This is a genomic window from Hyphomonas sp., assembly GCF_017792385.1.
GTDB lineage: Bacteria > Pseudomonadota > Alphaproteobacteria > Caulobacterales > Hyphomonadaceae > Hyphomonas.
The window spans coordinates 3,185,941-3,243,412 of the sequence record NZ_CP051230.1 but is presented as its reverse complement, the minus strand read 5'-3'; the positions used below and the strand labels follow the sequence as shown (position 1 = coordinate 3,243,412).

The window sequence follows — 57,472 nt, the reverse complement described above, 5'->3', positions numbered from 1 at the left end:
GGCGCCATGCTGCAGCTATCGGAGCGCGCCGCAACCGAGTTGGGCATGGCCGGGGCAGGGCGCGCCAATGTGCGCATCCGTTATCTGGGCCCTGCTCCGGCCGTTGCGCCTGCCACCGCGTCAATGACGCTGGTTTCAACCAGTTCGGCGGACGCAGATCCAGCCGAGGACCTGTCCGCCGCACCGTCGGTTCAGCCTGCAGCGATGTTCACGCACGATCGCGGCGCGCCAGCCTTGTATCAGCCCGTTTCAACCGGGACCTATTTTGTCCAGGTTGGCGCATTCTCCGACATCGCCAATGCCGAAACCCTCGTGCGCACCATGCCGGCTCACATTACGACCCAGATTGATCCGGCTCATGTGAACGGAACAGATTTCTTCAGAGTGCGCGTTGGCCCGTTCATCAGCCGGGAAGCTGCAGATCGCACGCAGGCCGATCTTGGCCGGTATGGACTGCCTCAGGGACGTATTGTCTCCAAGGATTGAGGTGCGCCATCGCACCGCCACCATTGACGCTGACCACAAACCGGCCCTTTTTCCTGTATAGACGGAAAAGGGGCCGGTTTTGCGTTCGGCCCCTTGGATATGAACACTCCGGAGATTTGACATGATGCAGAGAACCCACGTCCTGGCGGCACTCCTGTCTGCCGTTCTTGTTGCGGGAGGGGCTCAAGCTCAGATCATGGACACGCCGGCGAGCCATGCGGTCATCATGGATCATGAAACCGGCACGATCCTGTTTTCGAAACATGGCGACGAGCCGATGATCCCCGCCTCCATGACAAAGATGATGACCGCCTTTCTTGTCTTCGAATTGATCGATCGCGGCGAGATTTCCCTGACGGATCAGTTCACGGTCAGCGAGGATGCCTGGCGTCGCGGAGGGTTTCCATCCGGCACATCCACGATGGGCCTGGCACCGGGCGATACGCCCACCGTGGAGGAACTCCTGCACGGCGTGATCATCATGTCCGGCAATGATGCTTGTATCGTACTCGCCGAAGGCATTTCAGGATCCGAGGAAGCCTTCGCGCGGCGAATGACCACCCTCGCCCATGAACTCGGCATGACATCGGCGGACTTCAAGAACGCGACCGGCCTGGAAGATGTCGGTCATGTCGTCTCTGCCGAAGACCTCGCCAAGATGGCCAAGCTGACCATCGACAAGTATCCGCAATATTATGACTGGTACGACATGCCGTCCTATACATGGCGCGAATACACGCAAGCCAACCGGAATCCGATCCTGTCCATCGAGGGAGTCGACGGGCTGAAGACCGGCCATCTTGAAGTGTCAGGCTATGGCCTGACCGCCTCGGCCGTGCGCGATGGCGTGCGCCGCACCATCGTGATCAATGGCCTCGACAGCATGGCGGCGCGCGCGCGCGAAGGCGAACGAATGATGCGCATGGCTTTCCAGAGCTATGATCTCAAAGTCGTCACGCCGGAAAGCGTCGAACTGCCGGAAGTCCAGGTCTGGCTCGGAGAACAGCGCGCCGTACCGGTCTCCCTTGCTGACAAGATGACGATTGCCGGACACAAGGCTGCACTGGAAAAGGCCCGTACGGAGATTGTCCTCGACAACGCCCTGCAAGCGCCCATCCGCGCCGGAGATACACTTGGCAAGCTTGTCGTCACGATTGATGGCCAGCCTCCTGTCGAGGCACCCATCGTTGCTGAAGCCAGTGTCAAGAAACTCGGCTTTTTCGGCCGCGCCGTAGAGGGGCTGAGCCAGTTGATTGGCGGCAGCGATGGGTGACGCTCGGCGGCTTCGCTTCATCACGCTCGAGGGCGGCGAAGGTACGGGCAAGTCGACCCTTCAGGCGGCGCTCGCCGACCGGCTGACCCGGCACGGCTTTGATGTCGTAGTCACGCGGGAACCCGGTGGCACACCGCTGGCAGAGGCGGTGCGCAAACTGGCATTGCATCCTCCGGCCGGAGAGACCTGGTCTCCGATGAGCGAAGCCCTGCTGATGAATGCCGCGCGAAGCGACCATCTTGAAAAGCTGATCCGACCGGCACTCGCTGCTGACAAATGGGTGATCTGTGACCGGTTTGCCGACTCCACGCGCGTTTATCAAAGCGTGAAAGGCGGTGTCTCGCCATCTGTTTTGAAATCGATGGAAGGCTCGGTCCTTGGCGATACGGTTCCGGGCCTGACGCTTGTGCTCGAAGCACCGCTGGATGTAACGGCTGGCCGACGCGCCTCCAGGCGTGGTCCGGAAGACGCGTTCGAGGCCCGGCAGGCCGACTTTCATCATGCCGTCCGTCAGGGATTCATTTCGCTTGCGCGGTCTGAGCCGCAACGGTGTCATCTGGTCGACGCCTCACGCCCACAGGGCGATGTGCTTGCAACCGCATGGGCCATCGTTGCGCAAGCCTATGCGCTCAATGAGCTGGCGCAGTGAACCCGGCCTGGCCCCTGTTCGGACACGACGCCGCGGAGACCGCGTTTCTCGAGTCTGCGCGCACTGGAAAACTCCATCATGGCTGGTTGATCGAGGGCCCGTCCGGCGTTGGCAAGGCCACGCTGGCCCACCGTCTTGCTGCCTACATGCTCGGTGCGCGTGGTCCGGATACAGCGCCACTCGATGCAACGGAGGAAGATCCGGTCGCGCGCATTTGTCTGGCGGGCGGACACCCGGACCTGCGCATCGTGAAGCGCGAACTCAATGACAAGGGAAAGCTGCGGCAGGATATCAGTGTGGACCAGATCCGCGACCTTACGCATTTCTTTTCACTGAAACCTGCACAGGGCGGCTGGCGCATCGGGATCATCGACTCACTCGACGAACTCAACCGGAATGGGGCAAATGCGCTGCTCAAGACTCTCGAGGAACCGCCAGGCCACAGTCTGCTGTTTCTGGTGAACCACGGCTCAACCTCCATCCTGCCGACGATCCGGTCACGGTGCCGAACCCTGCGGGTGACGCCGCTTGGAGAGGATGACACACGCAAGGCGCTCGATTCCGCCGGCGCGCCGGATGAAGCTTTTGCGCTGGCCAGGGGCCGGCCCGGTCTCGGTATGCGCCTCGCCACACCGTCCGGACTGGCGGCGGCTCATGCGGCAAAAACCCTTTTGAAAAGCTTGCCCCGTCCGAATGACGGGCTGGTCACGGACGCGCTACAGACGGCAAGCGCGGACGAAACCGCTATGGAAGCGTTCCAGGAAGAGATCCTGTCCTGGCTTGCCGGGCGCGCGGAGGAGGATTCGAGTGCGGCCAAAGCCTGGCTGGATGTGTCTCGTCGTGCCAGCGAGGCGCGCGCCCTGAACATGGACCCGGCGCAAACCGCGGCGAAGCTGATCGCGGGCCTTTATGCGCCGGCGCGGACGCACTAAGTCGTCGGAATGTTTGATACTCACGTAAACCTGCACGGCGACACGTATGCCGAGGATCTGGGTGAGGTCCTTGCACGCGCACGTGAAGCGGGTGTCTCTCGCATGTTGGCCATTTGTGATCGGCTCGACAATTTTCCGGCAGTGCTGGGCATTGCGCGCGCCCATGCCGACATCTGGTGTTCGATCGGCGTCCACCCGCATCACAGCAAGGATTTCACCGACCTGACAGTTGCCCAATTGGTGGAAGGCGCTGAAGACGAAAACGTTGTGGCGATCGGGGAGACCGGGCTGGATTTCCATTATGGCTACAGCGAAGAGCAGGATCAGGTCCGCAGTTTGAAGACGCACATAGAAGCGGCACGTCAGACAGGTTTGCCGCTCATTCTTCACACGCGCGAAGCAGACGACATGATGGGGGACCTGCTTGAGGAAGCTTACGCGGCGGGTGCGTTCACACCGCTGCTTCACTGTTATACGGGTGGCGAGCGGCTTGCGCGCCGCGGTCTCGATCTTGGAGCATATGTGTCTGTTTCCGGCATCCTGTCCTTCAAGAGCGCGCGGGAAGTTCGCGAGGTTATCGCAGATATACCGATGGACCGGTTGATCCTTGAGACGGACTGTCCGTATCTGGCACCGGTTCCGATGCGTGGCCGACGCAATGAACCTTCCTATCTCGTTCATGTCGCCGAGGCATTGGCGGCCCTGAAGGGGCTTCCGATTGAGGAAGTGCTCGAGACAACCACGCAGAACGCCCTGAAGCTCTTTACAAGGGTCCGTGGTTGATGAAACGGGGGCTCTTCACCTTGCTTGGTACCGGATCATCCGGTGGGGTTCCGCGCGTTGGGGGAGACTGGGGCGCGTGCGATCCGGAAGAGCCGCGCAACAGGCGCCTTCGATGTTCGGCGCTGGCACAGGTATTCGATGAAAGCGGAAGCGCGACGAATGTGCTGATCGATACGTCTCCAGACCTGCGGGAACAATTGCTGAGACAAGGGACCAAACATCTGGATGCAATCCTGTTTACGCATGATCATGCGGACCAGAGCCACGGCATCGATGATGTGCGCCCCCTGTTCATTCGGCAAAGACGGCCGATCCCGACATTCATGAACGCCGAGACCCGCAGCACGCTGACCGACCGGTTTGCTTACTGTTTCCAGGGGCAGGGTGGATATCCGGCCATTCTGGATCTTCAGGATGACCTGGAGCCGTTGAACTCAGTGACGATCTCCGGCGCTGGTGGCGCGCTGGACGTGCTGCCTGTAGATATGGAGCATGGACGCATCCGGTGTCTCGGCTTCCGGATCGGAAACCTCGCCTATTGCAATGATGTGAATGCATTGCCGGAGGAGACCTTCGACGCACTCGCCGGCATAGACACGTTCGTGGTGGACGCCTTGCGCTATACCCACCATCCGTCACACGCACATCTGGACCAGGCCCTGGAATGGATTGCGCGGATTTCGCCGCGGCGCGCGGTTCTGACGAACATGCATGTGGACCTGGACTACATGACGCTCTGCAGGGAATTGCCGGAGAATGTCGAGCCCGGCCATGATGGCTTGAGCCTTGACTTCACTGCATAATATACAACTCGCATTTCCCATAATGTAGATTATGCGATTCATGGATTCAAACCTGCGGTGTCTCTTTCGAATCTTCTGACGGCTTGATTGCCGGCGTGAGCGAAACCAGTTTTCTCGACGTCCAGCCGCATCCAGTTGGTTCGCATTCCTCTCGGCCTGCCTACCCCTTCTCTTCTCATGACCGCAATCCTCACCAACTGGTTAATCGGGCCGTGAACAGGTGAACACGGAAGGCCTAGAGGACAATGTCGGGCACCCATGATGACAACAAGGCATGCTTGTCTCGCAAGTCTTCCGCGGCCTGGTCTGCAGACCGGTGCAGGAAGATCACGCTGTCTCCGGGACGCACCTGGCCCAATTGGTGCCGGTCTGAGCGGTTTACCTGAAGAAGATGTGGGTATCCGCCGGTTGTCTGGCAATCAGACAGCAGAAGGAACCCCCTTCCCTGTGGCGGCACCTGCAATGCGCCCGGAAAGAGTCCGGCGCTGGGAAGGTTCCCCGAATGCCCATCACGATCCGGAGGCAAGTTTCCCTCAATCTCGAACCCGATTCGGCTCGCCCGGCGCGTGGCGCGGAACTGCTCCGTCCACAAAGTAGCGCAACGATCGGAATAATCCGGCCCTTCCGTTGCTCGCAGCGCAAAGCTGGAACTGATCGGATAGCGCAGCGCATCCGGCGTTCTGGTGCGTTGAGGCAACGTCCTTTCGCTTCGCGCGGTTTCTAGCACGTCGTCGGATTTGAGTGCGCGTCCCTCATGTCCGCCAAATCCTGCCGGCAGGTAGGTGGATGGACTGTCGAGGAAGATGTCGGCGCGAATCCCGCCTGAAACGGCAATATAGGTTCTCAGGCCTGTGTCGGGGCTGCCCAGCTCAAGGATGTCGCCCTTTTGCACAAACAATGTCTCGTGAAACGGTGCCGTCTGTCCATTCAGCGTGAAGCTTGCCTCGGCACCAGTGACCGCGACAGCGAGGTCGGCGCAGAATTCCACGCTGAAATTTCCATAGGTGATCTCGATTCCGGTTTCGGCGGCACGGTTTCCCGCCAGCCTGTTGGCAAGCGCGAGGGAGACACTGTCGGCTGCACCGGACCATGGCACGCCCAGATGTCGATGGCCGGAACGCGGTGCGCCCTGCAATGTCGCCTGCACGCCGGATTTGATGATTTGGAGCGCCGCCATCAAACCCACTCGATCCTGATCGGGGTGCCTGCGGTGAGGAGAAAGGGCGGATCGCGCGCAGCGTCGAACAGGGACGCGTCTGTGCGCCCGATAATGGGCCAGCCCCCGGGACCGTCCAGCGCATAGATGCCGAGATAGCCCTCAATGAATCCAACCGATCCCGCTGGCACCGATTGGCGCGGATGCTCCAGTCGCGCGCCGCGCAATCCCGCGTCTGCACCGGCTACATACGCAAACCCCGGGGCAAAGCCGAGCATGTCCACAACCAGCGGTGACTCTTTCAGGCGGGACAGGAATATTTCCTTCGGAAGTCTGTTCTGCTGCGCCAGACGATCCAGGTCAGGGCCATCGCCGGCCTGTGTGTTTATTCGCAGGTTCACGGGTTCCGGCGTCTGCACAGATCGCATGGTGGCAGACGAGATCTGCGCCAGCAGCACAGAATGGGCCTTGGAAGGCGTAATGCCCACCGGGTCGAACTGGACAGTGACAGAGGACCGGCCAATGACCACTTCCTGCCACGGGCCGGTTTGAAGGAGATACGCAGCCAGGGCATGCCGTGTTTCCGGCTCTGGTGTGACGAGCCGCAGGGCATCATCCCCGCAAGGAAGGATCTCCACAGCTTTCATGCGGCCAGCTGGGCACGAATTTCGATGCCCTTCGCCTGCAGGGCATCCCGCAGGGCCAGTGCTGATTGCACGGCGCCGCCGGTATCACCATGCAGGCAGATCGTATCGACCTGAAGCGAAATCGTGGTGCCGTCTCGCGCTTCTACCGTGCCAAGTTCGATCATGCGGATGACCTGAGCGATCTGGTCATCTATCGCGCAGAGCATGGCATCCGGCGCGGTGCGGGATACCAGCGTGCCATCCGGATTGTACCGCCGGTCTGCGAAGCCTTCGGACAGAAAGTCCAGCCCCGCGAGTTCAGCCTGTTGCTGAAGGGCCGAGCCCGGCGGACCGATAATCGCACGAATGCGGTGTTCGCGCGCCGTGCGCACAATTGTCCGCGCCAGATCGGGACTGCCAGCGGCATCATTGTAGAGCGCGCCGTGTGGCTTCAAATGATCGATGGTCACGCCCGCTTGCCGGGCCAGGCTGGTCAGATTGCGTACCTGCTGGCGAAGAGTGGCGTCCAGTTCGTCAGGCTGCAGCGCCATGGATGTTCGGCCGAAATTCGCCTTGTCCGGATAGGATGGATGAGCACCAGCCACGACGTTCCGGGCTTTTGCCGCTTTCAAGGTGGCGCGCATGCTTTCATCGTCTCCGGCATGACCGCCGCAGGCTATGCTGCACCGGCTGACCACATCCAGAATGGCCCGATCCAGCGCCCGGCCGGATTCGCCGGGCAGTTCACCAATATCGGAATTGAGACAGACTGAACGACTCATACCCAGACATTTAGGGCGCGCAGGATCAGGCGCAAGCCGAGGCCGAACGTGATCAGGACGACCAGACCTCCCAGCAAATTGGCAAGACTGGAATTGACGTGCTTGCCCAAGAGATCCCGGCGGTTCATGGCAATCAGCAGGAAGACCGCCAGAATGGGCAGGATCAGGCCATTGGCCACTTGGGCAAACAGGATCAGGCTGACGGGCCGAACGTGTAGAAGGGCGGCCAGCGCGCCAATGATCAGCACGGTCAGCGTAATGGCGCGAAAGACCCTGCCATTGCGGGGAAAACCACCAAACTCCGACAAGGCATAAGCTGTGGCGAGCGGAGCGGTAATGGCGGACGAAAGACCGGCCGCGAACAATCCCAGCCCGACGAGATATTTCGCCACCGGGCCATAGGCGGGTTCAATGGCATCGGCCATGTCCGCAGCGGACGCGACCTCGATCCCCGTGCCGAACAGGCTTGCCCCGGCTGTCGACAGGATCAGGATGGACACGAGACCACCCAATCCGATCGAGACCACCGTATCGGTGCGCGCGTGCCGAATGCTGGTGTCGGAATGCGGCTCCCATTTGTCACGTACGGTCGCGGCGTGAAGGAAGAGATTGTACGGAACGATCGTCGTGCCGATGAGCGCCATTGCCGTCAGCAGGCTCTGATCCGGAAGGCGCGGCACAAGCCCGGCGATCCAGGCCGACAGGTCAGGCCGTGTGATGAGCAGACTGCCCACAAAGGCCAGGCTCATGATGAGGACCAGTCCAATGAGCAGTTTTTCGATGTGCCGATAGTGTCCGAACAGGAGAAATCCTGCCGCTATGACGGACAGCACGACCACGATGTGACCATGCGTAATCGCCGCGGTACCGATGATGGCTTCAACGCCCAGCGCGCCACCGGCGAGGTTTCCCGCTTCATACGCTGAATTCCCGACGCCAATGGCAGAGATGCCGAGCGCCATGATCGTCCATTTCACCACCGGCCCATTCTCCGGAGCGATCATGGAGGCCGCGAGCCCGTGCCCGGAGGCGAGGCCGAGCCGTGCCGCCATTTCCTGCAGAACGATCGTCGCGACCGTTGCGAAGACGAGCGCCCAGATCAGAGCAAACCCATAATTGGCGCCGGCGAGCGTGCAGGCGGTCACCGTTCCGGGTCCGACAAAGCCGGCCGCAACCAGCATGCCCGGCCCGAATCTGCGGCTCATGTCAGCAATCCTGTTGTCATGCCAACAGGTTTAACCCGATTTGCCGCCGGTCGCCTAGACGTGGATGACCCGCCCTTCGGCGTCCAGTACGGATTCGTGCATGGTTTCGGAAATGGTCGGATGCGGGAAGATCGTGTGCGCCAGATCCTGCTCGGTCAGTTCACCCTGCCGGGCAATGACATAGCCCTGGATCAGCTCGGTCACTTCCGCGCCAATCATGTGTGCACCCAGCAATTCACCGGTCTTCTTGTCGAAGATCGTTTTCACCAGGCCGTCGGACTCACCAAGCGCGATGGCCTTGCCATTGCCGATGAAGGGGAAGCGGCCGACCTTGATGTCGTAGCCTTTCTCCTTGGCGGCCTTTTCGGTCAGACCGACACTGGCCACCTGGGGATGGGCATAGGTGCAACCGGGCACATTCCACGGATCGAAGGGTTCAGCATGATTGGCACCGGCAATGCCTTCGACGCACACAACGCCTTCATGGGAGGCCTTGTGCGCCAGCCAGGGCGGTCCGGTCAGGTCACCGATGGCATACAGGCCGGGCACGCCGGTGCGTCCGAAACTGTCGACCGTCACATGGGTCTTCTCGATTTTCACGCCGAGCGCTTCCAGGCCGAGATTTTCGACATTGCCGACAATTCCAACCGCCAGGATCACGCGGTCGAATTCCTTCGACTCCTTCTTTCCTGTCTTGTCGGTGATGTCTGCAGTCACGCTGGACTTACCAGCCTTCAGGTTCTCGACCCTGGCTCCGGTGACGATGTTCAGGCCCTGCTTCTTGAAGTCCTTCTCGGCGAGTTTCGAAATTTCCTCGTCCTCTACCGGCAGGATCCGATCCATCACTTCGGCAACGGTCACGTCTGCGCCAAGTTCGTGATAGAAACTGGCAAACTCGATCCCGATTGCGCCGGATCCGATGACGAGCAGACGCTTCGGCATCACGTCAGGAGTCATGGCTTCACGATAGGTCCAGATCAGCTTCTTGTCGGCAACCAGTCCGGCTTGCGGAATATCCCGCGCGCGGGCGCCGGTGGCCAGCATGACATGCTTGGCCTGATAGGTTGTGTCCTTGCCAGACGCATCCTTGACGATGACTTTCGGCGCCGGGGCGCCTTTTTCCAGTCGGGCCGTCCCTTCAATGACGTCGATCTTGTTCTTCTTCATCAGGAATTTGACGCCGGTCGACAGCTGATTGGCGACGCCCCGCGAGCGTTTGACAACCGCATCGAGATCGAAATCGGCCTTGTCGATCTTCAGGCCATAATCCTTGCCGTGCTTTGCCAACCGGAGCACTTCGGCAGAGCGCAGCAGGGCCTTGGTCGGAATGCAGCCCCAATTAAGACAAATACCGCCAAGGCTCTCGCGTTCGACGATGGCGGTCTTCATGCCAAGCTGCGAGGCGCGGATGGCCGCCACATAGCCGCCCGGACCCGACCCGATCACGATGAGATCATATTGCGTGCTCATTGGGTTATTCCTCTCATTTCATCCCAGGCGATAAGTGCCTCGGTTGCGCGCAAGTCCGCGCTCTCGAACATTTCCGGCGTGCAGATGTATTCCGGTTCCTCGGTCGAAATCTTGTTCATCATCTCGACGCTTTCTTCCGCAATTCGTTCACGAACGGCCGGGTCAACGCTCTCCTGGCGCAAATCGGCCATGAAGTACGACAGATGGTCAGGCTGCTCCCGTTCACACAGAAGGCTCATGCCTTTCTGAATCGCGAGGTCGGACGCAATTGCACTGAGCTGTGCCGTATCGTGTCCGGACGCGTCGCTGCCCACCTCGCGCTCGCCGGAACAGCCGGTAAGGAAGGCCAGGCTGACCAGCATAAGCGCAAACCGGGACATCAGAGCAGCATTGCCTCCGGTGTTTCGACATAGCGCTTGAAGGCCTGCAGCCATTTCGCGCCTTCAGCGCCGCCGATCACGCGGTGGTCGCATGTCAGCGTCACCGTCAACACGGTTCGGGCAACCAGATTGCCTGTCTCGTCCACCACGGCGCGTTTCTCCCCGGCGCCGACCGACAGGATCATGCCTTCGGGCGGATTGATGATGGACGCAAAGCTCTTGATGCCGAACATGCCGAGGTTCGAAATGCTGAACGTGCCACCGGTATACTCCTGCGGCTTCAGCTTCCGCTCGCGGGCTCGGCTCGCAAGGTCCTTCATCTCTTCGGATATCTCGGCGAGCCCCTTGGTCTCGGCATTGAAGATCACCGGTGTGATCAGACCGCCATCGATCGCAACCGCAACCGAGACATGTGCGTGCTTGTGATACGCAATGCCCTTGTCGGTATAGGAAGCATTGCAATCCGGCTCGTCGATCAGCGCCATTGCGGCAGCCTTGATCAACATGTCGTTGACCGACACCTTTACGCCTTCCGGCGCGGCAGCATTGATCGCCGCGCGGCTGGCAAGCAAATGGTCCAGCGAGAGATCGATATTCAGCGGGAAATGCGGCACCTGCATGAAGCTGGTGGTCAGACGCTTGGCCACGGTCTTGCGCATGCCATCCAGCGGGACAAGCTCGTAGCTGTCCGGGGCATAGATGCGGTCATCCAGCACTTGTGGCAGGATCAGACCATCCGGTTGGGCGACAGCACCGGCCGAAGCTCCGGCCGGGGACGCCTTGGCGCCTTCCACATCCCGCTTGATGATGCGGCCGCGCGGGCCTGTGCCCTTCAGGGCGGACAGGTCCAACCCCTTCATGTCGGCGATGCGGCGCGCCAGCGGGCTGGCCTTGATACGGCCGTCGGCTGCGTTTGCAGATGGCAATGGGGACTTTGACATTTCCTGAACCGGCGTCGAAGCCTTTTCCGGAGCAGGTGCCGGTGCCTTCTCATCTGACTTGGCCGGCTCGGATGTTTGGGCCGGAGCGGCGTCCTTGGGGGCATCCGACTTGGCGGGCGCCTGGACGGATGCAGCGTCTTCGCCCTCTTCCGCCAGCACCGCAATCACTTCATTGACCTTCACGCCTTCGGTGCCGGCATCAATCAGTATCTTTGCGACAGTTCCTTCATCGACGGCCTCGACTTCCATCGTCGCCTTGTCCGTCTCGATTTCGGCTATGATGTCGCCCGAAGAGACCGTGTCGCCTTCCTTCACGAGCCATTTGGCCAGCGTGCCTTCTTCCATCGTGGGAGAGAGCGCGGGCATGGTGATGTTGATAGCCATCTCAGTCACCCATCTTCTTGACGTCGCCCGGCGAACGCGGGCCGAACTGAATGCGATTGAGGAAGCCGGTCACGATTTCCTTGATGATGTCTTCCTTCTCGGGACCCTCCGGGTGGTGGTCCTTGAACGCATCGGTCACATGCTTGGCGATATCACCCAGGATGAATCCCCACATCGTCGGCTCGGTCGCAGGATCGGCTGCTTCGCCCACCCGCAGGCTGACATGGTCGGTATTGTCGGCAATCCAGAAGCGGATCATTTCCTGCGCCGTTTGGGTGGAGTCGATCGACGGCGGTGCCTTGAGCTCACGTTTCTCAGTCGACATAGCAGACCCTCCGTGCGGCTTCGACAATATCATTCGCGCCCGGCAGGCTGAGCGCCTCCAGATTGGCCGCATAAGGCAGGGGCACATCTTTCTGGTGAACGCGTGCAGGTGGCGCATCGAGATAGTCGAACGCTTCCGCTGTCACTGTGGCCGCAATTTCTGCGCCGACACCGAAGAACCGCCAGCCTTCTTCACAACAGACGATGCGATTGGTCTTTTTCACGCTTTCGATCACCGTGTCGGTGTCCAGCGGGCGAATGGTGCGCAAATCGATGACTTCCGCATCGATCCCCTGCTCCGCCAGCGTCTCGGCTGCCTGGAGTGCAAATCCGACCATGCGGGAATGCGCGACCAGCGTAACGTCGGACCCCGTGCGCTTGATGGCCGCCTTGCCGAGCGGCAGAACGTGATCGTCGAGATCCGGCACGGGGAAGCTGTTTCCATAAAGCAGTTCATGCTCGAGGAAGACGACCGGGTTCGGGTCCCGGATGGCTGCCTTCAACAGGCCTTTCGCGTCAGCCGCGTCATATGGCGCAACCACTTTCAGACCGGGAATTTGACCGTACCAGGCTGAATAGTCCTGGCTGTGTTGCGCGCCGACCCGCGTGGCCGCACCATTCGGACCGCGGAACACGATCGGACATCCCATCTGGCCGCCCGACATATAGAGGGTCTTGGCGGCGGAATTCACGATCTGGTCGATGGCCTGCATGGCGAAATTGAACGTCATGAATTCGACGATCGGTTTCAGTCCGGCGAAGGCGGCCCCAACTCCCAGGCCGGCAAACCCGTGTTCCGTGATCGGTGTATCCACGACACGCCGGGCACCGAATTCCTGCAGCAATTCGCGGGTGACCTTGTAGGCCCCTTGATACTCGGCCACTTCCTCGCCCATGACGAAGACGGTTTCGTCGCGGCGCATTTCTTCGGCCATGGCATCGCGCAGAGCATCGCGGACGGTGGTTTCAGTAAAACTTGTTCCTTCGGGAATGGCCGGGTCGGACAATACGGCGGCCTTTGGCGCATCAACCTGTTCAGGCGCGCTGTCGCCAGCATCGCTTGCTGGCGCGTCGGGCTCAGGCGCCTTTTGGGTGGCACTGCCATCGCCCTTTGCTTCTACCGAAGAGGCATCTTCACCCTCTTCGGCAAGCACGGCGATCACTGCGTTGACCTTCACGCCTTCGGTACCTTCCGGCACCAGTATCTTGGCCAGCACGCCTTCGTCGACGGCTTCAACTTCCATTGTCGCCTTGTCGGTTTCGATTTCAGCGATGACGTCGCCGGAAGAGATCGAGTCGCCTTCCTGCTTCAGCCATTTCGACAAGGTGCCCTCTTCCATGGTCGGCGACAGGGCGGGCATGAGAATATCTACGGACATTATTTGGCTCCGGAATGCAGGATGGCAGACGGTCGGGGGGCGCGCATGATGTTCATCAGGCGACCTCGACGTCTTTCAGGACATCGGTCCAGAGTTCGGAAGGATCAGGTTCAGGGCTCTCGAGGGAGAAATCGGCGGCTTCCTTGACGATGCCCTTGATCTCCTTGTCGATATTCTTCAACTCGTCCTCGCTGGCATGTCCGAGTTCGAGAAGTTGTGCTTTGAGCCCTTCAATCGGATCGTGGTGAGACCGGATATCGTCGACCTCTTCCCGTTTCCGGTATTTGGCGGGGTCTGACATGGAGTGCCCACGATACCGGTAGGTCTTCATTTCGAGGATGTAGGGCCCCTTGCCGGAACGCGCATATTTCACCGCCTTTTCACCGGCGGCGCGAACGGCCAGAACATCCATGCCGTCCACTTCCTCGCCTTCAATCTCGAAAGAGATGCCCCGTTTGTACAATTCGGTTTCCGAGGCGTGGCGGGCAACACTGGTGCCCATGGCGTACATGTTGTTCTCGATGACATAGACGACGGGAAGGTCCCAGAGAGACGCCATGTTGAAGGCTTCATAGACCTGGCCCTGATTGGCGGCGCCATCGCCGAAATACGCGACGGCAACGTTGTCCAGGCCGCGATACTTGTTGGCGAAGGCCAGGCCGGTGCCGATGGGCACCTGGGCGCCGACAATGCCGTGCCCGCCATAGAAATTCTTTTCCTTGGAGAACATGTGCATCGAGCCGCCCTTCCCTTTCGAGAGGCCGCCAATGCGTCCGGTCAGTTCGGCCATGACACCGCGTGGATCCATGTCGCAGGCCAGCATGTGACCATGATCGCGATACCCGGTGATGATCTGGTCGCCTTCTTTGAGGCAGGCCTGCATACCGGTTACGACGGCTTCCTGGCCGATATAGAGGTGGCAGAAGCCGGCAATCTTGCCCATGCCGTAGAGTTGGCCCGCCTTTTCCTCGAACCGTCGGATCAGGAGCATGTCCCGATAGTATTTCAGCATCTCCGCCTTGCCGGCCTTGGAAGGTGCCTTTTTGGTACTTTTTGCTTTAGTCGCCATGCAATGTGCTCCAACCCTTTTCCAGACTTATGTATGCGCAGTAACGCAGGGACAAGTCAGAACAACTATGTCAATTTGCAGAGCTCGGTTCCGAAGTCAGGAGAACAATTTCGTTCGGGTAAACGAAGGCCAGCTTGTCGCGTGCCATGGCTTCCACGAAATCGGGGTCGACTGACCCGGGTGTCAGGCGGCGAATATCGGTTCTCAGTCGGGTGATTTCCGCTTCCAGGCGAACCAGCTCCGCCTTGCGGTCCTCCAGCTCCAGCTGGGCATCTGACCAGCGGCCAAGACCCTTCTCCCCCGCAAAGGCGTGGTAAGCAAAATAGAGCACAAGGAGGGACAGGCCGACGGCCTCGAATCGCGATCTCATGACCCCACCTAATCGTGGTATGGTTAAGAGAGCGTGATCACCGCCGGCCCACTCATGACACGGCCGTTCAGGCTGCGTTGATGCGCGAACGTCCGGCGAAGATTCCCACCGGCCCCAGCTCTTCCTCGATCCGAATCAGCTGGTTGTACTTCGCGATCCGGTCGGAACGCGACAGCGAACCGGTCTTGATCTGTCCGCAATTCGTGGCGACGGCCAGGTCGGCAATGGTGGCATCTTCGGTCTCGCCGGACCGGTGGGACATCACAGCCGTGTATCCATGCAAATGGGCCAGCTCCACAGCGTCCAGCGTCTCGGACAGCGTGCCGATCTGGTTGACCTTCACGAGAATGGAGTTTGCCGCGCCCTTCTGCAGTCCGATGGACAGGCGGTCAGGATTGGTCACGAACAAATCGTCACCAACCAGCTGCACGCGATCCCCGATCGACTCGGTCAGGGCAACCCAGCCATCCCAATCGTCCTCGGCCATGCCGTCCTCGATTGAAATGATCGGGTACCGGGCACACAGATCGGCCAGGTACGCCGCAAACTCGTCCGAGCCGAGGGACTTGCCTTCGCCAGCAAGCTCATACTTGCCGTTCTTGAAGAATTCGGTCGAGGCGGCGTCAAGTGCCAGGGCAATATCCTCGCCCGGCGTGTAACCCGCCTTCTCGATGGCCTTCATGATGAAGCCGATGGCCTCATCCGTCGACGCCAGGTTCGGAGCGAAGCCGCCCTCGTCCCCGACATTGGTGTTGTGGCCTGCCGCGCTGAGCGTTTTCTTCAGGGCGTGGAAAACTTCCGCCCCCATCCGTACCGAATCCGCCAGGCTGTCGGCGCTGACCGGCATGACCATGAATTCCTGGATGTCGATCGGATTGTCCGCGTGCGCGCCGCCATTGATGATGTTCATCATCGGGGTCGGCAAAACCCGCGCATTGGGACCGCCGACATAGCGGTAAAGCGGCATGGCGGAGCTTTCCGCCGCAGCCTTGGCGAGCGCCATGGACACGCCCAGAATGGCGTTCGCGCCAAGACGGGATTTGTTCTCGGTGCCGTCGAGATCGATCATCAGCATGTCGATCATGCGCTGCTCGGTGGCGTCGAGGCCGGCCAGTTCGTTGAAGATTTCCCCATTCACGGCGTCAACCGCCTTGGTCACACCCTTGCCCAGATAGCGCGCCGTGTCGCCGTCGCGCTGTTCATGGGCCTCATAGGCGCCCGTCGAGGCACCGGACGGCACGGCTGCGCGGCCCACCGAGCCGTCTTCCAGCGTGACATCAACCTCGACCGTCGGGTTGCCCCGGCTGTCCAGAATTTCCCGGGCGTGGATGTCGATGATCTCGCTCATGTTTGGCAGTACCTTTGCGGCCTAGAAATGAAAAAGCGCCCCCTGCTCTGGCAGGAGGCGCTGGAACCCTTAAGCCGGTGCGCCGAAAAGCGCAACAGCAGGACCTTTAGATGTCGTCGCGCGGCTCGAGCACCTGACGACCACGATACATGCCGGTCTTCAGGTCGATATGGTGCGGGCGGCGCAGCTCACCGGACTCCGCGTCTTCGATATAGGTGTTCATGTCGAGGCGGTCGTGCGAACGACGCATGCCGCGGCGGGACTTGGAGACTTTGCTCTTGGGGACTGCCATAACAGGTATCCGGTGGTTTGGCGCAAATTGCGCGTGAATTGGAAAGGGGCCTCATACATAGAGGATGGGTCCAATGCAAGCCGTCAACGTCACCGGGCACCGAATTTCTTCAGCCCTGGAGTACATGGTCTAATCTGCCCGTGCGGCCTCTGCCTCGCGCAGGACCCGCAACAGGTTTCCGCCCCAGATTTTCCGGAGATCTTCCTCCGAATAGCCTTCTGCCATCAGGCGTTCTGACACTTTCGGCAGGTAGGAGACATCCTCCATCCCGGCAACGCCGCCGCCGCCATCCCAGTCGGCGCCCATTCCGACATGGTCGGGCCCGACGATTTCGAGCGCGTGCTGCATCTGCTCCATGAACACATCAAAACTCGACAGCGGCATCGGGTAGTCCGAATCAATGACCTCACGGCGTGCCGCATAGGCTGCGCGCTCCGAATCCGAGAGTTCAAACATCGAGCGCCCCTCGAATTCTGCCGCCAGCGCCTCCAGAGCGGCGGTGCGCTCTGCAGGGGGCTCCAGATCTTCGATATAGGAGCCCAGGGCATTGATCTGGATCACGCCGCCATCCGCTGCCACCCTGCGCAACAAGTCATCCGAGATGTTGCGCGGATGGTCGTAAAGCGCCGACACGCCCGTGTGAGACAGCACGATCGGGGTGGTCGAGAGGTCCATGATGTCTTCAACGGCGGAACCAGCAGCGTGCGAACCGTCAATCAGCATGCCCAGCCGGTTGGCTTCGCGGACAAGGTCTTCGCCAAGCGGTGTCAGCCCGCCAAGGTCGGATGCAGACAGATCGGTCGCGCTGTCCGCAAACTGGTTGTCGCGAAAATGGACGGGACCGATGAGGCGGACGCCGCGATTGTAGAATTCCTCGACCAGACCGAGATCGGTACCGATCGGATAGGCGTTCTCGATGGATTTCAGCACCACGCGCCTGTCCGCCGCCACAATGCGCTCGACATCGTCCGCGGTTTCAGCGAGCTCAAAATGGTCCGGATGCGCAGCCACCATTTCCAGAATTTCATCAGACCGCGTCAGCGCCGCCTGCTTCGCGGCCTCGAAGGAAGCAGCATCGAGCGGGCCCTGCGGCGTATAGATGACCCAGAAGCCGCCATCGAGGCCGCCCCGCTGCATTTTGGGCAGGTCGACCTGTACCTGTCCGAGCCGTGTCGGATTGTCCGCCATGATGTCAAAGCCCGGCCGGGAGAGGTTTGCAGGCGTGTCGAGATGCGAATCCATGACCAGCAGGCGTTCATGAATTTCGGCGATTGAGCCCTCCGGCCCGGCTTTTGCGTCGGCCGGGGCATCAGGGTTTGCCCCACAGGCTGCCAGAGCCAGGGCCGGCAGGATATTGAAGAAGTGTTTCATTGCGTCTCGATTCTGCTGAAGTCCGGCCTGAAGCCTAACGTGCAAGTCGGCGAGGACAAGAAAAAGGGTCGCCCCGGGGGACGACCAAGTTTAGCAAGAAGGACGCTGGGCAATAATCCAGGCAATCTGCTCAGGACCTCTGCCCAACGAGAAGGTTAATAGCAGGGTCAACCTGAACGAAGGGACCGGCCCGTGGTTGCCTTCCATTCATCTTTCAGGCGAATGCGCGCTACTGGATTCCCCAATCCTTGAGAATGTCCTCGGTATGCTCGCCCAGCCCCGCAGGCCGTCCCTGAATGGCGCCCGGAGTGGCCGAGAAACGTGGCGCCGGCGCCGGTTGCACAACACCTTCGACTTCCACAAAGGTCTGCCGGTCAACATTGTGCTTGTAGGACGGCGCTTCGGACATGGAGAGGACGGGCGCGAAACAGATATCCGTGCCTTCCATGATCTCGCACCATTCATCGCGGGTCTTCGTCTTGAACACGTCCATCAGCTTTTTCTTGAGCGAAGGCCATTTCGACCGGTCCATCTGCGCCTGGAAATCAGGATCTGTCAGGCCCGCCTTCTCGACCAGCAGGGCATAGAATTGCGGTTCGATAGACCCGATGGACACCCATTTGCCGTCCTTGCACTCATAGGTGTCGTAGAAATGCGCGCCGCCATCCAGAAGGTTCGCCTCGCGCTCATCGGTCCACAGGCCCATGGCCTTCATGCCGTAGAACATGGTGGCGAGAGATGCCGCCCCGTCTGACATGGCCACGTCCACGACCTGGCCGTCGCCCCCATTCTTCACATTCAGGATGCCCGCCAGCAGGCCCATCGCCAGATACAGCGCGCCGCCACCATAATCGCCCACCAGATTGAGCGGCGGCCGGGGGCGGCCGTCGCCATCACCCATCGCATGCAGGGCTCCGGTGATGGCGATATAATTCAGGTCATGGCCCGCGGAATGAGACAGGGCACCAGTCTGCCCCCACCCGGTCATGCGACCATAGACCAGTTTCGGATTGCGGCCGAGCACCACATCCGGCCCCAGACCATTGCGCTCCATCACGCCGGGCCGGAACCCCTCGATCAGGCCGTCAGCCTTTTCGAGCAGCTTGAGTGCAGTTTCGACATCAGCCGGCTCCTTGAGGTTCAGGCCAATGGACCGGCGGCCCCGGCTCATCACGTCAGAGGCCCGGCCAGGCTTTCCATTGCCCGGTCGGTCGATGCGGATGACATCCGCACCCAGATCCGACAGCAACATGCCGCAGAACGGTCCGGGGCCGATGCCCGCAAACTCCACTATCCGAACGCCGTTCAACGGTCCCTGTGCCATGATGTGTCCTACCTTTTTTTGATCTCGCGGGGTCAATTTAGCGGATCATTAAGGCGCTGCGACACAAAGGAAAGGGGTACCGCAACGTCGCCCGAAAGCACCCAACCAGACCTTATGAACGACCTCGTCTATCTTGACCCGCCTGTAGAAGTTGTTGCGACCAGCCCCCGGCTGGAAATGATCCTGTCGCGCCTTCGCTCCGGCAGGATGCGTCCGTTCCGGGCCAGCGCCGAAACCTCCTGTGCAGGGGCGGACGCGGTGCTTCTGGATGTGCGGAGCACGGATGCGGAACTGATCCAACGTCTGGCAGAGCAGTCGGGCCGCAATTTCCGGCCGGTTCTCCTGTTGGGGGAAGGCGTGGATCCGAACCGGTTTTCCAATGCACTCGTCATCCCACGGGATCGGGATCTTTCCGTACTGCGTGGGCGCCTGGAAGCCCTTTCACGGCGCAGCGCGCGCATGTCCGAACTGGACCTGCGCGCGCGGTCGGCGGCCGCTTTTGGCATCTCCTTGCTGGAACACCGCGCCGAAACGGTACCGGACCTGCTCTATCTGGGGGATGGATCCGCGCGCTTTCTGGCCCTTCAGGCGGCCCTTGGTGAACGTGGCATCGCCGTTACCGCCGCGTTCAGTCTCCACACGGCACAGGATTATCTGCGCCAGAAACGTTTCGCGGCATTCCTGATCGATCTGACGCCCGACATGCGGCATTCGGAGCGCCTGGCTGAGTGGCTGGCCCAGGCTCGCCCGCGCGCCGAGGCAACGCCGCTGTTCGGTCTGATCGAGCCGGGCCAGCCACTTTCTGGCGTTCAGATGGAAATCGCAAACCGACTCGTCGAGGTCTTTCAGCATGGATCCCGCCTCAGGGACCTTGCGACACATATTGAAATGCTGGGCCGCCAGCATGTCGATCGCACCGCGCTGTCTGTGGGCAATCAGGAGCTCGCCCCCATCACCGATCCGCAAACGGGCCTGTTCTCGTCCGCCTTCTTCCAGCATCATCTTGATGCCCAGATTGCCCTCGCCTCGGATCGTGGCGAAGCCCTGTCGATCATCGTGCTGCGCGATCCTGCAAATGACCCTCTCAGCTGCGATGAGCGTGCCCGGATTTCCGGCCTGATCCTCTCCACCCTGAGGGAAACCGATACGCCGGCGGCCCTTCCGGACGGAAGTTTCGCGATCAGTCTGCCGGCAACGGCCTACAAGGGCGCGGCGCACATCTGCGATCGCCTGTTCCGTCAGATGAAGCGTGTCGCCCCTGCCCTGTGCGAACGCTTCGGATGGCGCATCACGGAGAAACGCGCCTATCATGATGCAGACAGCCTGCTGACGGAAACCGTGTCCGGCGTGTATCAGAAATCCCGGGCCAGCTAGGCAGGCACCAGTCCGGCGGCGGCTTCCAGTTCCTTCAGGAATTTACGGATGTTCAACAGGCGCTGCTCCGGCGTGCCACCCAGGCCTGAATGAACGAGTTTCGAATCCGGTCGGATGCGCAACTGGGATGGTCGGCTGCGCACCACATCGAGAAGGCGCGCAGGATCGAGGATCGTGTCTTCGCGGAATGCGAACACGGCTCCCTTGTCTCCGGCATCCAGCTTCGAAATGCCCAGCGTCTTGCACTGCACCTTGATGGCCGTGACTTCCAGCAACTGCCGTGTCTCATCCGGCAGCGGACCAAATCGGTCGATCAACTCGGCGGCAAAGGATTCCCGTTCTGCTGCTGTCGATATCTCCGACAGTCGCCGGTACAGCGACAGGCGTATGTTCAGGTCTTCCACATAGCTTTCCGGAATCAGGACAGCGGCGCCTGTATTGATCTGCGGTGACCAGTCATCAGCAAATTCATCCCCGTCGCTCGCCCCGGTCTTCAGCGCGTTCACGGCATCTTCGAGCATGGATTGGTAAAGCTCTACCCCGACTTCCTTGACGTGTCCGGATTGCTGGTCGCCAAGCAGATTGCCGGAACCGCGCATGTCCAGATCGTGGCTCGCCAGCTGGAATCCTGCGCCAAGGGAATCTAGTGACTGGAGGATTTTCAGTCTCCGGTCGGCCGTCTCTGTGATGACCTTGTCCTTCGGGGTCGTGAAATAGGCATAGGCCCGCAGCTTCGAGCGTCCGACGCGCCCCCGCAACTGGTAGAGTTGTGCCAGGCCGAACATGTCAGCGCGGTGAATGATCAGCGTGTTGGCACGGGGAATGTCCAGTCCGCTCTCCACAATCGTTGTCGAAAGCAGCACATCATATTTGCCTTCATAAAAGGCGGTCATGATGTCTTCCAGCTCTCCCGCTGCCATTTGTCCGTGTGCAACGATAAAGGAAACTTCCGGCACATTGTCACGCAGGAACCGCTCCAGCCGATCCAGGTCCTGAATGCGCGGTGCGACGAAGAAGGCCTGGCCGCCACGATATTTCTCCCGAAGCAACGCTTCTCGCAGAGTGACCGTGTCTTCCTCGGTGATGTAGGTCCGCACGGACAGTCGGTCGACCGGCGGCGTTGCAATGATCGAGAGATCACGAATGCCCGTCAGGGCCATCTGCAGCGTTCTCGGAATCGGGGTTGCCGACAGTGTGAGCACGTGCACGTCCGCCTTCAATTCCTTGAGGCGCTCCTTGTGCTTGACGCCAAAGCGCTGCTCTTCATCCACAATCAGCAGGCCAAGCCGTTTGAACTCGATGCTCTTGGTCAGCAGCGCATGCGTGCCAACCACGACGTCAACGCTGCCATCTGTCAGCCCCGCACGTGTTTCCGATGCCTCTTTCGCGCTGACCAGCCGGGACAGCTGGCGCACTTTCAGGGGCCATCCGGCAAACCGCTCGGCAAAGGTCTTGTAATGCTGACGCGCAAGCAGGGTCGTTGGCGCGATGACCGCCACCTGCTTGCCGCTCATCGCAGCCACAAACGCACCTCGCAGCGCGACTTCCGTCTTGCCGAAGCCGACATCGCCACACACAAGCCGGTCCATCGGCTTGCCGGACGCCAAATCTCCCAGGACGTCCTCGATGGCGTTCAACTGGTCGTCCGTTTCCTCATACGGGAAACGCGCGGCAAATTCCTCGTACAGCCCCTGCCCTGCATTCACCGCATCGGCGCGCTTCAACTCGCGCGCGGCGGCGATGTTCATCAACTCGGCCGCCATCTCCAGAATGCGCTTCTTGGCCTTCGCCTTCCGGGTTTGCCAGCCGGCCCCGCCCAGACGGTCCAGCTGGTTTTCGGCATCTTCCGATCCGTACCGGCTGATCAGGTCGATGTTCTCGACCGGCAGGAAGATCGTGTCGCCGCCTGCATATTCGAGATGGAGACAATCGTGGGGTGCGCCGGTTACATCCAGCGTCTTCAGCCCGACATAGCGGCCCACACCGTGGTCGATATGCACGATCAGGTCGCCGGGATTGAGCGCCGCAGCATCGGAGATGAAATTCGCGGTCTTCCGCTTTCGGCGCGGCCCGGCAAGACGATCGCCAAGTATGTCGGCTTCCGAAATCACCGCGACATCCGGTGTCTCGAAACCCGACTCGAGCGGAATCTCCACCACGGTGAAATCCGTCTTGCTCGCCGCCTCGAGCGAATGCACCAGGGCGAGATCCGTCAGGCCATGATCTGCCATCACATTGATGAGTCGATCAGCCGAACCGGTTGACCAGGCTGCAAAGACGACCGGGCGGCCATCCTTGCCGAGACGTTTGGCATGCGCGATGGCCGCCTCGAAGATGTTGATGTCGGACTGAAGCCGTTCCGGCGCGAAGTCCCGTCCGGGACGCCCCTGCAGGTCAAAGGCGTCGGCGCTGGGCTCGGAGGGATAGAACCGTGCTGTGGCTCTGGAGGTCAGCCCGGCTTCCAGTTCGGACGGCGTCAGATACAATTCTTCCGGCGCGAGCACCTTGGCCTGACGCACGTCACCCCCGCCAGCTTCCAGACGCGCGGCATGATAGTCGTCGGCCTGGGCCAGGCGCTCGGCGGCGGCCTCTCCGGCAAGGTGGCCCATCCCGATCAGCGGGTCAGGGCCGGCATAGTCGAACAGGGTTTCCAGATGGTCATGGAACAGGGGCAGCCAGCCTTCGACACCCTGACGGCGGATCGAGGCGCGCGCGGCCTCATAGGCCGGGTCACCCGAGGGCGGACCGAACACTGCGAGATATTTCTCCCGGAACCGGGCCAGCACATCATCGTCGAACAGGATTTCGCTGACCGGAGCGAAGGCCACAGCCTTGGCCTCTCCCGTAGACCTTTGGGATTCGGTGTCGAATGTGCGCAGGGTCTCGAGCGTATCGCCAAAGAAATCCAGCCGGTAGGGCTCAGGCGACGTCGGCGGGAAGATGTCGATGATGCCGCCACGGATGGCGAATTCGCCCTGCTCCCGAACCGTACTCGACCGCAAATAGCCGTTCACGGCCAGATAGTCGGTCAGTTCCTTCTGGTTTACGGATTGTCCGCGCGCGACGGCGAACGAGGATCGGCGCAGAACGCTGACGGGCGGGACGCGCTGCACGAGGGAAGAGGCCGTCGTAACGACAAGAATCGGCCCCTGGGCTTCCTCATATCTCGACAGGCGCGCCAGGGCTGCGCATCGGCGGGCCGCCACACCTGCAGTCGGGCTCACCCGGTCATAGGGCAGCGTATCCCAGCTCGGCAGGTCCACCTGTTCCAGCCTCGGCGCGGCAAACTGTGCCACACGCCGAGCAGTGGCTGCAGTCTTGTCGTCCCGCGTGACATAGAGCCCGACCCCGCCGCGCGCCTCCAGCGCCGCGCAGAAGGCGATCAGGTCCGCGCCGAAAGGCGCACCGGACAGGGCGGCCGGGCCGCTCAGTGATTTCAGGAGCTCTACAGGGGTCATTGTCCAAAGAACGCGGCAGGAGGGAGAGGGATGCGGCGCTAACCGCCCTGCGCGGCGTACCGGAATGCGATGAGTTGGTCCAGCACCGGACCGCGATGCGACTCAGGCACGGGCTTCTGGCCGATCAGCCACGCGTAGACCTCCCAGTCCGGAACACCGAGGAGGCCTTCGAACTCGTCGAGCGCATCTGCATCGAACGCATCGATATGGGCATCAGCAAAAGAGCCCATCAGCAGGTCCATCTCCCGGAATCCGCGCCGCCAGGCCCTGAATTTGAGTTTTCGGCGACGTGTTTCCATTCCGGCCTCCTTCTGGTCTGGTTCCCCATATAGATCGCGCAGCCGGAATATACAGCGGCGATTGTGCACCCCGTCTCCGGCGCCTAGTCTGGCGCCCATGCGGGACGAACGACTCTTTCCCTTGTTTGAAAGTCTGGACAGCCTCTCGGGCGTTGGCCCGAAGCTGAAGCCGGTGCTCGAACGCTTAGTTGGCGGGGACAGTGTCTGGGACTTGCTTCTGCACCTGCCGGAGCGCTGGGTGGACCGCAGGGTCAAGGCGAGCATTGACGATGCCATTCTGGGCGAAGTGGCAACGCTGCGGGGTGAGGTCCATGCCTATCACGCGCCCTATTCCGAGAAGTCTCCGCACAAGATCGTCCTCTATGACGGCACAGGATTTCTGACCCTCGCCTTTTTCCGCGCAGATGGACGCTGGCTGCAGGGGCAGTTCCCGCTCGGAAAGGAGCGTGTGGTCTCGGGCATGGTGGAAGAGTTCAATGGCGAGCGCCAGATGACCCATCCGGACTATATCGTCGATCCGGCCAGGGGCGCGCTGCCGCCGGTTGTTGAACCGATCTACGGCCTGACCGCCGGCCTGACGAACAAGCGCGTGCATGGCTTTGCGGTACAGGCACTGGACCGGGTGGATGCCGACTTGCCGGAATGGGTCGACCCGGCGCTTGTGGACACCCGCAACTGGCCGGACTTCAAGGCGGCCCTCACGGGCCTGCATGCGCCCGTCGAATATGATCCAGACGCGTTTGAGCGCGCACGAGATCGTCTCGCCTATGACGAAGCCCTGGCCCGGGAATCTGCCTTCGCGCTTGCGCGTGCCAGCCGGGCCCGAAGGTCGTCGCCATCGGTGCCGGTCCACGCCGACGCGCATGCCGCCCTTTTGAAAAGCCTGCCCTACACGCCCACGGGGGCGCAAAGCCGGGCCTTCCGCCAGATATCGGAGGACATGGCCTCCACGTCGCCCATGCGCCGCATGCTGCAGGGTGATGTTGGTGCAGGCAAGACGCTGGTCAGCGCCATGGCTGCCGTGCAGGCCGCCAGCGCCGGCTTCCAGACCGCGTTCATGTCACCTACCGAAGTGCTTGCGCGCCAGCAATTCGAGACCATGGACACGCTGCTCTCGCCCCTCGGCTACACGGTGGCGGCGCTGACCGGGCGGGACAAGGCGACCGTCCGCGAAAGCATCCTGATGGGTCTGGCCGACGGTACGATCCATGTCGTATCGGGCACGCAGGCATTGTTCCAGCAGGCCGTGACCTTCCGCAATCTCGGCCTGGTCATCGTTGACGAACAACACAGGTTCGGCGTCGCAGACCGCATGCGGCTGGCGGGCAAGGCCCTCAGCCCGCACATGCTCGTGATGAGCGCGACCCCCATCCCGCGCACGCTCGCCCAGGCCGTACATGGTGACCTCGACGTCTCCATACTTGATGAAAAGCCGGCTGGCCGTGTGCCGGTGGAAACACGCGCGCTGCCGGACACGCGCCTCGATGAAGTCGTCGGCGCTGTCGGGCGGGCCATTCGGCGCGGTGAGCGAGCCTTTTGGGTGTGCCCGAAGGTCGATGTGGATGATGACGATTCGACCGCCGTGGGCCGCCATGCGGCTTTAAGCGAACAGTTGGGTGTGCCTGTCGGTCTCGTCCACGGGCGCATGAAGCCGGCTGACAAGGATTCAGCCCTCGAGGATTTCCGCAGTGGCCGCACCAAACTGCTGGTCGCCACCACTGTCATCGAAGTGGGCGTGGATGTCCCGGAAGCGACCATCATGGTGATCGAACGCGCCGAAGGCTTCGGGCTCGCCCAGCTGCACCAATTGCGCGGGCGCGTCGGCCGCGGCGACCGCCCTTCCTATTGTCTCCTGCTCTATCGGCCGCCACTCGGGGAAACGGCCCGAGAGCGACTGGACACGTTGCGGCGGACCGAAGACGGTTTCGAGATCGCGGAGGCGGATTTCAAGCTGAGAGGCCCGGGAGACATGCTTGGTCTGAAACAGGCTGGCGCCACGGATTACCGCGTGCTGGATCTCGCCCGTCATGCCGATCTGCTGGATATCGCGTTGAAAGACGCAGGAGCGCTCGTCACGCGCGATCCCGAGCTGCAAAGCGATCGCGGCCAGGCCCTGCGTCTCGTGCGGGAATTGCTTACGCCCCGGATGCAGACTGCGCCGGTGGAGTAGCGTCTCCGTCGACCGTGTCGGACGTGTTGGCATCTTCCTTTATCGGCAAATGTTCCGGCACAACGAGTCCGGCAGACAGGATCATCTTCGCGCCTTCCTCGACCGTCATGTCCAGTCTGACAACTTCGCTCGACTCAACATACATGAGAAAGCCGGATGTGGGGTTCGGCGTGGTCGGCACGAACACACCGATAAAGGCAGGCCCGAGCACGCTGCGCACTTCCCCCTTTGCCGGGCTCGAGAGGAATCCGAGGCACCATGTGCCCTTCTTGGGATACTCGATCAGCACGCATTCGCTGAACTGTTCGGTATTGCTGCTCGCGAACACATCAACCAGTTGCTTGAACGCCGAATAGACCGATCGCACGAAGGGCAGTCGGCTGAGGATGCGGTCGGCCAGACCGATGACCGAACGTCCGATCAGGTTTGTCGCAATCGCACCCAGAACCGTCAGGAACACCACCAGCACGATCAGGCCGAAGCCCGGCACCGCATAATTCAGATATGTCTCAGGCTTCAGCGCGGCCGGCAGCAACGGGACAACCCGCTTGTCGATCTCGTTGATCAGGAATTGCAGGATCAGAAAGGTGACCACCACCGGCAGGGCAATCACCATGCCGGCAAAGAACCGCCCTCTCAGCCATCCGAAAAAGCTGAGGCGGCGCGGCTTGTGAGGAGGGAGCAAACCGTAATCGGGTTGATCGGTTTTCTCGGTCTTCGACATTTATTCTTTCCTTCAGCCCCCGGGGCAGGCTTCCTCAAGGTTACGCCTTGGCCTGATCAGTGTTCCGCGCGATTGTGATGACATGGGTAGTCATGACGAGATTCTAAAGAGTTTACAGGCATGGGCTGGGCAATTTTACGGCGGCGACGCGACCGTTTCGCAGCTCGTTCGCCTGTCCGGCGGAGCCAGTCAAGAGACATGGAGTGTTGATGTCACGCATGATGGAGCGGCCGAGGAGCTGATCCTGAGGCGTGTTCCCGGTGGCGTCGCCACGACCCGCAATTCCGAAGCCTTGGGGCTCGCGACCGAAGCCAAGCTGCTTGAAGGCGCGGCCGGATCGGTCCCTGCCCCCCGCGTGGTTCAGGTTTTCGATCCCGGCAGCGAAGTCGGGGAAGCCTTCCTGATGAACCGGATCCCCGGCCAGACGATCGCCCGGAAGATCCTCAGGGATGACGAATTTCAGACAGCCCGGTCACGGCTGACGGCGCAGTGCGGCCAGGCATTGGCGGCAATACACGCGATTCCGCTCGACACATTGCCGGACCTTCCCGACAGCGGCGGGCTTGATCAGCTCGAGAAATACGAGACCATCTATCGGAGTTTCGACCTGCCGCGCCCGGTCTTCGAACTCGCCATGGCCTGGCTGAAATCCAACACGCCCGCCCCCGTTCCGAAGGTCCTTGTGCATGGGGATTACCGCATCGGGAACCTCATCGTGGATGCCGATGGCCTCGCCGCTGTGCTTGACTGGGAACTTGCCCATCTGGGTGACCCGCGCGAGGATATTGCGTGGCTGTGCGTCAATTCCTGGCGGTTCGGATATGCCGGGAATCGCGTTGGAGGCTTCGGCCAGCTTCCGGACCTGCTCGCGGCCTACCATTCGGCGGGCGGACAGGAATTCACCACCCGCGAAATCGACTGGTGGGAGATACTCGGCAGCCTCAAATGGGGGATCATGTGCATGATCATGTACGAATCTTTCCGCTCCGGCGCCGACCCCAGCGTAGAGCGTGCTGCCATCGGGCGGCGGGTGTCGGAAACCGAGATCGACCTGCTGAACCTGCTCGAACAGAAAGCCTGACCCATGCATGACGCGCCATCCCAGTCGGAAATGATTGCCGCCGTGAAATCCTTCATCGACCAGACCGCGCTGCCCTCCCTGAAGGGCCACGCGGCCTTCCATGCACGCGTCGCCTCGAATGTCCTGGCCACGGTGCTGAGGGAACTCGAACATCGCCCCGCCGCCGAATCGGCCGAACGCCAGCGGCTTGTGGCGCTGCTGAACGCCGATGATACAGCGCCGGTCGACCGTCTGAATCGCGATCTTTGCGAGAAGCTTCGCAAGGGGGAACTGGACCTGTCCTCGCCGGGGCTGCTGTCACACCTCAAAACCACCACAATTGACCAGTTGTCTATCGACCAGCCCGGCTATTCAGGCCTGAACCCAGACTGAGCCGCCCCGCGCGGACCGATATTCAAATCAGGAAGTCCAGATGAAACGTCTCACCGTGTTGATCGTCATTGCGGCTGTGCTCGCTATCGGCGCAGGTCCATGGGTCTGGAACACATTCATTTCGCCCCGCCCACAGCTTGAACTCGACCCCATGAAATACAATGAAGATTCAAGCTGGTCGGCCCTTCCCGTCGAGGATCCGGAACCGGTCTGGAGTGGGGGCTGGGGTGTTGATGTGTTCCTGATCAGCGAGGATTCGGCCCTGCGAGGTACAACGCAAGCCGGCCTGCAGAAGCGCGAATTGCGCGGTCGTCGTCAGGCGCAGGCCTTCAAGGCATCGCTGGAATCCGCGGGGGAAGTCTACGCACCGCTTTATCGTGCCAATGCCGTCAGTGACGACGTCACGCGCGCATTCGAAACCTATCTGCGTCGCGACAATCGCGGTCGCGCCCTTATCATCGCGCATGACCGGCCGATCCCCGAATCCATCCTCGCACGCCTCGAACAGGATGCATCCCTGAGAGAGCGCTTTGGCGGTTTCCTGTCGATTTCGGACACACGCGACGGTATTCCGCCATTGCACGAAGCCCCCAAGGACGCTGCAGCGGACGGCACGCTGTCATATTGCAGCGACCGGCTGAATGAGGCGGAAAGCTGCCAGATGGTGGTGCCGGCGCAGCGCGAGAAAGGTGTTCTGGTTCTGACCAGCGAAGGGACGCCAGGTGGTGACCTCGTCTCCGGTTTTCCAGAATGGCTGGAAGCCAATGTCGGAAAGATGGCCGAACCACTCGGCGACTTCGAAGAGGTCGAGATTGTCGATATCCGGCGTCCGGGCGATACGGACGAGAGCCGGGAAAGTGACGAAGACTAGCCGGCCGGATTGACGGGCATGGCCGCCTTGAACGCCGCCTGCGCCAGGCAGTGCGCATTTACGGCCATCAGGGCCGGGTATGGTGACAGGTCCATCTCGAACCGCTGTGCATTGTAGATCTGCGGGACCAACGCGATCTCTGCCAGCGTCGGCGTTGCGCCGAACAGGAAGCCGGACGCATTCCGCTTTGCTGCTACAAGCTCCAGCGCATCAAACCCGCGCCGGATCCAGTCATGATACCAGGCCTTGACCGCAGCATCGTCCGCGCCAAATTCCGTTCGCAACATCTTCAGCACAGAGAGATTGTTCAGTGGGTGCACATCGCAGGCAATCGTGTCCGCGAACGCACGCGCCTCCAGACGCAGCAATGCATCCTCTGGCAACAGGGACGGCCCCGGCAGGGTCTCATCGATCCACTCCAGAATCGCCATCGACTGCCCGACCACATGCCCGTCCACTTCAATAGCCGGAACGCGCATTTGCGGGTTGGTCGACCGGAACGCGTCGCTGAACTGCTCATCCTGTCCTGGCGCGATGTTGACCTGGACGGTCTCGAACTCCGCCCCTTTCAGGTACAGCGCGATGCGCAGGCGATAGGACGCGGAAGACCGCCAGTATTCGTACAGCCGGATCATCAGGCCAGTCCCTGCAGATCAAGAACTTCGAGCAGCGCTTCGCGCGCCGTGCGGCATTCATTTGCGAATTCCGGATCGGCGAGATCCGGCGCTTCCAGCCTGTCACGATATGTCTTGCGCACGACTTCCTGCAAATCGTCGATGGTGTCCTCGTCCAGCAAAACGCCTTGGTGGCACGCATCGATTTCGTCATCTGTCATTACGACTCGCAATCTGAGACAGGCCGGTCCGCCCCCGTTTCGCATGGACTGGCGTACATCCGCATAGATCACTTTGCCGATGGGACCATTGCTTGACACCAGCCGTTCACAATAGGCCCGGGTGGAGTCCGTTTCCTCTGTCTCTGTCGGGGCAACGAGCACGAGGCGGTCCTCCCCCGGCAGTTTCAACAGCTGCGAATTGAACAGATAGGCGCGGATGGCATCCTCTATCGGAACCTCGTCCGCCGGCACCATGACGGGCTTGAAGTCGAATAGGCCTTCGGCTGCCGACCGAATATCTGACAAAGCCGCTTCCGAATCCTCGAACGCCAGTTCATGGAAAAACAGAGTATCGAGCGCGCCAACCGACACGACGTCATTGTGAAACGCGCCGGCATCGATTGCCGCGCGGGACTGGCGGATGAAAACGCTGCGTGCCGGGTCCAGGCCGTGCGCGCGCGCAACGGATTCGCTGGCCAGGCGGGTCTGCCGGGCAGGAAATCCCGCCATGCTTTCTCCCGCGTCCCGGCCGTAGACGAACAATTCCACACCCGCTGCACCGTGCGACGCGCACAGTCGAACATGATTGGCGGCACCCTCGTCGGAAAAGTCCGGATGCATCGGAAGCGCCCCACGCACGGCAAATCTCTCATCATCGGCAAAGATGGACACAAGACTGGCGGTCGTGTCCGGATGTTCCTGTGACCGGTGCAGCATTGTGGACAGGTTGGCCGTGGTCAGATGCAGCCGTCCGTCCCGCGTATCGGCCGACGGCGAAACCGTTGCCGCATTTGCGGTCCACATGCTTGATGCGGAATATGCCGCCTTCAGCAATCTCGGCGCCGTGCGCGCTGCCTGTTCGATGATCTGCGCGTCGGTTCCGTGGAAACCTGCCGAGACAAGCAGGTCGAGATTCGGTCGCGGCAGCGGCGGCAAAACGCCTTGTACCAGTCCGTGGCGAACCAGCATCCGCATCTTTTCCAGCCCCTGAAGGGCGGCTTCCCTCGGATTGGCCACATCGCCCGCATTTGCCGCGCTCGCCAGATTGCCGTCAGACAGACCGCCATAATTGTGGCTGGGCCCGATCAGACCATCAAAATTCACTTCATGCGCTTCGCTCATCGCCGATCCGTGCCCCTATTCCGGAAATCCCTGAGCCGACATGCGGGCGGCTGTGGGAGACACCTGGCTCGCCTGGGGCCACGCACAGTAATCTGCGGCATAATACGCGCCGGGCCGGAAATTCCCTGACAGGCCCGGGCCGCCGAATGGCATCGCGCCGCTCGCGCCAGCCGTTGGCCGGTTGCGGTTCAGGATACCGGCCCGCATTTCCGAATGGGCGCGGATCCACAACATGTCGTCATCGCTGATCAGTCCTCCGGAAAGACCGTACCGGGTCGCACTCGCGCGGGTGAGCGCGGCATCGAAATCCTTCACCCGGATCACCTGCATCAACGGCCCGAACAATTCCTCGTCCGGAATGTCATTCGCATCGGTCACGTCGATCACACCCGCCGTGACGAACCCGCCGCCCCGGTCCATCCGTTTCAGCCGGCGCAAACTCTTGCCGCCCTTCCTGGACAGCATGGCCTGAAACTCGGTGGCATTGGCGGCTGCCTGCTCGGACACGAGCGGCCCCATGAAGATGCCGTCCTCATCCCAGGCCCCGATTTTCAGTCCCTTGGCGCGCGCCACGATGGCTTCGACCACCTGATCGCCGAACTTGCCCTCGGGCAGGATGACTCTTCTGGCACAGGAGCATCTCTGCCCGGTCGTCAGGAAGGCCGATTGCGCCGCAATGTCTGCTGCGGCGTCCACATCAGCCGGATCCCAGATGATCAGCGGATTGTTGCCGCCCATCTCCAGCGCCAGGATCACATCCGGCCGTCCGGCGAAATGCTTGTGAAAGAAGACGCCCGTATGTGCAGAACCGGTGAACAGCAGGCCGTTGATGTCCTCGTTCAGCAATGCGCCGCCCGTCTCCCGGCCACCCTGCACAATGTTCAGCACACCCGGCGGCAGGCCGGCGGCTTCGAAGGCCTCCGCCATGATGGCGGCGACGCCCGGCGCCAGTTCGGACGGCTTGAACACACAGCTGTTCCCCGCCAGCAGTGCCGGCACGATATGGCCGTTCGGCAAATGGCCCGGAAAATTGAACGGTCCGTAGACGGCCATGACGCCATGCGCCCGATGCGTCAGGTGCATGGATCCGAACGCGGCTTCCATGGCTTTCGCCCCGGCGCGCTCTACCTGTGCCTGCACAGACACCGCCACTTTCGCTTTCATGGTTGCCGCCTCGGCCCGGGATTCCCAGAGCGCCTTGCCCATGTCGCGGCTGATCACTTCGGCGATCCGGTCGCTGCGCTTGCCGATCTCCTCGGCATAGGCCTCGAGAATGGCGGTTCGCTCGCTTTGCGGGGTCCGCGACCAGCCGGCATAGGCCCGCCGCGCACTCTCCACCGCACGCGCCACATCGCCCGCATCAGCGCTGGCACCCTCCCAGACGATTTCGCCCGTTGCCGGACAAAGGTTCTTCTGTACCGGGCCATTGCCGCCCTGCCAGGTTCCGTCAATCCATACGGCATCCATCATGATTTGCTCCTGAGCCATATTCTGCACCGGTCTCCCGGACGGATCTTCAACTTGTCGAACACATCCTGCGTGGTCACGGCCGCCTCTTCTCCGGTCAGCTTCACCACGGCCTGCGACACCCGGAAGTCGGGCAGCCTGTCGGTGGAGACCAGCCCCTGCCGGGCAGTCGCGTCCAGACCGCCTTCCGCCAGGTTCAGCGTCACCACGCGGCTTTCCCGGATCGTGCGCAAATGCCGCCGCTGCACGGCAACCAGCGGGCCGCCATCGAAAATGTCGACCGTGCGGTCGAATTCAAACCCTTCCCATTGCAGCAATTTGTAGGCGCCGACACCTTCCGAATGGCATCGGCCGATGACTTCCCGCGCTTCGGGAGGCAACAGGTCCACATAGACCGGGTATTTCGGCATCAGGTCGCAGATGAACTGATTGTCTGTCGTGGCAGACAAGCGGTCGGCCTCGTCAAAATCCATTCGGAAGAAGTGCCGCCCCAGGCATTCCCAGAAGGGCGAGATGCCGTTCGCATCGATCACGCCGCGCAGCTCAGCCAGCACCTTGTCGCCGAACCGCGCCGGATCCGTCGCCATCAGCAGATAACGTGATTGCGCCGCAAGCCGGCCCGCACCGCCGCCGCGATGGTTTGCTTTCAGGAACAATGTCCCGACTTCCGTATACCCCACATATTCATTGGTCAGGACCAGTGCATCCATGTCGAACCGCATGTTCCCGGCCGCATGACTGGATTGGGACAGCGTGATGATCCGGTAATTGAAGAAAGGCTGATCGATGCCCGTACCGGCCTTCACGGCGGAGCAACCGACCACTTCCCCGGTGCGCGCATCCTCCATCATCAGGAGGTATTTGCCGTACTCGATCTTTTCGAGCCGCCCGTTGAATGCGCGGTCCGACTTGTCGAGGCGTTCCTTCAGGATCGGCTCGTCGACCGGCAAGCTCGTAAAACCCGGACCGGACAGATCGGCCAGTTCCATCAAGGCCGGCAGGTCATCAAGCCGGGATGGCCGCATGACATAGGGCGACGTCACGGCTCAGCCTCCCATCAAGCTCTTGATGCGCCGGGCGTCCAGTCGCCCATCCGCCAAACGGTTCAGCAACAGGGCCGACAGGGTTGCGCGTTCGGCAAAACTCTCCGTCACCACATACTCCTCATTGGAGTGAATGCGGCCACCGCGAACGCCCAGCGTGTCGACATTCGGCACACCGGCCGCAAAGATGTTGTTGCCTTCGCACACACCGCCCGTGTCCACGAATTCGAGATCGAGCCCGATGGCCTGCCCGGTCGCATGAACGGCATCGAACAGCGCCTGCTGCGCTGCGTTGCGCGGCTTGGGCGGCCGGTAGAAACCGCCATGCAGATGGCCGCTGATCCCGTCGCGCGCGATGGCCCGCTCAAACAGGGTACGCACTTCGCGCGTTGCCCAGTCCGCGCTGTCGGAATCCGGTGCCCGCGCGCCAAATCTCACAATTGCCAGGTCGGGCACAATGTTGACGGCTGAGCCGCCATCGATCGAGCCGACATTCAGGGTCACCCCATCGCGCTGACCATTCAGGGCTTCCAGTCCCAGCACCAGTTCTGCAGCCGCCTCAATGGCGCTCCGTCCCTCTTCCTTGGCGCGTCCAGCATGCGCTGCCTTTCCGTGCAGGACGATATCGAATACGGCAGATCCCTTGCGGCCGCCTGACATCGCGCCGGTTTCCATGGCCGGCTCGTAGGTCATGCCGATCATTGCACCGGACTTCGCGGCGCGCGTCAGATATTCCGCGCTGGCAAAGTTTCCGATTTCCTCGTCCGGGGTCAGGACAATCCGATACCCCAGCCGGTCGCGCAACGGCCCCGCCTCAAAGGCCTTGAGCGCCTCAAGCATGACGCACAGGCCGCCTTTCATGTCGGCCATGCCAGGCCCGTTCAGCCGACCATCACCCAGGTCCCTGACCCCTTCAAACGTGCCGGGCGGAAACACCGTGTCATAGTGGCCGGACATGATGATCTGCACATCCGCATTCGGGCGTCCGGTGACCTCAATGACGGGGCCGGTCGTCTGGACCTCCGTCTCGCCCGAGGCAGAGACTGCTTCGAACCCGCCGGTTTCGATCAGGTCGATGTCCGCCTGAAGGTCCGAGAACGCATCGGCCAGCACCGGGGCGAACCGGCGCAAGCCCTCGGTGTTCCAGCTGCCGGTATTGATGTCCGACCAGGCGCTGGTGCGTGCGATCATCTCGGGGCTGGCGCTGTGGAGGCGCTCGCGAGCGGCCTCGTCGTCCCGGCTCAGTGTCGTCAATGTATCCATAGGCTCTTGGTTTCACAGGAAACTAGAGCGGGCAAGTCCGATCAACACGGGGACAAACAAAAACGGCCCGGCAAATTGCCGGGCCGTCTCTTGAGCGTGTCGTCAGTGATTACTGAACAGTGATCACGACTTCCGAACGGCGGTTCAGCGGCTCGCGAACACCGTCGCGGGTTGCTTTTGCCAGATCGGTTTCACCCTTGGCTTCCTCGGTGATGATCGACGGCTCGATGCCGCGAGCAGCCAGGGCGTTCGCCACGACGTTCGCACGACGCTGGGACAGGCGCTGGTTGTAGGCGCTTGCACCCGACGTATCGGTGTGACCGGCAATCGAAACAGTGTTCGGGGCACAACCGGCTTCGCCGTTGATGTTGGCCACGGCCTGATCGATCACAGCAGCAGCCTGGCTGGTCAGGTCAGCGCGATCCCACTCGAAGTAGACCACGAATTCCTGGTTGAGGCTGGAGCACACCACTTCCGGAGCGTCCGTGGTCGTCGTCGGAGGCGGCGGCGGCGGAGGCGGAGGTGGCGGCGGAGGCGGAGGCGGCGGAGGCGGCGGCGGAGGCGGCGGCGGGGGCGGCGGAGGCGGCGGCGTTGCGCCGAAGTTGAACCGCATGCCGACCGTGGCTAGGTGCGCCGTGTAGTCTGCGTCGTAGTTCGTGCCGCCATGCGCGCCACCGAACTCGAGGTCTTCAGCAACCTTGTAGCGGTAGCCGAGGTCCAGCGTCAGCTTCTCGGACACCTTGTAGCCGAGGCCGAGCAGGCCCTGATAAGCAAAGCCCGTGTCGCTGTCAGCAAACCCGTTGGCAGCGGAAATGTCCGTGCCATTCGTGTAGACGAGGTTGTTTGCCTTGGCATTCGCGCGCAGGACACCAACACCCAGGCCGACATAGGGCTGGAGGGCGCCGTCACGGTTGAAATCATAGATACCATTGAACATCAGTTCCATGGTCTGCAGGTTGCCGGAAGCACCCGGAACCGCGCCGACCGGTGCGCCGTTATAGGAAGCAGCCGGAACGCTCAGCTCGGCGTCGCCATAAGCGCCGACACCTTCGATCCGGAAACCGTTGTCGAAGCCGTAACCGAGGCCGAGGTCGAAACCGATCATGTCGTCGGGATCGGACTCGCTGCCCATCGTGCCGATCACGTCCTGGTCGGCCGGATCGTGGTCAAGCTTGCCATCAAATCCGAAAGTTGCGTCGGCGCGGGCATACCACCCGTCCTCAGCATGTGCGACAAAGCCAGCAGACGCAAATGCGGCCGCGGCTGTCGCGCACATCAGAGTTTTCTTCATACTCAATCCCCTTTTGTGTGCCGAATGACGGGATTGTCCTCGGCCGCAGGTTCATACGGGCAAATCGCCGTATGGTTCCTGAATAAACATATTTCCCTGATACGGCGAGCCCCTATTAGCCGACCGACTCAGATCAATGGCGGCATTTTTGCTCACCGCGGCGGAATTGCAACAGGTTGTTGCGGTTTGGTCAAACTTTCACGGAAAGAATATCACCAATGTTTTCAGGGGTCAGAAACCCTGTGAGACAGGGGTGATGGTACCGCCTCCCCGGTTCGAACGGGGGACCTCTAGATCCACAATCTAGCGCTCTAACCGACTGAGCTAAGGCGGCACGATGAGCGGCAAATACCGCCCAATTCCCAAGGATTCAAGCAAAACCCGGACACGCAACTGCGCTTCGGGCAATGCGCTCCCGAGTTCAGACCTTGGCGACCTGTTCGAACTCGAGATCGACCGGTGTTCCACGGCCAAAAATGGAGACGGTCACCTTCAGGCGGCCATTCTCTTCGTCGATTTCCTCGACAGAACCTTCAAAGCCCTGGAACGGACCATCATTGACCTGGACCTGTTCACCGATCTCGAAGGAGATTTGCGGACGCGGACGTTCTGCGGCCGAATCAGCGGACGTGCCCAGAATGCGGTCGACCTCGCGTTGGCGCACCGGCAGCGGTTTCTTGCCGCCTTCGGCGCCCAGGAAGCCGGACACTTTCGGCGTGTCCTTCACCAGGTGGTACACGTCATCGGTCATGACCGCCTTCATCAGGACATAGCCCGGGAAGTAGCGGCGCTCGACGGTCTTCTTCTTTCCGCGTGCGACTTCAACCACTTCCTCGGTCGGCACCTGCATGTCTTCGATCAGGTGTGCCAGTCCCTTGCGCTCGGCCTGTTCGAGAATGGTCGACGCGACCTTCTTCTCGAAGTTGGAATAAGCGTGGACAATGTACCATTTGGCTTCAGCCATGAGGCCTTCGCGCTCCCTAGTAGAATGTTGACGGGCCAGTCGTGTCTCAGAGGCCCGTGATGGCCTTGACGACCATATTGATGACGAAGTCGCCTGCGAAGAGGTAAAGCGCGATCAGGATCGACAGGATCACGACAAAGATCGTGGCCTGGATGGTCTCCTGCCGGGACGTCCACGTCACCTTGTTCCCTTCGGCACGAACCTGCCGAAAGAACGTGATGGGTCCTACGCGTTTCTTTTTCACCTTATCGGCCATTCCGACTCTCTCTTGAAAAGCGGGGAGTTAGCGGTTTTGCGCCGCCACGTCCACGGTTAAGTACACTGCCCGTTCAATCAAGGCTAGGTGGGGGCTTTCTGCAGGCTTGCAAGGGATTTTCCCGGATCATGCCGAACGCCCGAATTCCCGTGGCGGCAGTCCGGCCACATCCACGCGGATCGAAAACAGGCTTCCCGACAGCGGACGCGAATCAAGCTGCGGGAATGTCAGCCCGGCGCGCGCCGTCGTGATGAACAACGTTTTCAGGTCATCTTCGCCAAAGGCAAGACTGGTCGGGCGCGGGGCCGCAAGAAGGATGACGCGGTCCACCTCTCCATCCGGCGTGAACCGGACCACACGGGACGCATCCCAGAGACATGTCCACAGGCACCCCTCCGAATCGATCGCGGACCCGTCCGGAAATCCGCCGAGGTCGAATGTGTTCGCAAACACCTTGCGGCCGGTCACTTTTCCGGTCGGGCACTCACAGTCGAACGACAGGATTTCCTGCTCTGCCGAATCGCATGTGTAGAACACCGTCCCGTCCGGCGAGAACTGGAAGGTGTTCGTGATCAGGACTGACGGCAGGCGCAACGGCTCCAGCCCGGAATCGCTGGAATATCGGTAATAGTTTCCGGATGGCTCCTTGCCGGCATCATCCATCGTGCCGAACCAGAGGCTTCCGTCCGGCGCAACACCGCCATCATTGGTTCGGTTGCCGGCCGGTTCATCGGTCAGTGCCACAAGACGATCATACGCCTCGGTTGCCGGGTCATAAACGCCGATCTCGCGGTCCCCGGCCATCAGGATCCGGCCATCATAAAGCGCCAGCGTGCTGGCCCGGATCGGCAGGTCATATCGTCTCGTATTGCCGGTCCGTGGATTGTAGCGATGCAGCTTCGCGCGCTTGATGTCGACCCACCACAGAAAGCCCTCGCTCGGGCTCCACAAGGGACCCTCCCCGAGGATGCACCCGGTTGGCGCGACACATTCCGGCGTCAGGAACATGGTGTTGGAGCCTCCCCGGTTGGTCTCGACATGCAGCTCCCTCCGCTACGCGCTCAGCAGGCCGGCGAGTTCGGCCAATTCCCACATGCCGTCTGCCTGGCATTCCTTCGCCGAATACTCCACGACATCCGCGCCCAGAACATCAAGGACCAGTCCATAGCGTTCCGCAAGATCGCCGTCTGCCACCAGGATCACATCATCGCCCGGATCGTAGTGCGCCGCAATCTCGGCGCCGATCAACAGGCCGGAGAGCGCACACGCTCTATGTTCCGCGGCAAGTTGGCCCAGTTCCAGAGCCGCATGAACCGCAAAGGACGACACGGCGTTGTCGGTATCGAGTGACCGCTCGGCCCATTCCATGAACACGGCTTCTGCAAAGGACTGATCCGCCTCCTCCTGACGATGCTGCTCCAGCGTAACCATACAGGCCGCCTGCAATTCGGATGTCATTTCAGTCGTGAATGCGACCAGCCTGCCAGCCACAAGCTCAAAATGGCGCGTCAGCGCACCAGGCACACAGACAAGTCCCTCCGACTCGTCGATTCCAAACAGCGACACCTCGGCCCCATCCGACAGGTCAGATGGTGCCGTCTGGCTGAGATTGGGCAGGAAATGAACATTGCCGAATGTCTGGAGTTTCTGCGCGACCTGCTCCAGCCGGACCGGCACCTGAACCCGGCTTGCTGCGTCGCCGGGTGCGCCAGCTACCAGGATCGGGCAGCTCCCCTTGCCATATGCTGCTGAAGCCTGCACTGCGCCTGTCACGGCGCTGGCAAGCTCCTGTCTCGATGACGGGCGATCCATAGGGAGTACGCGTCCGCCGTCCGTCTCGCCGTGCTGGTCGAAACCCCAGACAAGGGCACCATCGGGTGAAAGCATCACGCAAATCAGAATAGGATCTGGCGTCATCTTTGGGGCTTTTCACAACGGACTAGTCGCCATTCCTGCATACATCCCCGTCGCGTGAGTTGCCACGCTTGTCAATCAACCGGTCGCTTTCCGGCCGGAGTCACGATAGGCAGGCGACATGACACAGAATGCCGACTCGAAGAGTGCTGCCGCAGAGGCCATGGACCGCCTGATCGACATCATGGCCCGGTTGCGAGATCCCGAGACCGGCTGCGCGTGGGATGTCGCCCAGGATTTCTCGACCATCGCTCCCTATACGATCGAAGAAGCCTATGAAGTGGCTGACGCCATCCAGCGCGATGACATGGCCGAGTTGAAGGAAGAACTTGGCGACCTGTTGTTTCAGGTCGTGTTTCATAGCCAGATGGCGAAGGAGGCGGGCACATTCCAGATTGCCGACGTCATCGAAGCGATCAATTCGAAGATGGTGCGTCGGCATCCCCACGTTTTCGGCGCCGCCGACACGCGCACAGCCGACCAGCAAGTCGTGGCCTGGGAAGTGATCAAGGCGGAAGAACGCGCCGCCAAGGGCCAACACGGGGCAGAAGAGAGTGCGCTGGACGGCGTCGCCCTCGCCCTGCCTGCCCTTCTGCGCGCAGAAAAACTCCAGAAGCGTGCCGCACGCGTGGGATTCGACTGGACTGATCCCGCTCCGATCTTTGACAAGCTTCAGGAAGAGACCGATGAAGTCCGCGACGCCATCTCAAGCGGAGATCCGGACCGGATCGAAGATGAATTGGGGGACCTGCTCTTCGTTGCCGCCAATCTCAGCCGGCGCCTGAGCGTGGACCCGGAACAGGCCCTGCGTCGCGCCAATGCGAAATTCGAACGCCGGTTCCGCGCCATGGAAATTCTGGCACGGTCCGAAAACCGGGATTTCGCGGCACTGGACATCAATGCCCAGGAAGCGCTGTGGCAACGAGTGAAACTGGATGAAACGGATTGACCCCGCCTAGGACGGTCTGAACTCCGGAAATTCGGAATAGAATTGCCCCAGACGGTCATGCGTCAGCCGCGCCGTGACAATCACTGCGCCATCTTCCTGAGTCTGCTCAGAGAGCACTTCACCGTTGCGGTGCAGCCATGCACGGGCCCGTCCGTCCTGGGCGCCCAGCTGCAGCGCAATCTCGCTGGCGCCCTTCAGGAGCATTGCCTCGATCAGCTCGACCAGTTCGTCCAGCCCGGCTCCCGTCAGCGCAGACACCAGAACCGCAGGCGTCTCCTCGCTGCTGCGCGCCGCATAGGCCAATGCCTCGGCCCGTTCTGCCGGAAGCCGGTCCGCCTTGTTCCAGGCTTCGATCATCGGTGGCAGCGGCAATCCTGTCTGTTCTTCCAGCTGTTCCAGCACGATCATCACATCTTCAGCCTGATCGAGATCCGCAGGGCTCGACCGGTCACGCACATGTACCAGCAAATCTGCCTGCATCGCCTCTTCCAGCGTGGCCTGGAAACTGTTCACCAGATGCGTTGGCAGATCGGTGATGAAGCCCACCGTGTCGATCAGCGCGGCCTCGCCCAGTGTCGGCAGGTCGAAGCGGCGTATGGTCGGGTCCAGCGTTGCAAAGGGCATGTCCCGCGCAAAGACATCCGCGCCGGACAATGTATTGAACAGGGTCGACTTGCCGGCATTGGTGTAGCCCACCAGCGCGATCACCGGTTTGCCGCTGCGTCTGCGCCCGGCCCGCTGGACTGCGCGGGTGCGCTTCACATCGTCCAGATCCCTGCGCAGGCGCAGGATCTTGTCGTCCAGCATGCGCCGGTCCGCTTCCAGCTGGCTCTCGCCCGGCCCTGACAGGAAGCCGCCTCCCCCGCGCTGCCGCTCAAGGTGCGTCCAGGTACGCACGAGGCGCGAGCGCTCATACAGCAGCCGCGCCAGTTCCACCTGCAGCCGCCCCTCCTTGGTGCGGGCCCGCAGGCCGAAGATTTCGAGGATCAGACCGGTCCGGTCGATGACTTTCACTTCCAGCGCGCGTTCAAGATTGCGCTGCTGGACGGGCGTCAGATCCCCGTCAATCACGGCCATGGTACAGCTGTTGGCGCGCAGATCCTCCGCCAGCCGGTCGAGAATGCCTCCCGACAGAAGAACGGACGAGTTCACCTTGCGCACATGTTCGGCGCGCAAAAAGGCCAGGTCACAGCCCAAGGCCTCCACGAGGCCGGCGGTTTCCTGCAGGCGGTCTTCAGTCGGTCGATTGGCGGGTGTGAACCAGGGTATTATCACGCCGGCCACCTCTGGCACCGGCGTGCGATCAATCATCCGGTCGGTCAAAGGAACCTATTCCGCATCCATTTCCTCGTCGAACAATTGCACCGGCGCGCTGGGGGCAATCGTCGAGATGGCATGCTTGTACACAAGCTGCGGCGGACGGCCATCACCGCGCAGCAATACGCAGAAATTGTCGAACCAGGTCACCACGCCCTGCAGTTTGACGCCATTGACCAGAAAGACGGTCAGCGGGGTTCTGGATTTGCGAACAGCGTTGAGGAAGGTATCTTGCAAATTCTGTTTTTTGTCGGCGGACATGACGGAAATCCAATCTGGCCTGTTCTTGTTATGTGTCGCGCTAACGGGATTACAGCTGCAGTGCAAGTGTCAACAGCCGTTAGCCCCTCCAAAAGCTGATGGAAAGGGCCGGAATCAGGGCCAGAACCTCCAAACGCCCTAAAATCATGGTGAAAATGGTCAAAGCCTGCGCAGTGTCCGGCAGGTCCATGGGGTGGTTCCCAAGCACCGCAGCCGAATTGGTGAGACTGCCGATCGAGAGCCGAATGGATGCAATGAAGTCCTGCCCCATGAAGGAAAATGCCGCCATGGTCAGGAATATCGCCAGAATATAGCCGATCAGATAGACCCACACGCCAATCACGCTGCGCTCGTTCAGTTCCCGGTCCCGGAACCTGAACCCCAATATGGAGCGCCGGTAGCCAAGCTGCCTGAATTCCTGACCGGCGCGGCGCGCAAGCACGATGAAACGCGCGATCTTGACGCCACCGGCCGCCGACAAAGCGGACCCACCGATCAGCGCCGGAAGCACGAGTACCGGCAAGGGAATGCGGTTATAATCTGCCGGGTCAGACAGGGAGAGCCCGGACGTTGAAAGCGCCGAGAGCGCCCAGGAGAGGCCTTCCGTCACATTCAGGTCCGAGGCCACGGCAAAGGCGATGAACACGACCAGCAGCCCGACAAACAGCATTACTTCGGGATCTGTAATGGCCTTTATGGGCTTGCCATCCCGCAAAGGCAGCCACAGGGCCAGCCCCATTGCCCCGAACAGCAACCCAAATCCAAGGATGATGGACGGTCCCGTATCGAGTGGTGCGCGCATGATGCCCTGAGGGTGCACCAGCCCCGTCGTCAGGGCGCTGACCGCATCACCCAGTGCCCGCTCTGCCGGCACCCCCATGAACACAAGCGCGGAGAATAGGGCGAGGAGCGAAACGACCATGAGCAGCGTCACCATTCGCGCGACGCGGGGCACGGCATCGAAGAAGCTGGTTTCAGGCACGGTGAACAGCACGGTGCGGTGAATCCCCGGCCCTCCGAGGTTCAATGCGGCCAGTACGCTGGCCGCCGTGGTGATCGTGGCAAGCCCACCCAGCAGGTGAAGCATGCCCCGCCAGACGACAAGGCTGATGGGCCACTCATTGTTGTGAACCGCAATGACGGATTGTCCTGTTGTCGTCAGGCAGGCCGTTGCCTCATGGATCGCGCTGATCACGCTCGTATTCTCGACACCGAGTATGAATGGCATCCCGGTGACCAGGGGCGTCAGGAACCACCACAGGATCACGGTGCCCAAAGCATCTGAGGGGCGTGCCTTTCGTTTCGGCTTCGGGGTCAGAAGCAACACGCTGCTGGAAACCACAATGATGCTGAGGATCATCGCGCCGAACGCGAACGTCTGACTGGATTCCCCTGCCGCAATCGACATGAAGACGGACGGGACAGCCGTGATCACGACGACGAGGAACAGAAAGGCCAGGACCCGGACGACGGACGCGTAATTCATGGCCTAGAAGAAATCCGGACTGACCCGGAAGTATTTCTCGACCTTTCGGACCATTTCCTCCTGATAGAAGATGATCAGATGGTCCTCGGCCTGAACGGTCACTTCCGGTCCGGCGATGAAAACCTCGTTGCCGCGGATCACGGCCGCGGCCGTCATGCCTTCCGGCAGATCGTCATATCCAAGAGGCTTGCCGATCAGCGACGAGGACTCCAGCGTGATTCCCTCGGCCACTTCGGCCTTTCCGTCTTCGATCGACTGAAGGCCGAGAATTCGGCCACGCCGCATCCGGAGCAGGATCTGCGATACAGTCAGGGCGCGCGGATCCAGAACGGCATCCACTCTCAAATCGCGCGCCAACCCGGCCAGTTCCGTGGCATTCACCAGCGCCAGCGTGCGTTTGGCACCCGCGCGCTTGGCCAGATTGGAAATCAGGAGATTGGCCTTGTCATCATTGGTGATCGCGACCACGAAGTCCGCTTTCGGCGCGCCGGCCTCGGCCAGAATATCGGGATTTAGGCCATCCCCCTGGATGACGATGGTCCGCTTCACTTCGGAAACGACATTGTTGGCGCGTTCGACATCCCGCTCGATCAAGCGGATCCGGTTCTTGCCTTCCTGCTCGAGGGTCGTCGCGACATACAGGCCGACATTGCCACCGCCCACGATGACGACATGGCCAGACTGTTCGGAATCCCGATTGAAAATGGACGTCAGGCGCTCGGCATGCGTGTCCAGCACCGCAACATAAGCCCGGTCTCCCGGCTTCAATACATCGGTGGATCGCGGCGCGCGAACAGAGTCTCCGCGTCCTATGCCGACAATCCGTGCAGACAGGTCCGGGAACAGCCCGCGCATCTGGTCCACCGGCGTATCGAGCAGAGGGTTGCTGTCATCGATCTCGATCCCGAGCAGGCGAATCTTGCCCTTGCCGAAAGTCGCACTCATCACGGCGCCGGGCGTGCGGAAGCGCTGCAGGATCGCTTCCCCAACCTCGACCTCTGGCGAGATCACCATGTCGATGGGCAAGCCCTCGCGCGAGAAAATGTTCTTCCAGGCCGGGTCGATATAGGACTGCTCCCGGACGCGGGCGATCTTGTAGGGCACAGAGAAAAGCGTGTGGGCGATCTGGCAGATCACCATGTTGATCTCGTCAAAATGGGTGACCGCGATGATCATTTCGCAATCAGAAGCCCCTGCCCGCTTCAGGACATCCGGATGACCCGCATGACCGGTAACGCCGCGCACATCGAGGTCGGTCGAGACCTGGTCCACCAGGTCTGGATCCTCGTCAATGATGGTGATGTCGTGTTTTTCGCGTGCCAGGCGACGGGCAATCCCGTGACCCACACGGCCCGCCCCGCATATCAGAACTTGCATCGATTAAGCCTCTCGACGGCCTCAACCGTCCTGACGAGTGAGATTCGAATTTACGCCTAAAGCCTTTAATTTTCTATGCAAGGCCGACCGCTCCATGCCGATGAACTCCGCAGTGCGGGAGATATTGCCGTTGAAGCGGGTTATCTGCAGCGCAAGATACTCCCGTTCGAACTGCTCCCGGGCGTCGCGCAGCGACAGACCCACCAGCTCCGCCGATCCGGCATTGCCACCATCGCCCGGCAAACCGGTGGTTTCGCGAGGAAGTTCGTCAACACTGACCGGCCGGCTCGCGTCCGAAGGAGACAGGATCAGGATACGTTCGACCACATTTCGCAATTGCCGGATGTTCCCGGGCCAGTCCATGGACTGCAATACCGCCATGGCCTCATCCGAGAAGGTCCTCGGCGTAAGGCCGGAGGAATCGGCGATACGGTTCGTGAAATAGGTCACCAGGTCGCTGATATCGTCGCGCCGTTCAGCAAGCGATGGAACGCGAAGCGGTACCACGCTCAGCCTGTAGAAAAGGTCTTCGCGAAACCGGCCTGCGGCGATCTCCTGTCGTATGTCCTTGGTCGTCGCTGACATCACCCGAACATCGACGCTGACATCCGAACGCCCGCCGACACGCTGGAAACGCTGCTCTGTCAGAACTCTCAGGATCTTGTTCTGGGTGCCAAGCGGCATGTCTGCCACCTCATCCAGAAGAAGCGTCCCATTGTGCGCCTTCTCAAACAGGCCGATCCGTGTGGTGCGCCCTTCGCTGTCTTCTTCGCCAAACAGGGCGCTTTCCATCTGGTCAGGCGCGATCGTCGCTGCGTTGACCACGACGAACGGGCCGTTTTCCCGTTGCGAGTTGCGATGGATGAGACGCGCGGCGAGTTCCTTCCCGGCGCCGGCTGGCCCGGTGATCAGCACGCGCGAATTGGTCGGCGCGACCTTGTCGATGGAGGATCTGAGGGCACTGGCCGCGTGGCTGTCGCCGATCCATTGCTCATTGCCACCGGCGCGGTTTTTCAGCGCCGCATTCTCGTATTTCAGCGCAGCAGATTCGATTGCCCGCTCCACCATGTGCAAAAGCCGGTCTGTCTTGAACGGCTTCTCGATGAAATCATAGGCGCCCCGACGGATGGCCGCGACGGCCGTCTCGATGTTCCCGTGCCCGCTGATCACGATCACGGGCAGGAGCGGATCGATGGATTTGAGGTATTTGAGCAGGGAAAGGCCATCCATCCCGCTGCCCTGCAGCCAGACGTCCAGCACAACCAGTCGCGGTGTGCGGGCTCGCACCTCTTCCAGAGCCCGCTCGGCTGTATCTGCCGTCCGGGCGTCATATCCCTCGTCTCCCAGAACACCCGCAATCAGTTCGCGGATATCGGGTTCGTCATCGACAACAAGAATGTCCAAGGCCATGTGACAGGCTCCTCTACACTACACTATCCCGGCCGGCGCCGGCTGTTCGGTTGTTTCATTTTCAGAAGCTGCGGTCAGGGTTTCGGCCACCTGCAGCAAATTGTGCGGCAGCCAGATCCGGACCCTGGCTCCACGCATGCCATCGAGCCGGTTCTGGAGGGAAATGGACCCGCCATGATCGGCAATGATGCGGTTCACGATCGCGAGTCCGAGTCCGGTGCCCTTCTCGCGGGTCGTGACGTAGGGTTCCAGCAGGCGATCTCTCACCTCTTCCGGAAAACCAGGGCCGTTGTCTTCGATGGAGATGTCCACGCCCTTGTCGGTTTCCGTCAGAACGACGCGGATGCTGCCATGCACTTCCGCTTCTTCCGGCATGCCTTCGATCGCTTCCGCGGCATTCTTCAGCAGGTTTCCAAGGGCCTGTCCGATCAGGCGCTCATCTCCCACATAGGTCACGCTGTCTGCTGCCGCCTCGAATTCCACTTCGATATCCGGTGTGACCATGGCCTGGGAAAAGCTCGTGGCCTGCAGCAAGGCCTTCATGTCGAACTGGCTTGCGCTTGGCTTTGGCATGCGCGCGAACGACGAGAACTCCTCGACCATCCGACCGATGTCGCCGACCTGCCGCAATATGGTTTCGATGCAGCGGTCAAACACGCCATCCGAGTCATCAATGACACTGGCATAGCGTCTGCGTAGCCGTTCGGTAGACAACATGATGGGCGTCAGCGGATTGCGGATCTCGTGCGCAATCCGGCGCGCCACGTCCCGCCACGCCAATTGACGCTGCGCATTCACGAGCCGGGTCGTGTCATCGAATGTCAGGACGCATCCGCCCGCCGGGTCCGGCGCGGTTTTCAGGCGGAAGTGCCGGATCGCCCCGTTCCGGTTGATGTCGATGGAAGCGTCCACAGGCGAGTCCTGCTGAAGCGTGTCCCGGGCGTACTGGACAAAGTCTGGCGAGACATCAGTCAGGCGCTCGCCCGCGACGATCTCGTCGATGCCAAGCAAATCCCCTGCTGAACGGTTTGCCAGCGTCACGACCATGTTGCCGTCCATCCGAATGACACCGGCGCTGACTTCAGCAAGCAGGGTTTCGACGAAACGGCGACGGTCTTCCTCGACTTCGCGGGCGCGGATCAGGGCGTTGCGCTGTTCCGACAATTGCTCGGTCATGGCATTGAAGGACTGGCTCAGTGCGTAGACTTCGTCTTTTGCGCCTGTTACCGGAACCCGTACCGTCAGGTCCCCATCGCGCACCGTATGGGCTGCGAGCGCCAAACGGCCGATGGGACCCGTGACCCGGCTTGCAGCCTCAAGACCCAGACGGCCCGCCAGAAGGAGGACCAGAGCGGCAATCTGCGCATAGCCGATTGCAAAAATGGTCTGCAGGCGCCCGCCCTGGCGTTTGGCATTGTTGTACTGAATTATCTCGGCTTCCGCCTCCCGCAAGCGAACAGCAGCATTTCGATCGAAATTCTTCACGGCGTAAATGTATCCGTCGAGCGGTTCGGTGATGTGGATCAGGGCGGTCGCCACGCCGCGATTCTCATACAGCGTGGTCGCAATCTCTCCCCGGTCCGCCTCCTCAAACGCGGAGGCTGGCGGCGGCAGGAGGATCGGATCCTGTACGCTCTCCTGCGCAACCAATTCAACGCCGTCGGCGCCCAGGATGGCGATGGTCAGAAAATCACGAAACGCAAGTTCGGACCGGAGGCCTTCGGAAAATGCCTGGGATGCGCTGGGAGACAGGTTTCGCGTGGCATCGGCATCGGTCAGGTTTGCATCCACCTCGCGCGCGAAATTCTCCACATCGAGCGCCGCCAGACGGACATCGACGTCAAATGTGGTTTCAAAATTGTCCACATAGTTCCGGAAGATTTCGGCATTCTTTTCCATCACGGAGTCGACCCGCTCCCCGAGCCAGTTGTCGAGGCCCTGTGTGAAGACGGCGCCGAGGAACACGGCCACAATGGCAGACGGCACAAGCGCGGAGAATCCGAACAGCATGACGAAACGCCGGGCCAGACGCCCGCGCCCCTCGCTCTCGCTGTTTGACTGGATCGACAGGTATTCGCGCGCGACGATCGTGGCGAGAACGATGATCACGACAAAGTTGAGGCCGAGCAGCCATGGTGTGGCGCCGGATGTCGGATTGTCCGGATCAACCCCGGAAATTGCAATGAAAGTGGCAAACACGGCGACCAGAGCCGCGATGATGAAGAGGCCCTCAAAAAGGGCCCAACTCGCTTTTGTCGCCTGCTGACTCAGTACATTCGACAAGGATACACCGCTCTACACTCGGCCACACCGGCCCGTTGCCTTTATGGCACATGATCGTGCCTGAAAAGCAACAGTGGTGCACTAAAGCCACAGTCGGCGGATCAGTCAATCACTCATCTGCAATGCCAAGCGCATTGATCTTCGCCCGCAACGTGTTCCGGTTCATGCCGAGCAGCTGCGCAGCTTTTACCTTGTTGCCTGCCGTCACCGACAGGGCCAGGCGAATGAGCGGGCGCTCCACCTGATCGATCACGTTCGAGTAGACGTTCGATTCGTCCTTGTCACCGCTGGCGATCAGATCACCCATGACATAGCGATGCAGCAGGGTCTCGATGTCCTTTTCGAAACCGGCACTCGACCCTTTTTGCTCACTGGCACCTGCCCTCAACTCACGCTCGACATCGCGAAGCGTGACGGTCTCATCCGGACACAGCACAGCCAGCCGGAGGACGAGATTCTCCAGCTCGCGGACATTGCCAGGCCAGTCATAGGCTGTCAGCAGGTCGAGAGCGGATTTGTCGAGCGTCTTGGCGGCGAGCCCCTGACGCTGTGCGCGAATGAGGAACGCACGCGCAAGTTCCGGAATGTCCTCCTTGCGAAGCCGGAGCGGCGGCATCGTCAGGCGCACGACGTTCAGCCGGTAATAGAGATCCTCGCGAAACTTGCCGTCATCAACGAGCCGGCCCAGATTCCGTCGGGTCGACGCGATGATCCGAGCGCCGCTGGAATCCCGCATCAATTTCACGAGTTGGGTCTGGGCTTCGGCCGGAAGGTCGCCAATCTCGTCCAGATAGAGCGTTCCGCCCTTCTGGTGCACAGCGCCCGGCTCGCCATTCTGGCCGAACAATTGCCGATTGATCTCGGTCGCCGGCAAGGCCGCCAGGTCCAGCGCAACGAAGTTTCCGTTCTTGGCATCTCCAAGCTGATGGATGGCCCGCGCAGCGAGTTCCTTGCCGGTGCCGCTCTCGCCTTCGATCAGAACGGTCAGATCCGTGTTCATCACTTTCGCGATGATCCGGTAGACTTCCTGCATCGCATCTGAGCGGCCGATCAGTGGCAGGCCGGCATCACTGATCGCCTTCTGGGATTCCGGATTGATGGCCCGGGCGGAGCCCTTGGGCTGGGATTTCAGGGCGCGCTGCACAAGACCGGACAGCGTGTCGATGTCGAACGGTTTCGGGAGGTAGTCGAACGCGCCATGCTGGGCCGCCGACGCCGCGGTCAGGATCGTGTTCTGGCCGCTCATGACAATGAAGGGCAACTCCGGCCGGGCAAGCTTGAGGGATGGCAGCAGGTCAAAGATCGACGCATCGCCCAGGAAGACGTCAGAAACGACCACGTCTCCCTCGCCATTGCGCACCCACCGTTCGAGCGCTTCCGGAGAACTGGTCGCGCGGACTTCATATCCCGCCGCGACTAAAGTCTGGTTCACGATCAATCGAATGCTTGCATCGTCTTCTGCAAGAAGAACGGTCTTTTCAGCCATCAGTCTTTTCCCCTGTGCCAAGTGGCAGCAACACTGAAAAGCGCGTCGAACCCGGCACGCTGTCTACTCGGATCTGACCGCCATGTGCGGTCACGACTTCCTTCACAATCGACAAGCCGAGCCCGCGGGCACCTGACTTGCTGCTCTGGAAGACTTCAAAAATCGTGTTCTGGCGATTCCGCGGAATGCCCTTGCCGGTATCCTCGACTGACACCAGCATGGCCCGGCGCAGGCCTGCCCCCAGCCTGGCCTGGCGGAAGGACAATCCGGCAGCGTAGGATGTCCGCACGGTGACCTTTCCGGTCACGTCTCCGTCCATGGCGGCCTCGGCGGCATTCCGGATCAGGTTCTGGAATGCCTGCTGAAGATGATCGGAGTCCCCTATAACGGGTGGCAGCGACGGGTCAAAATCCCGCTTGAACTCAATCCTGGACCCCATCGCAGCACGCTCGGACGCCAGGACGCGTTCCAGCAGCGCGTGTATGTTGAACGGCTCCATATGAGGGGCAGAGAAGAGTTCGAAGGCCGACAACCGATTGACAAGACGTTCAATGCGGCGCGCCTCTTCCTTGATGATCTCGAGGAGTTCGGCCTGACCGTCCACATGCTGGCGCTCCAGCAATTGCGCGGCGCCAATGATCCCGCCGAGCGGGTTCTTGACTTCATGACCGAGGATGCGACCGAAGCCCGCGACGCCTGCCACCGATTCATTCACATCGCGTGTGGCCGCCTCACACATCGCGATTGTGAACCCATGATCATCCGTTGAACGCACCCAAATGTCGCAGATCTGACGGGACAGCAGTCCGGGCCCGGTGATCGGTGTGCCAGGTGCAGCTATGTCCCCAACCGTCCTCTGGGCGCGGTCGAGCAGCTCGAAAACGGGCGAGTCATGATAGACGATCTCGCTCAGTGGCTTGCCGCGCAGACCACGCCTAGATGATTGAAGCAGGCTCTCAGCGGCGGCATTCACTTCAACGACCTTGCGGCGCTGATCCACCAGCAGAAGGGCGATCGGAGAGAGGTCTCCCAATCGAGGTGCCGACAGGATTGCTTCACTGGTCATCACGCCACCTCCAGTTCCCGAGTCATGGAATACACACCCTTCAACGCCTGTTTCACTGCAGCGGCCGTTTCGAGCCGGCACACATCAGCGCGAAGGCGACGCCGCTCCTGCGGAGGCAGCGGCAGGTCAACGGCGTCCAGAGCAGCTGACACATGCTTTCGGACGGTGCGCACGCCCAGACGTTCGCCATAAAGGTCGACGCTGTCGGTGATCTGCTCCAGCAGGCTCGCCAACTGCGTCTCCAGATCGGGCTGCGTCACGGTTCGGCCCGCAAGATGAGCTGCAACCTGCCCTGGCAACCAGGGACGCCCGATTGCGGCGCGGCCGATCATGACCCCATGCGCGCCCGATGCCTCCAGCGCCCGTTCGGCATCATGTGGCGTCGCAATGTCTCCGTTCACAATCACTGGCAGGGATACAGCCGAAACCGTATCGGATACGCGCGCCCAGTCCGCTTGCCCCTTGTAGAACTGGCACCGGGTGCGCCCGTGAACCGTCAGCATCCGGATGCCCATACGCTCCGCCGCTACCGCAATGTCCGGCGCATTCAGGCTGTTATGGTCCCAGCCCAGTCGCATTTTCAGCGTCACCGGCAACCCGTTGGCTCCATCTAGGGCCGCCTGAATGATATCGAGCGCAAGCGGCATGTCCCGCATCAATGCGGAACCCGACTGCGCCCCAGTGACCTGCCGCGACGGACATCCCATATTGATGTCGATCACGTCGACCCCGCTCTCCCGAAGGAGCTCCGCCCCGACCCTCATCGCTTCCGGTCGGCTTGCCGCGAGTTGGACGATCCATTGACCGTCGCCGTCATGACGGCACGTCCGGCGGACGACATCCGGCCGTGCCCGGGCCAGCATCTCGCCTGCCACCATCTCGGACACCACGGCCGGCGCGCCGAAACGCGCCGCCTGACGACGCATTGGGGCATCTGTTGCGCCAGACATGGGCGCAAGCCAGACCCGAGGTGCCTTAAAATTGGTCATTCTTGTATCTTTCCAGTTTTTAAAACTTTCGCAAGTGCACAATTTCAATGCAGGTGTACTTCGCACCTGCGGCAATCGCCTGTAGCGTTCGCCCGCGCCCTAGCTTAAAAAGCCGCGCATGAACAAGGCAGTTGCCATCATTGTTGCAGCCGGTCGCGGAAACCGCGCTGGAAGCGCCATTGCCAAGCAATGGTGCGAGCTGAACGGCCGTCTCGTGGTGGAATGGTCACTCGACGTGTTGTCGACCCATCCTTCCATTGGCGAAATTGTCCTTGTTGCAGGCGACGATGCGCCCGACGGCTTCTCGCCTGCAGGCTGCAGGATCGTGTCCGGCGGGCCTACCCGCACCCAGTCTGTGCGCAACGGGCTCGGCGCACTTGTCACGCAGGATCCGAACACGATCGTCCTGATTCACGATGCCGCCAGGCCCGGTCTGGATCACGCGACGCTGGACGCCCTCCTGACAGCGTTGGATACGCACGATGCGGCGGCGCCTGCCCTACCCGTTCAGGATGCCCTGAAGCGAGACCGTGGCCAGAGCCTTGATACTGTGTCGCGCGAAGCCCTCTACCGGGTACAAACACCGCAGGCCTTCCGGCTCGCCGCGATCCGGAAGGCACTTGCGGGCTCAGGAGACGATCTGGTTGACGACCTCACCGCCATCGAGGCTCAGGGAGCCAGGGTCAAGCTGGTTCGGGGCTCAGACCGGCTGCACAAGATCACCTATCCAGAGGATTTCGACATGGTCTCACGCCTCATGGCCCCTGCAAGCCCGCAAATGCGTATTGGCAAGGGCTTCGACGTGCACGCTTTCGAGCCGGGCGATCATGTTACACTGTGCGGGGTCCAAATCCCGCATGTGGCGCGGCTGAAGGGACACTCGGACGCCGATGCTGCCTGGCACGCATTGACGGATGCGATTCTCGGCGCGGCGGCGCTGGGCGACATTGGTGACCATTTCCCACCCAGCGATGGCAGGTGGAAGGATGCCGACAGCGGCATCTTCCTGGCGGAGGCGCAGAAACTTGCGCGCAAAGCCGGTTTTGCCATTGCCAATTGCGATGTCACGGTGATCTGCGAGGCACCCAAGGTGAAACCCCATCGGGAGGCCATGCGGTTGCGCACCGCGCAATTGCTGGACCTGCCACTGGATGCCGTGAGCGTAAAGGCGACCACGACCGAAGGGCTTGGCTTTACCGGCCGGCGCGAAGGGATTGCCGCCGAAGCCGTCGTGTTGCTGCGCGGGACCTGATCATTCCGTCTCATATGCGCGAAATGCCGTCTTCACGGATGCCAGAACGGGTCATATCGTGTCAGCATGTTTCCAGATCGTCTCAGAAATCTCGCCATGCTCATCCTTGACGACGCCGCCCAGGCCCGGCTCAGGATTTGCACCGCCGAAAGCTGCACCGGTGGCCTGCTGGCCGGTCTGCTGACCGACATTCCCGGCAGTTCGACCGTGTTCGAGCGCGGCTTTGTCACCTATTCGAACCGCGCCAAGGAAGAAATGCTCGGCATCGCCGGGGATGTCCTGGCAGACTATGGGGCCGTATCCGAGCCGGTGGCGCGCATGATGGCCGAGGGCGCGCTTGAGGCCAGCCGCGCAAACATATCGGTGGCCATTACCGGCGTGGCCGGTCCGGGCGGCGGCACGCCCATGAAACCGGTCGGCACCGTCCATGTGGCCTGCGCCCGCGAGAACCGGGCCGTGATCCATGAAATGCTGCAAACCGGGGATATCGGCCGGGAACAGATTCGCCTTGCCGCCATGGAATGCGCCCTGAAACAGATACAGATGCAGATCGCCTAGGCGCCCTGCCCGTACCGACGGTCCGCTTCGGCGAGGAAGGCTGACAGGATCTTGCTGACGGCCAGTTCCTGATTGGCCTTGGCCAGCATGCCGATGAACGGGTTCTTGAAGTCGTAATCGATGGCCAGAGAGATGTCGGACCCGGCATCATTGGAGGCGAGGATCTTCCATTCCGCGCGCAGTTTCCGAAACGGCCCCTTCACCAGGGAGGCAACCACGGATCCTGCATTCGGGTCCGCTTCGACCCGTGTGGTGAACCGTTCGACGAACCCCTTGAAGCCGACTGCAGCCTCTCCGAGACAGGTGAAACTGCCATCCTGCGCGGCCATCATTTCAGACACGCGCATGGCAGTGATCCATTTGATGAAATCAGGATAGGCCGCAATGTCGGAAACCAGCTCGAACGCCTGCGTCCCGCTGAAAGGCACGTGCACGGATTTGGAGAAATGCGGCATGCCTAGGCAGTGGCAGCGGCCAGTTGAGCGTCCCGCGCCGCCCGCAGCCGGGCGAAGTCTTCACCGGCATGATGAGACGAGCGCGTCAGCGGTGAAGCAGACACCATCAGGAATCCCTTGGCACGGGCAATTTCCTCATAGGCCTTGAACTCTTCCGGAGACACGTAGCGGTCGATCGCGGCATGCTTTCGCGTCGGTTGCAGGTACTGACCGATGGTCAGGAAGTCGACGCCGGCAGATCGCATGTCGTCCATCACCTGCATCACTTCTTCCTTGGTTTCGCCAAGACCGACCATAAGGCCGGATTTCGTGAATTGCTGCGGATCGCGGTCCTTCACCTTTTGCAGCAGGCGCAGGGAGTGGAAATAGCGCGCGCCCGGGCGAATCGACAGGTACAGGCGCGGCACGGTTTCGAGATTGTGGTTGAACACGTCCGGCCGCGCATCAATTACGCGATTTTCCCAGCCATCCTTGCGCAGGAAATCCGGTGTCAGAATTTCAATGGTCGTGCCCGGCGATGTCCGGCGAATAGCCTCGATCGTGTTCACGAAATGCATCGCGCCGCCATCCACGAGGTCATCCCGATCAACGGACGTGATCACGACATGTTGCAGCCCCATCTCGGCCACGGCATCCGCCACGCGGCGGGGCTCATCCTCGTCCACCTTGCCGGGAGTCAGCGGCTTGCCGGTCGAGACGTTGCAGAAGCTGCAAGCGCGCGTGCAGATCTCGCCGAGAATCATCATGGTCGCGTGCTTCTTGTCCCAGCACTCGCCGATATTGGGGCACCCGGCTTCTTCACAGACCGTGACGAGCCCGTTCGACTTCACGATTTCGCGCGTCTCGGCATATCCCTTCGATGTCGGGGCCTTCACCCGAATCCAGTCGGGTTTGCGGAGCAGCGGCGTGTCCGGGCGGGACTGCTTTTCCGGGTGCCTGTGCTTGCGCGTGTTCGGTGTCAGATCGATGAGATTTGCCATGGCGGGAAAATGGACGTGACCGACTGTTTCATCAAGGGAAATACACTGCAGAGTGTTTATGCAATCTTGCAATAGGGCTTGCGACAGTGTCGATAAATGACAGATTGTTACAGAAAACAGGGGCAATGCCTCGGAGGAAACGAAGGCCGTCATGACCGGACAGACCATCCCGGCACCTTTGCCATATCAACCATCCCGCACCCGTACCGACCTGTTCAGCGCCCTTTTTCGCGCCCGGAGAGAGTTCGGAGCTGCGAAAACCGTCCTGATCGACGGGGACGAGCGCGAACTCACCTACAAGGAAATCATTCAGGCTGCGCTGGCCCTCGGGTCTGCCCTGCGCAGCGGCACGAAGGCGGGCGAAGCCATTGGTGTGATGCTGCCCAGCGGCGCGGGCGCCGTCATCGGCTTCTTTGCCCTCAGCGCCTTCAATCGCGTCCCGGCCATGCTCAATTTCACCGCCGGTTCCCGCAATTTGAAGGCCGCGCTCAAGGCCGGCCAGATCAAACGCATCGTGACGGCTCATCGCTTTGTCGAACTTGGCGGACTGGAACCCCTCATCGAAGATCTCTCCGATGCGGCTGAAATCGTCTATCTTGAGGATGTGCGCGAGAACCTGTCCCTCAAGGACAAGGTGGTCGCTGCCGCCGGCTCGATCTTGCCGGGTCTGGTTCGCAAGCAATCGAGATACAAATCCCCTGGCGTCATGCTGTTTACTTCCGGGACCGAAGGCGAACCAAAAGGTGTCGTGCTGAGCCATGAGAACGTCATGGCGAATGTCGAACAGGTGCGGGCGCATATCGGGCTGTCTCCGGAAACCGACAAGCTGTTCAATCCTCTGCCGACCTTCCATTGCTTCGGCCTGACTGTGGGCGCCGTGCTGCCGCTCGTCGCCGGCATTCCGGTCGTGTTTCACCCTTCCCCGCTTCAACCCCGCGAAATCGTGCGGCGTATCCGGGCCAGCCAGTCGACCATTCTCCTGGCGACCGACACGTTCATTTCCCAATATGCGCGGATCGGCAGTGACGGCGACATGGATTCGATCCGCCTTGCCGTATGCGGGGCTGAACGCGTCAAGGATGAAACCCGCGCGTTGGTGCGCCGGAAATTCGAGATCGAGATTCTCGAAGGTTATGGCGCCACTGAAGCATCGCCAGTCATCGCGGCGAACCAGTGGGAGCACAACCGGCCCGGCACCGTGGGCTGCCTGATGTCCGGCATGGAGTCACGCCTCGTCCCGGTGGACGGGATCGAGGAAGGTGGCCGCCTTCACGTGAAAGGCCCCAACATCATGATGGGGTATCTGCGACCGGCCAATCCCGGCGTGCTGGAACGCCCAGAAGGCGGCTGGCATGACACCGGCGATATCGTGGCCATTGATGATGACGGATCGATCCGCATCCTTGGCCGGGTCAAACGCTTCGCCAAGATCGGCGGTGAGATGGTGTCCCTCGCTGTTGTGGAAAACTGCGCCAGCGCGATCTGGCCGGACAATCTGCACGCAGCTGTGACCCTGCCGGATCCCCGGAAGGGAGAGCAGGTGATCCTGCTGAGTGACACGCCGAGCAGCAATCGCGAAGACATTCTCGCCTGGGCCAAGAATCACGGCGTGCCGGAATTGTCGGTGCCCAAGCGGGTCTACCATGTCGACGAGATTCCGGTGCTCGGCACCGGCAAGATCGACTATGGCGCGGTTCAGAAAAAGGCCGAAGCCCTGCTGGAAGACTAGGCCGATGTCGCCCGGCGCACCGG

At 61.2% G+C, this 57,472-nt stretch carries 55 protein-coding genes and 1 tRNA gene (2 of these 56 running past the window's edge); 15 read left to right on the top strand and 41 right to left on the bottom strand.

The features are described from left to right. The 6 genes from HF955_RS15675 to HF955_RS15650 all read left to right on the top strand — a co-directional run. Positions 1-486 carry the 3' portion of a septal ring lytic transglycosylase RlpA family protein gene (locus tag HF955_RS15675; protein ID WP_291076452.1) on the top strand. 768 nt of this gene lie to the left of the window's left edge, so 486 of the gene's 1,254 nt are visible here — the last part of the coding sequence; the start codon falls outside the window, past its left edge; it ends in the stop codon at positions 484-486. A gap of 121 nt (positions 487-607) precedes the next feature. Further along, positions 608-1,759, top strand: a complete 1,152-nt coding sequence (locus HF955_RS15670; RefSeq protein ID WP_291076450.1) for a D-alanyl-D-alanine carboxypeptidase family protein — start codon at positions 608-610, stop codon at positions 1,757-1,759. Further along, positions 1,752-2,408, top strand: a complete 657-nt coding sequence (gene tmk, locus HF955_RS15665; protein ID WP_291076448.1) for a dTMP kinase — start codon at positions 1,752-1,754, stop codon at positions 2,406-2,408. Before HF955_RS15670 ends, tmk begins: the two co-directional genes overlap by 8 nt. Beyond that, a complete protein-coding gene (locus tag HF955_RS15660) occupies positions 2,405-3,340 on the top strand; it encodes a DNA polymerase III subunit delta' (protein ID WP_291076446.1) in 936 nt (311 codons plus the stop codon). The genes tmk and HF955_RS15660 overlap by 4 nt, the downstream gene beginning before the upstream one ends. A 9-nt stretch (positions 3,341-3,349) precedes the next feature. Beyond that, positions 3,350-4,123 carry a TatD family hydrolase gene (locus HF955_RS15655; RefSeq protein ID WP_291076444.1) on the top strand — a complete coding sequence of 258 codons (774 nt, stop codon included), beginning with the start codon at positions 3,350-3,352 and terminating at the stop codon, positions 4,121-4,123. Beyond that, the gene (locus HF955_RS15650; protein ID WP_291076442.1) at positions 4,123-4,926 is read left to right on the top strand and encodes an MBL fold metallo-hydrolase; all 804 of its coding nucleotides are present in this window, start codon (positions 4,123-4,125) and stop codon (positions 4,924-4,926) included. Before HF955_RS15655 ends, HF955_RS15650 begins: the two co-directional genes overlap by 1 nt. Positions 4,927-5,161: 235 nt before the next feature. On the opposite strand, the gene HF955_RS15645 is transcribed toward HF955_RS15650, so the two are convergent. The 15 genes from HF955_RS15645 to HF955_RS15575 all read right to left on the bottom strand — a co-directional run bounded on the left by HF955_RS15645 (position 5,162) and on the right by HF955_RS15575 (position 19,347). After that, entirely contained in the window at positions 5,162-6,103 is a 942-nt protein-coding gene (locus HF955_RS15645; protein ID WP_291076440.1) for a biotin-dependent carboxyltransferase family protein, read from the bottom strand. Then, positions 6,103-6,729, bottom strand: a complete 627-nt coding sequence (locus HF955_RS15640; protein ID WP_291076438.1) for a carboxyltransferase domain-containing protein — start codon at positions 6,727-6,729, stop codon at positions 6,103-6,105. Before HF955_RS15640 ends, HF955_RS15645 begins: the two co-directional genes overlap by 1 nt. Further along, a complete protein-coding gene (gene pxpA / locus HF955_RS15635) occupies positions 6,726-7,490 on the bottom strand; it encodes a 5-oxoprolinase subunit PxpA (RefSeq protein ID WP_291076436.1) in 765 nt (254 codons plus the stop codon). The genes HF955_RS15640 and pxpA overlap by 4 nt, the downstream gene beginning before the upstream one ends. After that, a complete protein-coding gene (locus tag HF955_RS15630; RefSeq protein ID WP_291076434.1) occupies positions 7,487-8,695 on the bottom strand; it encodes an Nramp family divalent metal transporter in 1,209 nt (402 codons plus the stop codon). Before HF955_RS15630 ends, pxpA begins: the two co-directional genes overlap by 4 nt. 54 nt (positions 8,696-8,749) lie before the next feature. Continuing rightward, on the bottom strand, positions 8,750-10,165 hold the full coding sequence (gene lpdA / locus HF955_RS15625) for a dihydrolipoyl dehydrogenase (protein WP_291076432.1): 1,416 nt from the start codon (positions 10,163-10,165) through the stop codon (positions 8,750-8,752). After that, complete coding sequence (locus tag HF955_RS15620) at positions 10,162-10,545, bottom strand: hypothetical protein (protein ID WP_291076431.1); 384 nt, start codon at positions 10,543-10,545, stop codon at positions 10,162-10,164. Before HF955_RS15620 ends, lpdA begins: the two co-directional genes overlap by 4 nt. Then, positions 10,545-11,870 (bottom strand): pyruvate dehydrogenase complex dihydrolipoamide acetyltransferase, encoded by a 1,326-nt coding sequence (locus HF955_RS15615; RefSeq protein WP_291076429.1) that lies wholly within the window; start codon positions 11,868-11,870, stop codon positions 10,545-10,547. Before HF955_RS15615 ends, HF955_RS15620 begins: the two co-directional genes overlap by 1 nt. Before the next feature lies 1 nt (position 11,871). Further along, positions 11,872-12,195, bottom strand: coding sequence for a DUF5076 domain-containing protein (locus HF955_RS15610; protein WP_291076427.1), 324 nt, complete (start codon positions 12,193-12,195; stop codon positions 11,872-11,874). Beyond that, positions 12,185-13,573, bottom strand: coding sequence for a pyruvate dehydrogenase complex E1 component subunit beta (locus HF955_RS15605; protein ID WP_291076425.1), 1,389 nt, complete (start codon positions 13,571-13,573; stop codon positions 12,185-12,187). Before HF955_RS15605 ends, HF955_RS15610 begins: the two co-directional genes overlap by 11 nt. A gap of 55 nt (positions 13,574-13,628) precedes the next feature. Further along, positions 13,629-14,642 (bottom strand): pyruvate dehydrogenase (acetyl-transferring) E1 component subunit alpha, encoded by a 1,014-nt coding sequence (pdhA, locus tag HF955_RS15600; protein WP_027837469.1) that lies wholly within the window; start codon positions 14,640-14,642, stop codon positions 13,629-13,631. A 70-nt stretch (positions 14,643-14,712) separates the two neighbouring features. Further along, on the bottom strand, positions 14,713-15,012 hold the full coding sequence (locus HF955_RS15595; RefSeq protein WP_027837470.1) for a septum formation initiator family protein: 300 nt from the start codon (positions 15,010-15,012) through the stop codon (positions 14,713-14,715). A gap of 67 nt (positions 15,013-15,079) precedes the next feature. Beyond that, complete coding sequence (eno, locus tag HF955_RS15590) at positions 15,080-16,360, bottom strand: phosphopyruvate hydratase (protein WP_291076421.1); 1,281 nt, start codon at positions 16,358-16,360, stop codon at positions 15,080-15,082. Positions 16,361-16,466: 106 nt separating this feature from the next. Beyond that, positions 16,467-16,652, bottom strand: coding sequence for a 50S ribosomal protein L32 (rpmF, locus tag HF955_RS15585; protein ID WP_027837472.1), 186 nt, complete (start codon positions 16,650-16,652; stop codon positions 16,467-16,469). Positions 16,653-16,781: 129 nt separating this feature from the next. Further along, complete coding sequence (locus HF955_RS15580) at positions 16,782-18,023, bottom strand: dipeptidase (protein ID WP_291076418.1); 1,242 nt, start codon at positions 18,021-18,023, stop codon at positions 16,782-16,784. Between the two features lie 229 nt (positions 18,024-18,252). Beyond that, complete coding sequence (locus tag HF955_RS15575; RefSeq protein ID WP_291076416.1) at positions 18,253-19,347, bottom strand: CaiB/BaiF CoA-transferase family protein; 1,095 nt, start codon at positions 19,345-19,347, stop codon at positions 18,253-18,255. Between the two features lie 114 nt (positions 19,348-19,461). On the opposite strand from HF955_RS15575, the gene HF955_RS15570 reads away from it, so the two are divergent. Beyond that, positions 19,462-20,721, top strand: coding sequence for a hypothetical protein (locus HF955_RS15570; RefSeq protein WP_291076414.1), 1,260 nt, complete (start codon positions 19,462-19,464; stop codon positions 20,719-20,721). Here HF955_RS15570 and mfd read toward each other — a convergent pair. Both mfd and HF955_RS15560 read right to left on the bottom strand, forming a co-directional pair. Continuing rightward, entirely contained in the window at positions 20,718-24,179 is a 3,462-nt protein-coding gene (mfd, locus tag HF955_RS15565) for a transcription-repair coupling factor (protein ID WP_291076412.1), read from the bottom strand. The two genes, HF955_RS15570 and mfd, sit on opposite strands and share 4 nt — an antisense overlap. 38 nt (positions 24,180-24,217) lie before the next feature. After that, positions 24,218-24,478 (bottom strand): succinate dehydrogenase assembly factor 2, encoded by a 261-nt coding sequence (locus HF955_RS15560; RefSeq protein WP_291076410.1) that lies wholly within the window; start codon positions 24,476-24,478, stop codon positions 24,218-24,220. Positions 24,479-24,575: 97 nt separating this feature from the next. Between HF955_RS15560 and recG the strand changes: the two genes are divergently transcribed. Beyond that, a complete protein-coding gene (recG, locus tag HF955_RS15555; RefSeq protein ID WP_291076408.1) occupies positions 24,576-26,648 on the top strand; it encodes an ATP-dependent DNA helicase RecG in 2,073 nt (690 codons plus the stop codon). On the opposite strand, the gene HF955_RS15550 is transcribed toward recG, so the two are convergent. Next, positions 26,614-27,372 carry a DUF502 domain-containing protein gene (locus HF955_RS15550; protein ID WP_291076406.1) on the bottom strand — a complete coding sequence of 253 codons (759 nt, stop codon included), beginning with the start codon at positions 27,370-27,372 and terminating at the stop codon, positions 26,614-26,616. The genes recG and HF955_RS15550 overlap by 35 nt on opposite strands. Positions 27,373-27,454: 82 nt before the next feature. Here HF955_RS15550 and HF955_RS15545 point away from each other — a divergent pair, with 82 nt between their 5' ends. Genes HF955_RS15545 through HF955_RS15535 form a run of 3 tightly spaced genes read left to right on the top strand, consistent with a single transcriptional unit; the run spans position 27,455 to position 29,696 of the window. Beyond that, the gene (locus HF955_RS15545; protein WP_291076404.1) at positions 27,455-28,453 is read left to right on the top strand and encodes a phosphotransferase family protein; all 999 of its coding nucleotides are present in this window, start codon (positions 27,455-27,457) and stop codon (positions 28,451-28,453) included. A gap of 3 nt (positions 28,454-28,456) precedes the next feature. Further along, on the top strand, positions 28,457-28,825 hold the full coding sequence (locus tag HF955_RS15540; protein WP_291076402.1) for a DUF6285 domain-containing protein: 369 nt from the start codon (positions 28,457-28,459) through the stop codon (positions 28,823-28,825). Positions 28,826-28,865: 40 nt separating this feature from the next. Then, positions 28,866-29,696: a hypothetical protein gene (locus tag HF955_RS15535; RefSeq protein ID WP_291076400.1), complete on the top strand. Its 831-nt coding sequence runs from the start codon at positions 28,866-28,868 to the stop codon at positions 29,694-29,696. Here HF955_RS15535 and maiA read toward each other — a convergent pair. From maiA to HF955_RS15480, 11 genes are all read right to left on the bottom strand, one after another. Beyond that, positions 29,693-30,331 (bottom strand): maleylacetoacetate isomerase, encoded by a 639-nt coding sequence (gene maiA / locus HF955_RS15530; protein WP_291076398.1) that lies wholly within the window; start codon positions 30,329-30,331, stop codon positions 29,693-29,695. The genes HF955_RS15535 and maiA overlap by 4 nt on opposite strands. After that, complete coding sequence (locus HF955_RS15525) at positions 30,331-31,653, bottom strand: N-succinylarginine dihydrolase (protein WP_291076396.1); 1,323 nt, start codon at positions 31,651-31,653, stop codon at positions 30,331-30,333. Before HF955_RS15525 ends, maiA begins: the two co-directional genes overlap by 1 nt. Positions 31,654-31,668: 15 nt before the next feature. Beyond that, on the bottom strand, positions 31,669-33,123 hold the full coding sequence (gene astD, locus HF955_RS15520; protein ID WP_291076394.1) for a succinylglutamate-semialdehyde dehydrogenase: 1,455 nt from the start codon (positions 33,121-33,123) through the stop codon (positions 31,669-31,671). Then, positions 33,120-34,163 (bottom strand): arginine N-succinyltransferase, encoded by a 1,044-nt coding sequence (locus tag HF955_RS15515; RefSeq protein ID WP_291076392.1) that lies wholly within the window; start codon positions 34,161-34,163, stop codon positions 33,120-33,122. Before HF955_RS15515 ends, astD begins: the two co-directional genes overlap by 4 nt. A 3-nt stretch (positions 34,164-34,166) precedes the next feature. Beyond that, positions 34,167-35,426 carry a hydrolase gene (locus HF955_RS15510; protein ID WP_291076390.1) on the bottom strand — a complete coding sequence of 420 codons (1,260 nt, stop codon included), beginning with the start codon at positions 35,424-35,426 and terminating at the stop codon, positions 34,167-34,169. Between the two features lie 109 nt (positions 35,427-35,535). Then, complete coding sequence (locus HF955_RS15505; RefSeq protein ID WP_291076388.1) at positions 35,536-36,717, bottom strand: OmpA family protein; 1,182 nt, start codon at positions 36,715-36,717, stop codon at positions 35,536-35,538. 257 nt (positions 36,718-36,974) lie between these two features. Next, positions 36,975-37,051, bottom strand: a tRNA-His gene (locus HF955_RS15500). An 87-nt stretch (positions 37,052-37,138) separates the two neighbouring features. Further along, positions 37,139-37,681, bottom strand: a complete 543-nt coding sequence (gene nusG, locus HF955_RS15495; protein WP_027837487.1) for a transcription termination/antitermination protein NusG — start codon at positions 37,679-37,681, stop codon at positions 37,139-37,141. Positions 37,682-37,727: 46 nt separating this feature from the next. After that, entirely contained in the window at positions 37,728-37,937 is a 210-nt protein-coding gene (gene secE / locus HF955_RS15490) for a preprotein translocase subunit SecE (protein ID WP_027837488.1), read from the bottom strand. Between the two features lie 126 nt (positions 37,938-38,063). Continuing rightward, positions 38,064-38,945, bottom strand: coding sequence for an SMP-30/gluconolactonase/LRE family protein (locus HF955_RS15485; RefSeq protein ID WP_291076385.1), 882 nt, complete (start codon positions 38,943-38,945; stop codon positions 38,064-38,066). 45 nt (positions 38,946-38,990) lie between these two features. Further along, the gene (locus HF955_RS15480) at positions 38,991-39,824 is read right to left on the bottom strand and encodes a 2-dehydro-3-deoxygalactonokinase (RefSeq protein WP_291076383.1); all 834 of its coding nucleotides are present in this window, start codon (positions 39,822-39,824) and stop codon (positions 38,991-38,993) included. Between the two features lie 148 nt (positions 39,825-39,972). Between HF955_RS15480 and mazG the strand changes: the two genes are divergently transcribed. Then, positions 39,973-40,800 (top strand): nucleoside triphosphate pyrophosphohydrolase, encoded by an 828-nt coding sequence (gene mazG / locus HF955_RS15475; protein ID WP_291076380.1) that lies wholly within the window; start codon positions 39,973-39,975, stop codon positions 40,798-40,800. Positions 40,801-40,806: 6 nt separating this feature from the next. Here the strand turns inward: mazG and hflX are convergent, their stop codons facing one another. The 9 genes from hflX to HF955_RS15430 form a co-directional block, all read right to left on the bottom strand. Next, positions 40,807-42,123 carry a GTPase HflX gene (gene hflX / locus HF955_RS15470; protein ID WP_291076378.1) on the bottom strand — a complete coding sequence of 439 codons (1,317 nt, stop codon included), beginning with the start codon at positions 42,121-42,123 and terminating at the stop codon, positions 40,807-40,809. Positions 42,124-42,129: 6 nt separating this feature from the next. After that, positions 42,130-42,378 (bottom strand): RNA chaperone Hfq, encoded by a 249-nt coding sequence (gene hfq / locus HF955_RS15465; protein WP_027837493.1) that lies wholly within the window; start codon positions 42,376-42,378, stop codon positions 42,130-42,132. A gap of 79 nt (positions 42,379-42,457) precedes the next feature. Next, entirely contained in the window at positions 42,458-43,864 is a 1,407-nt protein-coding gene (locus HF955_RS15460; protein WP_291076375.1) for a potassium transporter TrkG, read from the bottom strand. A gap of 3 nt (positions 43,865-43,867) precedes the next feature. Further along, a complete protein-coding gene (gene trkA, locus HF955_RS15455) occupies positions 43,868-45,241 on the bottom strand; it encodes a Trk system potassium transporter TrkA (protein ID WP_291076373.1) in 1,374 nt (457 codons plus the stop codon). 21 nt (positions 45,242-45,262) lie between these two features. Then, positions 45,263-46,651, bottom strand: coding sequence for a sigma-54 dependent transcriptional regulator (locus HF955_RS15450; RefSeq protein ID WP_291076371.1), 1,389 nt, complete (start codon positions 46,649-46,651; stop codon positions 45,263-45,265). A gap of 18 nt (positions 46,652-46,669) precedes the next feature. After that, positions 46,670-48,934: an ATP-binding protein gene (locus HF955_RS15445; protein WP_291076369.1), complete on the bottom strand. Its 2,265-nt coding sequence runs from the start codon at positions 48,932-48,934 to the stop codon at positions 46,670-46,672. Positions 48,935-49,043: 109 nt separating this feature from the next. Next, on the bottom strand, positions 49,044-50,420 hold the full coding sequence (locus HF955_RS15440; RefSeq protein WP_291076367.1) for a sigma 54-interacting transcriptional regulator: 1,377 nt from the start codon (positions 50,418-50,420) through the stop codon (positions 49,044-49,046). After that, entirely contained in the window at positions 50,413-51,486 is a 1,074-nt protein-coding gene (locus HF955_RS15435) for an ATP-binding protein (RefSeq protein ID WP_291076365.1), read from the bottom strand. The genes HF955_RS15440 and HF955_RS15435 overlap by 8 nt, the downstream gene beginning before the upstream one ends. After that, a complete protein-coding gene (locus HF955_RS15430) occupies positions 51,486-52,475 on the bottom strand; it encodes a tRNA-dihydrouridine synthase (protein WP_291076364.1) in 990 nt (329 codons plus the stop codon). The genes HF955_RS15435 and HF955_RS15430 overlap by 1 nt, the downstream gene beginning before the upstream one ends. A gap of 118 nt (positions 52,476-52,593) precedes the next feature. On the opposite strand from HF955_RS15430, the gene HF955_RS15425 reads away from it, so the two are divergent. Together HF955_RS15425 and HF955_RS15420 are read left to right on the top strand one after the other, a co-directional pair. Beyond that, positions 52,594-53,727, top strand: a complete 1,134-nt coding sequence (locus HF955_RS15425; protein WP_291076362.1) for a bifunctional 2-C-methyl-D-erythritol 4-phosphate cytidylyltransferase/2-C-methyl-D-erythritol 2,4-cyclodiphosphate synthase — start codon at positions 52,594-52,596, stop codon at positions 53,725-53,727. A 66-nt stretch (positions 53,728-53,793) separates the two neighbouring features. Beyond that, on the top strand, positions 53,794-54,285 hold the full coding sequence (locus tag HF955_RS15420; protein WP_367279742.1) for a CinA family protein: 492 nt from the start codon (positions 53,794-53,796) through the stop codon (positions 54,283-54,285). On the opposite strand, the gene HF955_RS15415 is transcribed toward HF955_RS15420, so the two are convergent. Both HF955_RS15415 and lipA read right to left on the bottom strand, forming a co-directional pair. Continuing rightward, a complete protein-coding gene (locus HF955_RS15415) occupies positions 54,282-54,740 on the bottom strand; it encodes a type II toxin-antitoxin system RatA family toxin (RefSeq protein WP_291076358.1) in 459 nt (152 codons plus the stop codon). The genes HF955_RS15420 and HF955_RS15415 overlap by 4 nt on opposite strands. A gap of 2 nt (positions 54,741-54,742) precedes the next feature. Continuing rightward, positions 54,743-55,720: a lipoyl synthase gene (lipA, locus tag HF955_RS15410; protein WP_291076356.1), complete on the bottom strand. Its 978-nt coding sequence runs from the start codon at positions 55,718-55,720 to the stop codon at positions 54,743-54,745. Between the two features lie 151 nt (positions 55,721-55,871). Here lipA and HF955_RS15405 point away from each other — a divergent pair, with 151 nt between their 5' ends. Beyond that, complete coding sequence (locus tag HF955_RS15405; protein WP_291076354.1) at positions 55,872-57,449, top strand: AMP-binding protein; 1,578 nt, start codon at positions 55,872-55,874, stop codon at positions 57,447-57,449. Here HF955_RS15405 and HF955_RS15400 read toward each other — a convergent pair. Then, positions 57,446-57,472, bottom strand: the 3' portion of a protein-coding gene (locus HF955_RS15400) for a helix-turn-helix domain-containing protein (protein WP_027837504.1). The gene runs 312 nt beyond the window's last position; the window shows 27 of its 339 coding nt (coding positions 313-339); its start codon lies off the right edge, out of view; its stop codon occupies positions 57,446-57,448. The genes HF955_RS15405 and HF955_RS15400 overlap by 4 nt on opposite strands.

Coding starts and splice junctions, on each gene's coding strand:
- HF955_RS15655 (WP_291076444.1), top strand. CDS start 3,350: ATGTTTGATACTCACGTAAACCTGCACGGCGACACGTATGCCGAGGAT.
- HF955_RS15615 (WP_291076429.1), bottom strand. CDS start 11,870: ATGGCTATCAACATCACCATGCCCGCGCTCTCTCCCACGATGGAAGAA.
- HF955_RS15440 (WP_291076367.1), bottom strand. CDS start 50,420: ATGGCTGAAAAGACCGTTCTTCTTGCAGAAGACGATGCAAGCATTCGA.
- HF955_RS15405 (WP_291076354.1), top strand. CDS start 55,872: ATGACCGGACAGACCATCCCGGCACCTTTGCCATATCAACCATCCCGC.
- HF955_RS15580 (WP_291076418.1), bottom strand. CDS start 18,023: ATGAAACACTTCTTCAATATCCTGCCGGCCCTGGCTCTGGCAGCCTGT.
- HF955_RS15415 (WP_291076358.1), bottom strand. CDS start 54,740: ATGCCGCATTTCTCCAAATCCGTGCACGTGCCTTTCAGCGGGACGCAG.
- HF955_RS15640 (WP_291076438.1), bottom strand. CDS start 6,729: ATGAAAGCTGTGGAGATCCTTCCTTGCGGGGATGATGCCCTGCGGCTC.
- HF955_RS15430 (WP_291076364.1), bottom strand. CDS start 52,475: ATGACCAATTTTAAGGCACCTCGGGTCTGGCTTGCGCCCATGTCTGGC.
- nusG (WP_027837487.1), bottom strand. CDS start 37,681: ATGGCTGAAGCCAAATGGTACATTGTCCACGCTTATTCCAACTTCGAG.
- mfd (WP_291076412.1), bottom strand. CDS start 24,179: ATGACCCCTGTAGAGCTCCTGAAATCACTGAGCGGCCCGGCCGCCCTG.
- HF955_RS15550 (WP_291076406.1), bottom strand. CDS start 27,372: ATGTCGAAGACCGAGAAAACCGATCAACCCGATTACGGTTTGCTCCCT.
- lipA (WP_291076356.1), bottom strand. CDS start 55,720: ATGGCAAATCTCATCGATCTGACACCGAACACGCGCAAGCACAGGCAC.
- HF955_RS15645 (WP_291076440.1), bottom strand. CDS start 6,103: ATGGCGGCGCTCCAAATCATCAAATCCGGCGTGCAGGCGACATTGCAG.
- HF955_RS15535 (WP_291076400.1), top strand. CDS start 28,866: ATGAAACGTCTCACCGTGTTGATCGTCATTGCGGCTGTGCTCGCTATC.
- HF955_RS15560 (WP_291076410.1), bottom strand. CDS start 24,478: ATGGAAACACGTCGCCGAAAACTCAAATTCAGGGCCTGGCGGCGCGGA.
- HF955_RS15525 (WP_291076396.1), bottom strand. CDS start 31,653: ATGAGCGAAGCGCATGAAGTGAATTTTGATGGTCTGATCGGGCCCAGC.
- rpmF (WP_027837472.1), bottom strand. CDS start 16,652: ATGGCAGTCCCCAAGAGCAAAGTCTCCAAGTCCCGCCGCGGCATGCGT.
- maiA (WP_291076398.1), bottom strand. CDS start 30,331: ATGATCCGGCTGTACGAATACTGGCGGTCTTCCGCGTCCTATCGCCTG.
- HF955_RS15485 (WP_291076385.1), bottom strand. CDS start 38,945: ATGTTCCTGACGCCGGAATGTGTCGCGCCAACCGGGTGCATCCTCGGG.
- HF955_RS15545 (WP_291076404.1), top strand. CDS start 27,455: ATGGGTAGTCATGACGAGATTCTAAAGAGTTTACAGGCATGGGCTGGG.
- HF955_RS15540 (WP_291076402.1), top strand. CDS start 28,457: ATGCATGACGCGCCATCCCAGTCGGAAATGATTGCCGCCGTGAAATCC.
- HF955_RS15510 (WP_291076390.1), bottom strand. CDS start 35,426: ATGGATACATTGACGACACTGAGCCGGGACGACGAGGCCGCTCGCGAG.
- HF955_RS15595 (WP_027837470.1), bottom strand. CDS start 15,012: ATGAGATCGCGATTCGAGGCCGTCGGCCTGTCCCTCCTTGTGCTCTAT.
- lpdA (WP_291076432.1), bottom strand. CDS start 10,165: ATGAGCACGCAATATGATCTCATCGTGATCGGGTCGGGTCCGGGCGGC.
- HF955_RS15435 (WP_291076365.1), bottom strand. CDS start 51,486: ATGACCAGTGAAGCAATCCTGTCGGCACCTCGATTGGGAGACCTCTCT.
- HF955_RS15460 (WP_291076375.1), bottom strand. CDS start 43,864: ATGAATTACGCGTCCGTCGTCCGGGTCCTGGCCTTTCTGTTCCTCGTC.
- recG (WP_291076408.1), top strand. CDS start 24,576: ATGCGGGACGAACGACTCTTTCCCTTGTTTGAAAGTCTGGACAGCCTC.
- pxpA (WP_291076436.1), bottom strand. CDS start 7,490: ATGAGTCGTTCAGTCTGTCTCAATTCCGATATTGGTGAACTGCCCGGC.
- HF955_RS15575 (WP_291076416.1), bottom strand. CDS start 19,347: ATGGCACAGGGACCGTTGAACGGCGTTCGGATAGTGGAGTTTGCGGGC.
- astD (WP_291076394.1), bottom strand. CDS start 33,123: ATGATGGATGCCGTATGGATTGACGGAACCTGGCAGGGCGGCAATGGC.
- HF955_RS15650 (WP_291076442.1), top strand. CDS start 4,123: ATGAAACGGGGGCTCTTCACCTTGCTTGGTACCGGATCATCCGGTGGG.
- secE (WP_027837488.1), bottom strand. CDS start 37,937: ATGGCCGATAAGGTGAAAAAGAAACGCGTAGGACCCATCACGTTCTTT.
- HF955_RS15450 (WP_291076371.1), bottom strand. CDS start 46,651: ATGGCCTTGGACATTCTTGTTGTCGATGACGAACCCGATATCCGCGAA.
- HF955_RS15570 (WP_291076414.1), top strand. CDS start 19,462: ATGAACGACCTCGTCTATCTTGACCCGCCTGTAGAAGTTGTTGCGACC.
- pdhA (WP_027837469.1), bottom strand. CDS start 14,642: ATGGCGACTAAAGCAAAAAGTACCAAAAAGGCACCTTCCAAGGCCGGC.
- HF955_RS15610 (WP_291076427.1), bottom strand. CDS start 12,195: ATGTCGACTGAGAAACGTGAGCTCAAGGCACCGCCGTCGATCGACTCC.
- tmk (WP_291076448.1), top strand. CDS start 1,752: ATGGGTGACGCTCGGCGGCTTCGCTTCATCACGCTCGAGGGCGGCGAA.
- HF955_RS15620 (WP_291076431.1), bottom strand. CDS start 10,545: ATGTCCCGGTTTGCGCTTATGCTGGTCAGCCTGGCCTTCCTTACCGGC.
- hfq (WP_027837493.1), bottom strand. CDS start 42,378: ATGTCCGCCGACAAAAAACAGAATTTGCAAGATACCTTCCTCAACGCT.
- trkA (WP_291076373.1), bottom strand. CDS start 45,241: ATGCAAGTTCTGATATGCGGGGCGGGCCGTGTGGGTCACGGGATTGCC.
- HF955_RS15670 (WP_291076450.1), top strand. CDS start 608: ATGATGCAGAGAACCCACGTCCTGGCGGCACTCCTGTCTGCCGTTCTT.
- HF955_RS15505 (WP_291076388.1), bottom strand. CDS start 36,717: ATGAAGAAAACTCTGATGTGCGCGACAGCCGCGGCCGCATTTGCGTCT.
- eno (WP_291076421.1), bottom strand. CDS start 16,360: ATGAGCGAGATCATCGACATCCACGCCCGGGAAATTCTGGACAGCCGG.
- HF955_RS15420 (WP_367279742.1), top strand. CDS start 53,794: ATGTTTCCAGATCGTCTCAGAAATCTCGCCATGCTCATCCTTGACGAC.
- HF955_RS15605 (WP_291076425.1), bottom strand. CDS start 13,573: ATGTCCGTAGATATTCTCATGCCCGCCCTGTCGCCGACCATGGAAGAG.
- HF955_RS15480 (WP_291076383.1), bottom strand. CDS start 39,824: ATGCTTTCACCCGATGGTGCCCTTGTCTGGGGTTTCGACCAGCACGGC.
- HF955_RS15630 (WP_291076434.1), bottom strand. CDS start 8,695: ATGAGCCGCAGATTCGGGCCGGGCATGCTGGTTGCGGCCGGCTTTGTC.
- mazG (WP_291076380.1), top strand. CDS start 39,973: ATGACACAGAATGCCGACTCGAAGAGTGCTGCCGCAGAGGCCATGGAC.
- HF955_RS15425 (WP_291076362.1), top strand. CDS start 52,594: ATGAACAAGGCAGTTGCCATCATTGTTGCAGCCGGTCGCGGAAACCGC.